Source organism: Bradyrhizobium commune (assembly GCF_015624505.1).
In the GTDB taxonomy this organism is placed as follows: Bacteria; Pseudomonadota; Alphaproteobacteria; order Rhizobiales; family Xanthobacteraceae; genus Bradyrhizobium; species Bradyrhizobium commune.
The window spans coordinates 7,514,153-7,571,823 of sequence record NZ_CP061379.1; the positions used below are offsets into that span (position 1 = coordinate 7,514,153).

Annotated in this window: 51 protein-coding genes (2 of these 51 running past the window's edge); 23 read left to right on the forward strand and 28 right to left on the reverse strand. The window is 64.4% G+C overall.

Annotation, left to right across the window (positions count from 1 at the left end):
• The 4 genes from IC761_RS35230 to IC761_RS35245 all read left to right on the forward strand — a co-directional run.
• Positions 1-747 carry the 3' portion of an acyl-CoA dehydrogenase family protein gene (locus IC761_RS35230; RefSeq protein ID WP_195801194.1) on the forward strand. The gene continues 471 nt to the left of window position 1, outside the view, so 747 of the gene's 1,218 nt are visible here — the last part of the coding sequence; the start codon falls outside the window, past its left edge; its stop codon occupies positions 745-747.
• A 39-nt stretch (positions 748-786) separates the two neighbouring features.
• On the forward strand, positions 787-1,767 hold the full coding sequence (locus IC761_RS35235; protein ID WP_195801195.1) for an amino acid--[acyl-carrier-protein] ligase: 981 nt from the start codon (positions 787-789) through the stop codon (positions 1,765-1,767).
• A 36-nt stretch (positions 1,768-1,803) separates the two neighbouring features.
• Positions 1,804-2,679 (forward strand): acyl-CoA acyltransferase, encoded by an 876-nt coding sequence (locus tag IC761_RS35240; RefSeq protein ID WP_195801196.1) that lies wholly within the window; start codon positions 1,804-1,806, stop codon positions 2,677-2,679.
• A 188-nt stretch (positions 2,680-2,867) separates the two neighbouring features.
• Complete coding sequence (locus tag IC761_RS35245; RefSeq protein ID WP_195801197.1) at positions 2,868-5,735, forward strand: PAS-domain containing protein; 2,868 nt, start codon at positions 2,868-2,870, stop codon at positions 5,733-5,735.
• 75 nt (positions 5,736-5,810) lie between these two features.
• Here the strand turns inward: IC761_RS35245 and IC761_RS35250 are convergent, their stop codons facing one another.
• Positions 5,811-7,505: a bifunctional diguanylate cyclase/phosphodiesterase gene (locus IC761_RS35250; protein ID WP_195801198.1), complete on the reverse strand. Its 1,695-nt coding sequence runs from the start codon at positions 7,503-7,505 to the stop codon at positions 5,811-5,813.
• Positions 7,506-7,725: 220 nt separating this feature from the next.
• On the opposite strand from IC761_RS35250, the gene IC761_RS35255 reads away from it, so the two are divergent.
• On the forward strand, positions 7,726-7,986 hold the full coding sequence (locus IC761_RS35255; RefSeq protein WP_195801199.1) for a hypothetical protein: 261 nt from the start codon (positions 7,726-7,728) through the stop codon (positions 7,984-7,986).
• Between the two features lie 6 nt (positions 7,987-7,992).
• On the opposite strand, the gene IC761_RS35260 is transcribed toward IC761_RS35255, so the two are convergent.
• From IC761_RS35260 to mtgA, 3 genes are all read right to left on the reverse strand, one after another.
• Positions 7,993-8,643 (reverse strand): hypothetical protein, encoded by a 651-nt coding sequence (locus IC761_RS35260; protein WP_195801200.1) that lies wholly within the window; start codon positions 8,641-8,643, stop codon positions 7,993-7,995.
• A gap of 192 nt (positions 8,644-8,835) precedes the next feature.
• The gene (gene rpmF, locus IC761_RS35265; RefSeq protein WP_007598106.1) at positions 8,836-9,018 is read right to left on the reverse strand and encodes a 50S ribosomal protein L32; all 183 of its coding nucleotides are present in this window, start codon (positions 9,016-9,018) and stop codon (positions 8,836-8,838) included.
• Between the two features lie 163 nt (positions 9,019-9,181).
• Positions 9,182-9,862: a monofunctional biosynthetic peptidoglycan transglycosylase gene (gene mtgA, locus IC761_RS35270; RefSeq protein WP_195801201.1), complete on the reverse strand. Its 681-nt coding sequence runs from the start codon at positions 9,860-9,862 to the stop codon at positions 9,182-9,184.
• Between the two features lie 161 nt (positions 9,863-10,023).
• On the opposite strand from mtgA, the gene IC761_RS35275 reads away from it, so the two are divergent.
• Both IC761_RS35275 and IC761_RS35280 read left to right on the forward strand, forming a co-directional pair.
• Positions 10,024-10,947, forward strand: a complete 924-nt coding sequence (locus tag IC761_RS35275) for a polyprenyl synthetase family protein (protein ID WP_195801202.1) — start codon at positions 10,024-10,026, stop codon at positions 10,945-10,947.
• A 162-nt stretch (positions 10,948-11,109) separates the two neighbouring features.
• Positions 11,110-11,799 carry a DUF1345 domain-containing protein gene (locus IC761_RS35280; protein WP_195804881.1) on the forward strand — a complete coding sequence of 230 codons (690 nt, stop codon included), beginning with the start codon at positions 11,110-11,112 and terminating at the stop codon, positions 11,797-11,799.
• A 36-nt stretch (positions 11,800-11,835) separates the two neighbouring features.
• Here the strand turns inward: IC761_RS35280 and IC761_RS35285 are convergent, their stop codons facing one another.
• Both IC761_RS35285 and IC761_RS35290 read right to left on the reverse strand, forming a co-directional pair.
• Positions 11,836-13,674 carry a caspase family protein gene (locus IC761_RS35285; protein ID WP_195801203.1) on the reverse strand — a complete coding sequence of 613 codons (1,839 nt, stop codon included), beginning with the start codon at positions 13,672-13,674 and terminating at the stop codon, positions 11,836-11,838.
• 181 nt (positions 13,675-13,855) lie between these two features.
• Complete coding sequence (locus tag IC761_RS35290) at positions 13,856-14,284, reverse strand: GFA family protein (protein WP_195801204.1); 429 nt, start codon at positions 14,282-14,284, stop codon at positions 13,856-13,858.
• Positions 14,285-14,379: 95 nt separating this feature from the next.
• Here IC761_RS35290 and IC761_RS35295 point away from each other — a divergent pair, with 95 nt between their 5' ends.
• From IC761_RS35295 to IC761_RS35315, 5 genes are all read left to right on the forward strand, one after another.
• Complete coding sequence (locus IC761_RS35295; protein WP_195801205.1) at positions 14,380-14,754, forward strand: nuclear transport factor 2 family protein; 375 nt, start codon at positions 14,380-14,382, stop codon at positions 14,752-14,754.
• A gap of 191 nt (positions 14,755-14,945) precedes the next feature.
• On the forward strand, positions 14,946-15,803 hold the full coding sequence (gene bla, locus IC761_RS35300) for a class A beta-lactamase (protein ID WP_195801206.1): 858 nt from the start codon (positions 14,946-14,948) through the stop codon (positions 15,801-15,803).
• Between the two features lie 151 nt (positions 15,804-15,954).
• Entirely contained in the window at positions 15,955-17,565 is a 1,611-nt protein-coding gene (locus IC761_RS35305) for a Na+/H+ antiporter (protein ID WP_246791415.1), read from the forward strand.
• Positions 17,566-17,603: 38 nt separating this feature from the next.
• Positions 17,604-17,834 (forward strand): hypothetical protein, encoded by a 231-nt coding sequence (locus tag IC761_RS35310; protein ID WP_195801207.1) that lies wholly within the window; start codon positions 17,604-17,606, stop codon positions 17,832-17,834.
• The gene (locus tag IC761_RS35315; protein WP_195801208.1) at positions 17,831-18,115 is read left to right on the forward strand and encodes a type II toxin-antitoxin system RelE/ParE family toxin; all 285 of its coding nucleotides are present in this window, start codon (positions 17,831-17,833) and stop codon (positions 18,113-18,115) included. The genes IC761_RS35310 and IC761_RS35315 overlap by 4 nt, the downstream gene beginning before the upstream one ends.
• Positions 18,116-18,131: 16 nt before the next feature.
• Here the strand turns inward: IC761_RS35315 and IC761_RS35320 are convergent, their stop codons facing one another.
• The 6 genes from IC761_RS35320 to IC761_RS35345 all read right to left on the reverse strand — a co-directional run bounded on the left by IC761_RS35320 (position 18,132) and on the right by IC761_RS35345 (position 24,141).
• Positions 18,132-18,953, reverse strand: coding sequence for an N-acetylmuramoyl-L-alanine amidase (locus IC761_RS35320; RefSeq protein ID WP_195801209.1), 822 nt, complete (start codon positions 18,951-18,953; stop codon positions 18,132-18,134).
• Between the two features lie 3 nt (positions 18,954-18,956).
• The gene (locus IC761_RS35325) at positions 18,957-20,294 is read right to left on the reverse strand and encodes a Rieske 2Fe-2S domain-containing protein (RefSeq protein ID WP_195801210.1); all 1,338 of its coding nucleotides are present in this window, start codon (positions 20,292-20,294) and stop codon (positions 18,957-18,959) included.
• A 73-nt stretch (positions 20,295-20,367) separates the two neighbouring features.
• Positions 20,368-21,264: a TauD/TfdA dioxygenase family protein gene (locus IC761_RS35330; protein WP_195801211.1), complete on the reverse strand. Its 897-nt coding sequence runs from the start codon at positions 21,262-21,264 to the stop codon at positions 20,368-20,370.
• Between the two features lie 97 nt (positions 21,265-21,361).
• Positions 21,362-22,645, reverse strand: a complete 1,284-nt coding sequence (gene ispG / locus IC761_RS35335; RefSeq protein WP_195801212.1) for a flavodoxin-dependent (E)-4-hydroxy-3-methylbut-2-enyl-diphosphate synthase — start codon at positions 22,643-22,645, stop codon at positions 21,362-21,364.
• Positions 22,646-22,657: 12 nt separating this feature from the next.
• A complete protein-coding gene (locus tag IC761_RS35340; RefSeq protein WP_195801213.1) occupies positions 22,658-23,611 on the reverse strand; it encodes a DMT family transporter in 954 nt (317 codons plus the stop codon).
• A gap of 35 nt (positions 23,612-23,646) precedes the next feature.
• Positions 23,647-24,141 (reverse strand): Fur family transcriptional regulator, encoded by a 495-nt coding sequence (locus IC761_RS35345; protein ID WP_195801214.1) that lies wholly within the window; start codon positions 24,139-24,141, stop codon positions 23,647-23,649.
• A 157-nt stretch (positions 24,142-24,298) separates the two neighbouring features.
• On the opposite strand from IC761_RS35345, the gene IC761_RS35350 reads away from it, so the two are divergent.
• From IC761_RS35350 to IC761_RS35360, 3 genes are read left to right on the forward strand one after another with little or no spacing between them, the layout of a single operon-like run.
• Entirely contained in the window at positions 24,299-24,781 is a 483-nt protein-coding gene (locus IC761_RS35350) for a MarR family winged helix-turn-helix transcriptional regulator (RefSeq protein WP_195801215.1), read from the forward strand.
• A complete protein-coding gene (locus IC761_RS35355; RefSeq protein WP_195801216.1) occupies positions 24,774-25,937 on the forward strand; it encodes an HlyD family secretion protein in 1,164 nt (387 codons plus the stop codon). The genes IC761_RS35350 and IC761_RS35355 overlap by 8 nt, the downstream gene beginning before the upstream one ends.
• Before the next feature lie 16 nt (positions 25,938-25,953).
• Positions 25,954-27,510: an MDR family MFS transporter gene (locus IC761_RS35360; protein ID WP_246791416.1), complete on the forward strand. Its 1,557-nt coding sequence runs from the start codon at positions 25,954-25,956 to the stop codon at positions 27,508-27,510.
• Positions 27,511-27,710: 200 nt separating this feature from the next.
• Here IC761_RS35360 and IC761_RS35365 read toward each other — a convergent pair whose 3' ends face one another.
• The 5 genes from IC761_RS35365 to pcaF form a co-directional block, all read right to left on the reverse strand.
• The gene (locus IC761_RS35365) at positions 27,711-28,775 is read right to left on the reverse strand and encodes a phosphotransferase (protein ID WP_195801218.1); all 1,065 of its coding nucleotides are present in this window, start codon (positions 28,773-28,775) and stop codon (positions 27,711-27,713) included.
• Positions 28,776-28,868: 93 nt separating this feature from the next.
• On the reverse strand, positions 28,869-29,471 hold the full coding sequence (gene pcaG, locus IC761_RS35370; protein WP_195801219.1) for a protocatechuate 3,4-dioxygenase subunit alpha: 603 nt from the start codon (positions 29,469-29,471) through the stop codon (positions 28,869-28,871).
• 1 nt (position 29,472) lies between these two features.
• A complete protein-coding gene (gene pcaH / locus IC761_RS35375) occupies positions 29,473-30,174 on the reverse strand; it encodes a protocatechuate 3,4-dioxygenase subunit beta (RefSeq protein ID WP_195801220.1) in 702 nt (233 codons plus the stop codon).
• A gap of 116 nt (positions 30,175-30,290) precedes the next feature.
• Complete coding sequence (locus tag IC761_RS35380) at positions 30,291-31,184, reverse strand: dioxygenase family protein (protein ID WP_195801221.1); 894 nt, start codon at positions 31,182-31,184, stop codon at positions 30,291-30,293.
• Between the two features lie 54 nt (positions 31,185-31,238).
• Positions 31,239-32,447, reverse strand: coding sequence for a 3-oxoadipyl-CoA thiolase (pcaF, locus tag IC761_RS35385; RefSeq protein WP_195801222.1), 1,209 nt, complete (start codon positions 32,445-32,447; stop codon positions 31,239-31,241).
• Between the two features lie 216 nt (positions 32,448-32,663).
• Here pcaF and mutS point away from each other — a divergent pair, with 216 nt between their 5' ends.
• Positions 32,664-35,402, forward strand: coding sequence for a DNA mismatch repair protein MutS (mutS, locus tag IC761_RS35390; RefSeq protein ID WP_195801223.1), 2,739 nt, complete (start codon positions 32,664-32,666; stop codon positions 35,400-35,402).
• Positions 35,403-35,518: 116 nt separating this feature from the next.
• Here the strand turns inward: mutS and IC761_RS35395 are convergent, their stop codons facing one another.
• The 3 genes from IC761_RS35395 to IC761_RS35405 form a co-directional block, all read right to left on the reverse strand.
• Positions 35,519-37,195: a methyl-accepting chemotaxis protein gene (locus IC761_RS35395; RefSeq protein ID WP_195801224.1), complete on the reverse strand. Its 1,677-nt coding sequence runs from the start codon at positions 37,193-37,195 to the stop codon at positions 35,519-35,521.
• 249 nt (positions 37,196-37,444) lie between these two features.
• Positions 37,445-38,254: a hypothetical protein gene (locus tag IC761_RS35400; RefSeq protein ID WP_195801225.1), complete on the reverse strand. Its 810-nt coding sequence runs from the start codon at positions 38,252-38,254 to the stop codon at positions 37,445-37,447.
• Positions 38,255-38,300: 46 nt separating this feature from the next.
• Entirely contained in the window at positions 38,301-38,810 is a 510-nt protein-coding gene (locus IC761_RS35405; RefSeq protein ID WP_195801226.1) for an OsmC family protein, read from the reverse strand.
• 251 nt (positions 38,811-39,061) lie between these two features.
• On the opposite strand from IC761_RS35405, the gene IC761_RS35410 reads away from it, so the two are divergent.
• Positions 39,062-41,851, forward strand: a complete 2,790-nt coding sequence (locus IC761_RS35410; RefSeq protein ID WP_195801227.1) for a [protein-PII] uridylyltransferase — start codon at positions 39,062-39,064, stop codon at positions 41,849-41,851.
• Positions 41,852-41,861: 10 nt separating this feature from the next.
• Here IC761_RS35410 and IC761_RS35415 read toward each other — a convergent pair whose 3' ends face one another.
• On the reverse strand, positions 41,862-42,392 hold the full coding sequence (locus IC761_RS35415) for a methylated-DNA--[protein]-cysteine S-methyltransferase (RefSeq protein ID WP_195801228.1): 531 nt from the start codon (positions 42,390-42,392) through the stop codon (positions 41,862-41,864).
• Between the two features lie 82 nt (positions 42,393-42,474).
• Between IC761_RS35415 and IC761_RS35420 the strand changes: the two genes are divergently transcribed.
• Entirely contained in the window at positions 42,475-42,837 is a 363-nt protein-coding gene (locus IC761_RS35420) for a DUF1304 domain-containing protein (protein WP_195801229.1), read from the forward strand.
• Between the two features lie 134 nt (positions 42,838-42,971).
• Positions 42,972-44,198, forward strand: a complete 1,227-nt coding sequence (locus tag IC761_RS35425; RefSeq protein ID WP_195801230.1) for an ABC transporter substrate-binding protein — start codon at positions 42,972-42,974, stop codon at positions 44,196-44,198.
• A gap of 141 nt (positions 44,199-44,339) precedes the next feature.
• Here IC761_RS35425 and IC761_RS35430 read toward each other — a convergent pair whose 3' ends face one another.
• Positions 44,340-44,765 (reverse strand): DUF1330 domain-containing protein, encoded by a 426-nt coding sequence (locus tag IC761_RS35430; RefSeq protein WP_195801231.1) that lies wholly within the window; start codon positions 44,763-44,765, stop codon positions 44,340-44,342.
• 174 nt (positions 44,766-44,939) lie between these two features.
• On the opposite strand from IC761_RS35430, the gene IC761_RS35435 reads away from it, so the two are divergent.
• Positions 44,940-47,144 carry a transglycosylase domain-containing protein gene (locus IC761_RS35435; RefSeq protein ID WP_195801232.1) on the forward strand — a complete coding sequence of 735 codons (2,205 nt, stop codon included), beginning with the start codon at positions 44,940-44,942 and terminating at the stop codon, positions 47,142-47,144.
• A 206-nt stretch (positions 47,145-47,350) separates the two neighbouring features.
• On the opposite strand, the gene IC761_RS35440 is transcribed toward IC761_RS35435, so the two are convergent.
• The 5 genes from IC761_RS35440 to IC761_RS35460 form a co-directional block, all read right to left on the reverse strand.
• A complete protein-coding gene (locus IC761_RS35440) occupies positions 47,351-48,451 on the reverse strand; it encodes an alkene reductase (protein ID WP_210338506.1) in 1,101 nt (366 codons plus the stop codon).
• A 423-nt stretch (positions 48,452-48,874) separates the two neighbouring features.
• Positions 48,875-49,714 carry a M48 family metallopeptidase gene (locus IC761_RS35445; RefSeq protein ID WP_195801234.1) on the reverse strand — a complete coding sequence of 280 codons (840 nt, stop codon included), beginning with the start codon at positions 49,712-49,714 and terminating at the stop codon, positions 48,875-48,877.
• Positions 49,715-49,942: 228 nt separating this feature from the next.
• The gene (locus tag IC761_RS35450; protein ID WP_195804883.1) at positions 49,943-51,271 is read right to left on the reverse strand and encodes a polyhydroxyalkanoate depolymerase; all 1,329 of its coding nucleotides are present in this window, start codon (positions 51,269-51,271) and stop codon (positions 49,943-49,945) included.
• 121 nt (positions 51,272-51,392) lie between these two features.
• Positions 51,393-52,211, reverse strand: a complete 819-nt coding sequence (locus IC761_RS35455; protein WP_195801235.1) for an ABC transporter permease — start codon at positions 52,209-52,211, stop codon at positions 51,393-51,395.
• Positions 52,208-53,011, reverse strand: a complete 804-nt coding sequence (locus IC761_RS35460; protein ID WP_195801236.1) for an ABC transporter ATP-binding protein — start codon at positions 53,009-53,011, stop codon at positions 52,208-52,210. Before IC761_RS35460 ends, IC761_RS35455 begins: the two co-directional genes overlap by 4 nt.
• 350 nt (positions 53,012-53,361) lie before the next feature.
• Between IC761_RS35460 and IC761_RS35465 the strand changes: the two genes are divergently transcribed.
• Complete coding sequence (locus IC761_RS35465; RefSeq protein ID WP_195801237.1) at positions 53,362-54,672, forward strand: ActS/PrrB/RegB family redox-sensitive histidine kinase; 1,311 nt, start codon at positions 53,362-53,364, stop codon at positions 54,670-54,672.
• A gap of 103 nt (positions 54,673-54,775) precedes the next feature.
• A complete protein-coding gene (locus tag IC761_RS35470; protein ID WP_283814480.1) occupies positions 54,776-55,330 on the forward strand; it encodes an ActR/PrrA/RegA family redox response regulator transcription factor in 555 nt (184 codons plus the stop codon).
• A 152-nt stretch (positions 55,331-55,482) separates the two neighbouring features.
• On the opposite strand, the gene IC761_RS35475 is transcribed toward IC761_RS35470, so the two are convergent.
• Entirely contained in the window at positions 55,483-55,974 is a 492-nt protein-coding gene (locus IC761_RS35475) for an MmcB family DNA repair protein (RefSeq protein ID WP_195801239.1), read from the reverse strand.
• Positions 55,975-56,211: 237 nt separating this feature from the next.
• Between IC761_RS35475 and IC761_RS35480 the strand changes: the two genes are divergently transcribed.
• Positions 56,212-57,671, forward strand: partial view of an alpha-amylase family protein gene (locus tag IC761_RS35480; protein ID WP_195801240.1) — the 5' portion only. 238 nt of this gene lie beyond the right edge of the window; only the first 1,460 of its 1,698 coding nucleotides appear in the window; the start codon lies at positions 56,212-56,214; its stop codon lies beyond the right edge, outside the window.

Here is a 57,671-nt window from a genome sequence, read left to right on the forward strand (position 1 = left end):
ACCGTCTCGCTGGTGCGCGACGCCACCGTGATTTCCTACGGCGCCGAGGCCGACGGCCTCGTCACCATCGCCCGCCGCGCCACCGAGGCCGCGGCATCCGACCAGGTGCTGCTGGCGCTCGCCAAGGACGACTATTCGCTGAAGCAGACGCAAGGCTGGGAAACGCTCGGCATGCGCGGCACCTGCTCGACAGGTTTCGAGCTGAAGGTCGATTGCCCCACCGACCGCGTCTTCCCGGAAGCGTATGACAAGATCCACGCGCAGACGATGACGCCGTTCGCGCATCTGTGCTGGTCATCGGCCTGGGCCGGCATTGCCGCTGCTTCTGTCGCGCGCGCGCAAGCCTTCATCCGCAAGGCTGCGCGCTCCTCCGGCGGTCAGATGCCGCCGGCCGCCGCGCACTTCACCGCCGCAAAAATGTCGCTGGCAAAACTCCGCGCGCTGATCGCTGCCAATCTCGACGCCTTTGCCCGCGCCGAGCACGACGAGCGCGCGCTCGGCTCGCTCGACTTCCAGTCCTCGATAACGCTGCTGAAGGTGCAGGCCTCCGAGCTCGCGGTCGAGACCGTGATGCATGCGATGCGCACCACCGGCCTCTCCGGCTACCGCAACGACGGCGAGTTCACCATGGGCCGCCATCTGCGCGACGTGCTGTCGTCGCCGATCATGATCAACAACGACCGCATTCTGGCCAACGCCGCCACCTCGACGTTGATGAGCGGCATCCCGACAAGCCTTCGCGACTAAATCAACAAGAACAATTTTGAGATAGCAGGACACCATCCCATGAACATTGCCGTCCTCCCCGACTCGCCCGAGACCGCGCCGCAGATCGCAGATCCGCTCGATCATCTCGCCGACAAGCTGTTCCACCGCATGGGCTCGGACGGCGTCTACGCCCGCACCGCGCTCTATGAAGGCATTGTCGAGCGTCTCGCCGCGCTGATCACTCGTCACCGCGAGGCCGGGACCGAAGTGATGCGCTTCCCGCCGGTGATGAGCCGTGCCCAGCTGGAGAAGTCTGGCTACCTCAAGAGCTTTCCGAATTTGCTTGGCTGCGTCTGCGGCCTGCATGGAACCGAGCGCGAGATCAACGCCGCGGTGAGCCGCTTCGATGCCGGCGGCGACTGGACCTCATCGCTCTCGCCGGCCGACCTCGTGCTGTCGCCAGCCGCCTGCTATCCCGTCTATCCGATCGCGGCAAGCCGCGGCCAGCTGCCGAAGGGCGGCCTGCGCTTTGACGTCGCCGCCGACTGCTTCCGCCGCGAGCCGTCAAAGCATCTCGACCGGCTGCAATCGTTCCGGATGCGTGAATATGTCTGCATCGGCACGCCCGACGACGTCGCCGATTTCCGTGAGCGCTGGATGGTGCGCGCGCAGGCGATCGCCACCGATCTCGGCCTGACCTTCCGCGTCGACTATGCCAGCGATCCCTTCTTCGGCCGCGTCGGCCAGATGAAGGCCGTGAGCCAGAAGCAGCAGCAGCTCAAGTTCGAACTGTTGATCCCGCTGCGCTCGGAAGAGCAGCCGACCGCTTGCATGAGCTTCAACTATCACCGCGAACATTTCGGCACGACCTGGAGCATCCAGGACGCCAACGGCGAGCCCGCCCATACCGGCTGTGTCGCCTTCGGCATGGACCGTCTGGCCGTCGCGATGTTCCACACCCACGGCACCGATCTTTCAGCCTGGCCCGCCAAGGTTCGGGACATTCTGGGCCTCCAGCCGCAAGTCGCGGCTGATGCCCACGGTGAAGGCTGGCGCTAAGGCAAGGGGCCGACCATTTCCACGGGCAAGACGAGCGTGATCCACACCAAGGTCCGATGCCGCGAGATCACCGAGTCCGATGTCGATGGCATCGCGGACTTGCTGACGCGCGGCTTCGTCGGCCGCTCACGCAACTACTGGATCCAGGGCCTGCGCCGGCAGGCCTTCCGGCCGGTTCCGGACGGCTATCCGCGCTTCGGCTATATGCTCGACAATGACGGCGAACCGGTCGGCGTGCTGCTCCTGATCTACACCACGCGCAAGGATGGCGAGGAGACCGCCATCCAGTGCAATCTGTCGAGCTGGTATGTAGAGCCGGCCTACCGCAATTACGCGCCGCTGCTGACCAAGATCGCCCAGCGGCACAAGCACGTGACCTATCTCAACATCAGCCCGGCGGTGTGGACCTGGCCGATCATCGAGACGCAGGGCTTTCGCGCCTATTGCCGCGGCCTGTTCTTCTCGGTGCCGGCGTTGTCGCGCGCCCCGCGCTGGAGCAAGATCGAGGTCATCTCGCCACACGCCAAGCAGGTCGAGGGCCTCTCCGAAGCCGAGACCGAGCTTTTGACACGCCATGCGCGCTACAATTGCCTGAGCCTGGTCTGCCGCACGCCGAAGGGCACCTTCCCCTTCATCCTGCAACCGGTGCGTATCCGCCGCGGTTTCATCGCACCGCCGGCGATGCAGCTGATCTACTGCCGCAGCGCCGCCGAATACGCCGCTTGCGCCGGCCGGATCGGCCGGCTCTTGCTGCGGCTCGGCAAGATTTCCGTCATCGTCGATGCCAACGAACCGATCCCCGGCCTGGTCGGCATTTATACCGAGCGCCGCGGCCGCAAATATTTCAAGGGCCCGCACCGCCCGCGGCTGGGTGATCTCACGGATACCGAGCTCGTGCTGTTCGGACCGTAGCTTTTCTTGTAGCCGCTTGAGCGCAGCGACATCCGGGGCTACGGGACTGCCTTTTTTGCGCACAACTCTCCACCGCCAGTCACCCTCCGTAAACTACGGCGCTTAAGGGAATTTTCCCGCCTCTTCGCTAGCCTCGGCATCCCAGTTAAGTTGCATTAAGCCTATTGCCGCCGAGATCCGCTGATCCCATGACGTCGACCCGCGACAACGAGCCAGATGCTCGCCGCGAGCATGGCCCGCAGGCCCTGCTCGCGCTGAGCCAGCTCGCGCTCGACGGCATGGAGCAGGGCGTCTGCGTCTACGACGCCGACAACCGGATCGTGCTGGTCAACGCGCGCTATCTGACGCTGTTCAATATGTCGGCCGACGTCGTGCGGGTCGGCGTCACCTATCGCGACGTGCTCGCCCACAGCGTGGCGCTTGGCAATATCCCGACAAGTGAGCTCGACGCGCTGTACGCTTCGCGGATCGCGTTGATCGCGGCCGGCAAGCCATTTCGGACCCGGCAGACGCTCGCAAGCGGCCTTGTCATAACGCTCGAACTGAAGCCGTTTCCCGACGGCGGCTGGATGACGATCTGCGACGACGTCACCCGCCTCGCCCGACTCGAGGCCGAGCTGCAACTTCAGACCGAGCGCAGTCAGCACGCGCTCGCCCACATGTCGCACGGCCTCATCATGTATGACGCCGACAGCCGCGTCGTCGTCTGCAATGAGCGGTTCCTGCAACTCTACGATCTCGATCCGGGCATCGTGAAACCGGGCGCCTTGCACAGCGACATCGTCGCGCACTGGATGTCGCGCGGCAACTTGCCGGGCATGCCTGGGGACGAATTCCAGTCTCTCCGCGCCAACGACGTGCTGACCCGGAACCCGCGACCGGTGCTGGTGACGCGCTTCGACGGCGGAAAATTGCAGGCCGTCTCCCGGTTCATGCCCAACGGCGGCTGGGTTACGGTGCATGAGGACGTCACCGAGCGGCTGCAATCTGAAGAGACGCTGAAGCAGCAGAACCTCATGCTGGATGCCGCGTTGGAGAACATGGCGCACGGGCTCGCCTTCTACGACAGCGACATGCACCTGCGCATCTGCAACAGCACCTATCGGACGATCTACCGGCTGTCGGAGGAGGAGAGCGCGCCCGGCACGCATCTTTCCGCGCTGATCGAACGGTCGATGGCGAATGGCGCCTTCGCCTCCGAATACAGCCCGCAGCAGATCCTGGAAGCCGCCCGCGCCCGGATCGAGAACCGCGACTCCTCGCCGATGCGACGGAGCATGATGAACGGCACCGTGATCTCGGTTCGCTATTGCGCGCTGCCCGAGGGCGGCTTCGTCGCCACCTACGAGGACATCACCGAGCGCGAGCACGCAGTCGAGGAACTGAGCGAGCAATATCGCCGCTTCGACGCCGCACTGAACAATATGAGCCAGGGCCTGTGCATGCTCGATTCGAGCCTGCACGTGATCGTCTGCAACCGCCGCTACATCGAGATGTACGGCCTGTCGCCCGATATCGTGAAGCCCGGCGTCTCGATGCGCGAGATCATGGAGCACAGCTGCGATCTCGGCATTCATCCGAACACGACTGCGGCCAAGCTCTATGCCGACTATGTCGAGCGATTGCGCGAGGGCGAGCACACCCTGCACCGCCATCTGGGCGACGGCCGCATCATCAAGCTCAACCACAAGCGGATGGAGCATGGCGGCTGGGTCGTCACCTATGAGGACGTCACCGAGCGCCACAAGGCCCAGGCCCGCGTCGCGCATATGGCGCGACACGATTCACTCACCGACCTGCCCAACCGCACGCTGTTCCGCGAGAAGATGAGCGAGGGGCTGAACCAGGTCGCGATCGCCGGCGGCGCCATGGCGGTTCTGTGCTTCGACCTCGACAATTTCAAGACCGTCAACGACCGGCTCGGCCACGCGGCCGGCGACCGCCTGTTGCGTTGGGTCGCGGCACGGCTGAAAGAGAATGTCGGCGAGCACGACACCGTCGCCCGCCTCGGCGGCGACGAGTTCGCCGTGCTCCAGCGCGGCCCGCAACCGCAATCGGCCGAGCGGCTCGCCCGCCGCCTGGTCGAGATCATCGGCCGGCCGCCGCCACTGGAAAGCCAGTCGATCCATATCGGCGCTTCCATCGGCATCGCGATCGCGCCCGATCACGGGCTCGACGCCGACGAGCTGATGAAATGCGCCGACCTCGCGCTCTATCAAGCCAAAGCGAAAGGTCGCGGCGCCTACCAGCTGTTCGAGCCCGAGATGGAGGAGCAGGCACGCAGCCGTCATGCGCTGGAGCATGATCTGCGCGGCGCGCTGGAAGCCCGCGAATTCCATCTGGTGTTCCAGCCGCAAGTGCGGCTCGACACGTCCGCGCTCACCGGCTTCGAAGCACTGCTGCGCTGGAAGCACCCGTCGCGCGGCCTGGTGTCGCCGGCCGAATTCATCCCGATCGCCGAGGAGACCGGCCTGATCGTCCCGATCGGCGAATGGGTGCTGCGCTCGGCCTGCGCAACGGCGGCGTCATGGCCCGACGTCACCGTCGCGGTCAATCTGTCGCCGGTGCAGTTCCGCTCGCGCGGGCTGGTGGCGATGGTGACGAGCGCGCTTGCGGAAGCCGGCCTGCCGCCGCAGCGGCTCGAGCTCGAGGTCACCGAGACGGCGCTGCTCGACGACAGCGAGGCGACGATTGAGATCCTGCATCAGCTTCGCTCGCTCGGCGTCCGTGTCAGCCTCGACGATTTCGGCGTCGGCTATTCCTCACTCAGCTATCTGCGCAAATTTCCGTTCGACCGCATCAAGATCGATCGTTCCTTTGTCGGCACGCTCGGCGAAAGCCCGGAGAGTGTGGCGATCGTCCGCACCATTGCGAGCCTCGGCTCGGTGCTCGGCGTCGAGACCACGGCCGAAGGCGTCGAGACGATCGAGCAGCTCGACTTCGTGCGCGAATGCGGCTGCACCGCGGTGCAGGGCTATTATTTCGGCAGGCCGTGTCCGGCAGCGGAGGTCGGACGCACCATCGAAACCCTGAACGCGGTCCGCCGCGTGGCGTAAGCTTCTTCCCCGCGTGAATCTTCGCGAAAACAACCCCATGCACAGTAGAACGGGGATTGATTTCAAAGGAGAAATTCAGCTTGCCGCAGGCAGGACACTGTCCGGCGACGTCCCCCACGGACGCTCGGCTGAGGCGAGACCAATCAGCCGGCCCTGGATGTAATCGCAGCCCCAGTCGCGCAGCATGTTGGCGGCCTCCTCGTCCTGCACCCACTCGGCGACCGTCTTGATGTCGAGCCGGCGGGCGAGGTCGATCAGGGTCTGCACGAAGGCGCGGTCGTCGGCGGAACGAGTGATGTTCTGCACGAAGGCACCGTCGATCTTCACGATGTCAACACCGAGCTTGCGCAGATTGCGGAACGAAGTGTAGCCGGCGCCGAAATCGTCGATGGCGATACGGCTGCCGAAATTCTTCAACCGCGTGACGAAGCCGCGGACGTCGTCGATGTCCTGGATCGCAACCGTCTCCGTGATCTCGACGATCAAGCGCTCGGCGACGCCGGGATGCGCGCGCATCAACGATTCGATTCCGGCCCACCAGTCCGGATCCATCGTCGTGTCCGGCGAAATGTTGAGGCTGAGGCGGATGTCGGGCGCTGCCGCAAGCTCGGCGACCACGAGCTCGAGCACGCGATGATCGACCAGGCGGATGAGGCCGAGCCGCTCGGCCACCGGCACGATGTCGGGCGCGAGCAGCACCTGGCCGTCGCCCTGGTCCATCCGCACCAGGCATTCGTGGAACGCGCCCTCGCGCGAGGCGGTCGACACCACCGGCTCATAGGCGAGCTTGATGCGGCGCTCGTTCAGCGCGGTGACGATCTCGTCGGTGACGCGGATGTTGACGCGGCGCTGCGCATCGCGTGCGGGATCCGGGCGCCATGCGGCGAACGAGCCGACACGCCGGCGCTTGGCGACATCGAGCGTCTCATGCGCACGATTGATCGCCTCGTCGGTGTTGCGGGCATAGCGCGGCAGGCTAACGGCGCCGATCGAGACCGTGACCGAGACCGGGCCGGACTTGGTCGGCACCACCTCGTCGCGAATGCCGACGAGGAAGCGCTCGGCGGCGACGTTCATGTCGTCGACGGTGCAGTTCTTCAGGATCAGGCCGAACTTGTTGCCGGAGAAGCGGCCGAGCACGTCGCCGCCACGCAGGCGCGCACGGATGCGTTGCGCCACATCGAGGATCACGGCATCCGCAACGTCGAAGCCGAAGGCGTCGTTGACGCGGGCGAGATGATCGATGCCGACCAGCATGAAGGCCGCGGTCGAACGGAAGCGCGTCGTTTCCTCGATCGCCTCGGCCAATGCCGCGATCAGGTGCGAGCGGTTGAGCTCGCCGGTCAGCGGATCGAGCCGGGCCAGCCTGGTCAGCTCCTCGTCGCGGGCGTGGCGCTCGTTGTTGATGCGGACCGAGCCGATCGCGCGCACCGGGCGGCCGTCGGCGCCGGCGAACCAGCGGCCGGTCTCCTCGATCCAGAGCACGGGATCGGAGGCGTTCATGCGCACACCATATTCGACCCGGTAGGGTGTGCCGTCGGCGCCGTGCACGGCGGAGGTCTGGGCCAGCGCGGCGGTCCGCAGCGTCTGCGCGGGCTCGATCAGCTTGGCGAACTCGGCACCGGTCGCCAGCCGTTCGGGAGGGATGCCGGGGAAGATGGCGCCGGCCTGCTCGCCCCAGACGATGGAATCGCCGGCGATATCCCAGACAAAGACGGCCTGGCCGAGAGCAGCCAGGATGTCGGAGGCGTGCGGCAGTGCAGGGGTCAATGTCGCCTCGTTTCGGGACAGCGGGGAGTCCTGAGCCGGTACAGAATACGGCCAGATGCGTCCCCGACCCTAGGCCAAGTTCATAAACAATTTGGAAACCACGTTCGCAAAGCACCAGGGAACCGGATAGGCTCGTCCGGCATAGACCTTGCGAGACCATCACACCGACCGGCGCCAGCGTCCCAAAATGCGCCAGTCAGACCGGATTAGCGGTGTTGCGATGGTAAATACGGATCGAATGGAAGAGGCCGCGCGGGAAGCGAGCACCGCATTGGTGCCGCTGACGCCGGTCCTGCAACTGGTTCACAAGGTGCCGCTGACGCGCCCCGATCCGAGCTTCGTTACCCAGCTGATCGCCAATGCCGAGCACCTGCCCCAGGCCAGCAGGCTGCGCCGCGGCTCTTCCGAGGACGCGCGAACGGCTTATGGCGGCAAGCGCACGCTCGGAAGCGTCACCGCGCGCACGCGGCAGGTGGCGTAAGGCCGATCAGCGCGGCGCGTCGGGCGAGGACGCCGCGCCATTACCCGGCTGCAAATGCGGCGAGGGAATTTCCGGCGACGGCGTGATGCTCTGCACGGGCTTCGGCGCAGGGTGATCCATCAGCACGGATTCCGCAACCGATCGTGCTGAGGGCGCCGGTTCAGGCGGCAGCGGAGCTGGCTGCGGCAACGGCTCGAACCTTGGTTCGGGCATCACATCTTCCGCCGGCGGCTCGGGCTGACGCTTGGCCTTGCGCGGCGCCGGCACCGTCTCGGCGGCAACGTAGGCGATGCGGCGACGCGTGCGCTGGGCGATGCCGCCGAGGAAATCGGCCATCGCGAGCAGCACCAGAAGGAAGTAAGTGGAATTGCCGAATTTGGGCCACATCACGAATTCGGCGGCGGCCGCGCCGAACAGGATCAGCGACAGCAAATGGTCCATCAGGAATTTCGCGCCGGGCCTTGCGCCCTTGACCACTTCGAGCAGCAGCAACAACACGCCGAGCGCAAGCAGAAGGTCGGCGAGCGTCACCGGCCAGGTCTCGCCTGATACCATCGGCACCTTGAACAGCACGTCCGAGAAGGACACGCTGGGCATCAGGAAGGCGATGATGTTGTAGACCGCGAGCGGAATCAGAAGCAGCGGGAAACCGACCATCGGCAAAGCGCCTTCTCGATCAAGATGTCCGGGCAAGACAATGCGACGGCGAAGCATTCGCTCCGCCGCCGTCACCGTCATATCTCATGGATTGGCCGAAATCAGGCAGGTCACGTCATCCTGATTGAGGATAAGCCTGCCTGACAAGAAGCCGTCTTGAAGCAAAGAATCTTCCTCAGGAAGAATCCTGCCTCAGGACTCTTTCTTCTTCAGGACCTGACGGCCCTTGTACATGCCGGTCTTGAGGTCGAGGTGGTGCGGACGGCGGAGCTCGCCGGAGTCCTTGTCCTCGACATAGGTCGGCTTCTTGATGGCGTCTGCCGAGCGGCGCATGCCACGGCGCGACGGCGAGGTTTTTCTTCTCGGAACGGCCATTTCAGTATCCTCTAGGGATTGGTGTTTCCAGGCATCGTCCGCGAGGGGACGGCTCAGCACCCGCAATACGAGGCGAGCTGAATGCCGATCAAGGCCGGGCTTATAGAGGAAGGCTGGCCGTAAAGCTAGGGTTCTTGGACCGGAAAAAACGCCCGAAATGGGCTCAAAATCCGCGATTTTCCCGCCAGCAGGTCAAAAGCGAGGAGGCCTGGGCCCTTGCCACGTAGGTCCCGGACAACCGCCGGACGCCCGGGCCGGGGGTCCGGGCGCTGCGTTTGACCGGATTGGGCAGGATCGACGCCAGCAGCGCGGCTTCCCGGGGGGACAGGCTGGCGGCCGATTTGCCGAAGGCATAGGCGCTGCCCGCCTCGACGCCAAACTGGCCCTGCGGGCCGAACTCGGCGATGTTGAGGTAAATTTCCAGGATCCGGTGCTTTGGCAGGACCAAGTCGATCCACAGCGCCAGCGGGAATTCCAGCGCCTTGCGGATGAAATCCCGCCCCTGCCAGAGGAACAGGTTCTTGGCCACTTGCTGGGTGATGGTGGAGGCGCCACGAAATGGCGTGCCGTCCTCCCGCGCATCGTCGATCGCCTCGCGGAGCGCGCCCCAGTCGATGCCGTGATGCTTGCAGAAATGGGCGTCCTCCGCCGCCACCACCGAACGCGGCAGATAGGGCGACATCGCCACGAGATCGATCCATTGCCGCTGCATCGGCGCGCCCGTCAGCGAACGCCAAGCCATCAGCGTCGAAACGGGATGGCCGGTGCGGTAAAACGGCACGATCAGATACGGCGCGAGGGCTGCGACCGCGAGCATCACCACCAAGATCTTGACGATGCGCAAATCGACCTTTCCGGCGCAAAATGAAAAGCGGCCCCAAGCCCGGGCATTAAGTCTGTGATAATTCGGGCCTTTTCCAGCACTTTTTAGGCCTTCCAAACGATTGACTGGGGCCGGCGCATAAAGGATTGTCCGGCCGAATTTTTGCTCTGGAGCCTTTCTTGATGACCGGCACGTCCCCGTTCGATTTCGCCAAACGCCTGGACAAGACCGCTGATGACACCGAGACCCTGCTCGGGCGCCTCTTGGCGGACGATATCCTGCACGATGAGATCGCCCGGCCCAAGCGACTGATGGACGCAATGCGCTATTCGAGCCTGAACGGCGGCAAGCGCCTGCGGCCATTCCTGGTGGTCGAGAGCGCGGCCGTGTTCGGCGTTCCGCGCGAAGCCGCGCTGCTCGCGGGCGCAGCCCTCGAATGCATCCACTGCTACTCGCTGATCCATGACGATCTGCCGGCGATGGACAATTCGGACCTGCGCCGTGGCCGCCCCACCCTGCACAAGAAGACCGATGACGCCACCGCGATCCTCGCCGGCGACGGCCTGCTGACGCTCGCCTTCGACATCATCACCCGCGACGAGATCCATCGCGACGCCAACGTGCGGCTGCTGCTGACGCGCGCGCTGGCGCGCTGCGCCGGCATCGGCGGCATGGTCGGCGGCCAGATCCTCGATCTCGCCGGCGAAGGTCGTTTTGGTGACCGCGAGCCGGTCGATGTCGCGCGACTTCAGCAGATGAAGACCGGTGCGCTGCTGCGCTATGGCTGCATTGCCGGCGCGATCCTCGGCCAGGCCTCGAAGGCGGAATATCAGGCACTCGACGATTACGGTCGCGCGCTCGGCGAGGCCTTCCAGATCGCCGACGATCTGCTCGACGTCGAGGGCGATGCGGCGGCGCTCGGCAAGCCGTCGGGCCAGGACGCGGCGCTTGGCAAGACCACCTTCGTGACCCAGCTCGGCATCGAAGGCGCCAAGCAGCGCGTGCGCGATCTGCTCGCGCGCGCCGACAGTGCGGTCTCGATCTTCGGCGATCGCGCTGCCGTGCTGCAAGCCGCCGCCCGCTTCGTCGCCGAACGCAAGAGCTGACGTTGGTTTTCACCTCTCCCGCTTGCGGGAGAGGTCGCGCCGAAGGCGCGGGTGAGGGCTCTCTCCTCTTGGGGGCTCTCGCTTGCGGAGACACCCTCTCCCCTACCCTCCCCCGCAAGCGGGGGAGGGAGCGCACCTACGATGGCGCTCGGGCTTGATCGGATGAGCAACATGGAAAAAGAAGACCCCGTCCTCGCCCGCTTCCGCAAGATGTCGCGGCCGGTGCGGCTGATCTATGCGCGGCCGCGCACTTTCGTCGCGCTTGGGGCCGGCGTCCTGGTCGGCCTGCTGCTGCCGGGGTCGCACCGACTGGTGACCCGGTTCTTGCTGGGCTGGGATGCGCTGATCGCGGTCTATCTCGTGCTGGTCTATACGATGATGCTGTGTAACGACCACCAGCACATCCGCCGTAGCGCCGCGATGCAGGACGACGGCCGCTTCGTGATCCTGCTGGTGACGGCGATCGGCGCGTTCGCCAGCATCGCCGCGATCGTCTACGAGCTCGGTACGCCGCATCGCGGCGCCATGGAGCTGACGATCGCCATCACCACCATCGCGCTATCCTGGGCCGCCGTGCATACCACCTTCGCGCTGCACTACGCCCATGACTATTACCGCCATCCGCCGGGCGGATTGCAATTCCCGAGCGGCGACAAGGAAGACCACGCCGACTATTGGGACTTCGTCTATTTTTCGTTCGTGATCGGCATGACCGCGCAGGTCTCTGATGTCGGCATCACCGACAAGACCATCCGCCGCACCGCCACCGCGCACGGCATCGTGTCCTTCATCTACAACACGGCGCTGTTGGCACTGACCGTGAATATCGCAGCCAGTGCGATTGCGACTTGACGTCGTCCCGGCAAAAGCCGGGACGACGCCGTGGCTTCAGTAACACACCTCTGCATTGGCGTCGTTGCCGGGGCCGCCGCCACCACGATATTCGAGATGGCAACCACGGTTGACCGGACGGCAACCGGTGCCATTGCAGAAAATCTGCCCGCTCCCCGAGGCGCGGCTGGAGCCGGCGGCTGCCGCAACGCCGGGACCGCCACCATAACCGGCGGCACCACCGCCCGCCGCTCCGGCAGCCGTGCCACCGGACTGACGACGCTGCCGCGCAGGACGATCATCGCTGTCGTCGCGCTTGGCGGTTGCGGGCTTGGTCGGCTTGGCGGCACGCTGCTTCTCGCATTCATTGTCGTCGTTCAGCAGATAGCCATCGCCGCAGACGATCTTGGTGCACTTGTCGCCGTCGGCCTTGAAGCCGTGATCGCACACCAGCGGGCAGACGCGCGATGGCTTCGACTTCACGGTATCGAGCGCGTCGGAGCTCGCGACCTTCGTGTCGAGCTTGGTGCCGGCATAGCGATTGAACTGCGACAGCGACCGCTGCGAGGACGTGCTCCAGTTGCCGTCAGCCTGTCCGGAGAAACAGCCGACACGGCCGAGTTCGGTCTGCACCGAGCGGCTGAGATCGGCCGGCGTGATTGCAGGGGAGAGCGAGGCGACATTGGTGCCGGTGGGCGCGGCCGTGCTGGCCGGCGCGGTGCTCGGCGCCGTGGCGGCAAGGCTGACGCGCTGCTGCTCGGCGGCCGCCGCCTGCTGCTGCGCCTGCTCCTTGGCCTTCTGCGCGACAAGCTGGGCCTGCTCGGCGGCCTTCGCATCCGCCTCAGCCCTGGCCTGCGCGTCCTTCTGCGCGCCAAGCGCCGCAAGTCGATCTCGCTCGGCCTCGGCCTGCTTCGCCTTCTCGATCGCCGCCGCGTGAACCTGCTCTGCCTGGATCTTGTCGAGCTGCAACTTCGCAAGGCTCGCATAGAAGCCGTCCGGATGCTGGGCCAGGAAAGCCTCCCACGCCGGCCTGTTGCCGACCTGAAGCGCGAGCTCGTAGTCGCGACGCATGTCGACCTGCGGATTCGACGCGGGTGCTGCTGTCGCCATGGCCGTTGCCTTGACGGGCACAAGCGGCACGTCCTCGCCGCCGAGCGAACCGTAGACGAACGGCTCCTGCCTGTTGCCAGTCGACCTGAGCACTTCGTCGCGCACGAAGCCGAAGGCGCGGCGAACGTCCAGGCCCGGCGTCGTCAGGTGCTTCGACAGCGCGATCGTGAACGGGCTGTTGGCGCCATCGCCATCCTGCGCAGTGAAGCCGGCCTTGGCCGAATAGGCGATCAGCGTGTTGGGGCTGGTCGGCTCGACCTGAGCCAGACCGCGGCCGATGCCGCGCGAGGCGACGGTGCGCTTCATGGTCTTGCCGAACGGATTGTCGCGGCAGGCGTCGAGGATGACAAGACGAAGCTGCTTTGCCGGCTCGACCGCGACCAGGATACGGTCGAGCGAGAGCGCTTCGTCGTAAACATCGGTGTCGCGCTCGAGCTTGGCGTCGACCGGGATCAGATAATTGGAGCCTTCGACCTCGATGCCGTGGCCGGCATAGTAGACGACTGCGATGTCGGCATCGCGGGTCGCATCGGCGAAGTCGCGCAACACGCGCCGCGTATCGAGCGCGGTCAGATCGTGGCGTGAATCGACGACATCGAAGCCGGCATCCTTCAGCGTCTTCGCCATCACCGCCCCGTCATTGACGGGGTTCACAAGCGAGGGCGCGTTCTGATAGGCGGAATTGGCCAGCACCAGCGCGACGCGCTTTCCGGCAAAAGCGGGCCCGGCGCCAAACAGCAGCGCGAAGGCAAGGAGAAGCGGGCAAAGTCTGAGCAAATTGCGCATGACACGACTTCCAAGAGTTTGGGGCAGTTCACACCCTCCGGGACTGCCTTAGCAAGATGCGCCGCCCCGGTTTGTGATGGAGGTCACGAAGACGGCGGCAGCCGCAGGCCGAGGCTTCCCTTTCGTTAGTCGCGCCAAGGCGATGGCGGTTCGCGGCCAAAAGCGCGCGGGTCGGGTTCCCTCAGCCTTTCCCCTTGTGCTCCTGATACTGCGGCAGATTGTCCGTGATCTCGTGCCAGGAGGCCCTGGAGCCGACGAAAATATGAGCGGTCGGCCGGATCGAGGGGGCATCAACCAGGGTTCCCATGGCGACATGGACCCATTTTCCGTCGCGGACCTGGGAATAAAGCAATGAGCCGCAGCGGGCGCAGTGCGCGTCATGCGTGGTGTCGTCGCCGAAAATGATCCGCTGGTCCTCGCCTCTGACGATACGCAGCTTGGTTTGCTCGATGCCGGCAAACGGCTTGTAGGCAGAGCCGGTGGTGCGGCGGCAGTTCGAGCAGTGGCAGTTCATCGCGTAGGAGAACGCGTCCGCCACCTCGTAGCGGACCGTTCGGCAATAGCATTCGCCCGCAAGGATGCGAGCCCTGGATTTCTCTGATCCGGTCATGACGGTGCCCTTGCGCAAATGGCGGCAGACACCCATAGCGCAATTTGACGAGTGCGACTAAGTTTCGCGCGCGCCATCATGCAAAGGGATGACCCATGAGCCAGGACCGTTCGAGTGTAGAGGCCGTCGTGCAGGGCTATTTCGACGCGCTTTACGAAGGCGACGCCGACAAGCTCGGTGCGGTGTTTCACCCCTCCGCCGATCTGCGCTGGGTGGAAAAGGGCGAATTGAAGATCTTGACCGTGCCGGACTGGCTGGCCTGGGTTCGCAAGCGAGCCTCCGCCAAGTCGGAAGGCAAGCCACGCGAGGATTTCATCATCACGATCGACCGTTCGGACGACAAGACCGCTTTCATCAAGGTCAAATGCCAACTGCCGCCGCGTTTTTTCACCGACTATCTGGTGGCGATGAAGCTCGCTGACGGCTGGCAAATCGTGTCGAAATCGTATCGGTATGACCTAAGGGAGTGAGGCAGCTCAACCTCTCCCTGCCCCAAATCTGACGCGCTCAGCGTTCATCCTCCGTCATCGCGAGCGCAGCAAAGCAATCCAGAGTCTTTCCGAACAGACAGACTGGATTGCTTCGCTGCGCTCGCAATGACGGCGCGGGACCATCGCGCGCCACGCTCCCTCCTCATTCTTCCATCTGCCCAAGGGTCCCCATGCATCTCGATCGCCGTTCCCTGCTCGCCTCGCTGTGCTGGATGGCCGCCGGCCCCGTGTTCGCCGCCGACGCTCCGCCTGAGCTTGCCTCCTACGAACGGGAAAGCGGCGGGCGGATCGGGGTCTATGCGGAGAGTCTCGCGACCGAAGCCAAGCTCACCTGGCGGGCCGACGAACGCTTCGTAATGTGCTCGACATTCAAGGCCTCGCTGGCGGCCTGCGTGCTGGCACGGGTCGATCGCGGCGAAGAGCAGCTGGCGGCCATGATTCCCTATGGCCAGGCCGATCTTCTGGAGTACGCACCGGTCGCCAAGCAGAACCTGTCAGCGGGCGCGATGTCGGTGGCCGACATGTGCAAGGCGATCGTCGAGCTCAGCGACAACGCCTGCGCCAATCTGCTGCTGGCGCGGATCGGTGGCCCCGCTGCGCTCACCACGTTCTGGCGTACGCTCGGAGATACCACCTCACGGCTTGACCACAACGAGCCCGAGCTCAACCGCTCCCCGCCCGGCGATCCTCACGACACCACGACGCCGGCTGCGATGGCGGGCAATCTGCACCACCTGGTGCTCGGCGAGGCGCTCTCGCCGAAATCGCGCACCCAGCTCACCGAGTGGATGGTCGGCTGCAAGACCGGCGCCCACCGCTTGCGGGGCGGCCTGCCGGGAAACTGGAAGATCGGCGACAAGACCGGCAACAACGGCAAGGACGCTTCCGGCGATATCGCCGTCGTCTGGCCCAAGCCTGACACGCCGATCCTGATCGCCGCCTACACCCAGGGCGGCACGCCGAGCGCGGCGCAGATCGAGACCGTGTTCGCACGCGTCGGACGCATGGTGACGGACCGGCTGGGCTAGAGCCCTTTCCGTTCCGATGGAATCGGAACGGAAAGGGCTCTAGATTCTTGTCTTGACGCGTTTTCTTTACGCGAACCGGTATCCACTTCGCTCGAAAACGCTTTAGCCGCGCCGCATTGACCTCTCGGCCGCTTCCGGGCCAAGACAGGTCATGATCGCAGCGAAATTCCAGACCTTTCTCATCCTGCTCACTGTCCTGGCCGGCACCGCGCTCGTCGCACGCCGCTTCAACATGGCGCCGGCCATCCTGCTGATGCTGGCCGGCGTCGGCCTCGCTTTCGTGCCGGGCATGCCGCCGGTCGAGCTGCCGCCGGAACTGGTGCTGCTGATGGTGCTGCCGCCCCTGATCTACTCGGCGAGCGTCGCCATGAGCTGGCGCGAGTTCAAGAACAACCTCCGCCCGATCGTGCTGCTCGCGGTCGGCGCAGTGATCTTCACCGCGGCGATGGTGGCCGCCGCCACGCATTATCTGATCGGCCTGCCCTGGACCATCGGCTTCCTGCTCGGGGCCATCGTCGCGCCGCCCGACGTGGTGGCGCCACTTGCGATCGCGCGACGGTTGAACATTCCGCGCCGGCTCCTGGTCATCCTCGAAGGCGAAGGGCTCGCCAATGACGCCACCGCGCTGATCCTCTACCGTTTCGCGCTGGCCACGATCATGATCGGGCATTTCTCGCTGCCGCTGGCGGCCGGTGAATTTTCCCTCATCGTCGCCGGTGAGATCGCCTTCGGCATCGGCGTCGGCTGGCTCTCTCTGCGTTTGCGCAAATGGTCCTGCGAGCCGCGCGTCGAGCTGACGCTGTCGCTGATCACGCCCTACGTCTCCTATTGGCTGCCTGAGCATGTCGGCGGCTCCGGCGTGATCGCGACCGTGGCCTGCGGCCTTTATGTGAGCTGGAACGGGCCGCTGCTGATTTCGGCGTCGACGCGCCTGCAAGGCATCTTCTTCTGGGACCTCATCATCTATCTGATCGAGGGCCTGCTGTTTCTGCTCACCGGCTTCCAGATGCGGGCGCTCTACGAGAAGTCGAAGGCGTTCCCGCTCGACGACATCATGATCGCGACCGCGGTGGTGCTGATGATCATCGTCATCGCGCGCTTTGCCTGGCTCTATCCCGCGACCTATCTGCCGCGAATCCTGAGCAAGAGCCTGCGCGCGCGCGACCCGTCGCCGCCCTGGCAATGGCCGTTCACGCTCGCCTTCACCGGCGTGCGCGGCGCGGTGTCGCTCGCGGCCGCGCTGGCGCTACCATTCACGCTGCCGGATGGCGATGCCTTTCCGTATCGCGACCTGATCCTGTTCGTCGCCTTCGGCGTCATCTTCGTCACGCTGATCGGCGTCGGTCTCACGCTGCCGCCAGTGGTGCGCTGGCTCGGCGTCGCGGAAGCCGGTCGCAATGAACATGTCGCCGAGCACGAGGCCGAAATCGCTGCCCGGCGTCAGGCGCTCGACGCCGCACTGCGCTCGCTCGACACCCTGACCGAGGAAAAGGACGTGTCCGACGAAGTGATGCAGCTTTTGCGCGCCCGTCACGAGATCCGCGTCAACCAGCTCCCGGATTCGCTCGATCCCGCCCACCACGACGTTTCCGCCGCCGGCACCGTCCTGACACGCGAGCTGATCGCGGCGGAGCGAAAATTCATCCACGACCTCCTGCGCGACGGCCAGATCACTGACGAAACGCGGCGACGGATCGAACGCGATCTGGATCTGGAGGAGGCGAGTTTGGCGAACAGGGAGTATCAGGGGGCACCGCTGTAAGGCGTGCAAAGCGCTCAATCATCTGCTACAATCGTCGGATGACAAAACAGGCGCTCGAAATCCTGCTGGAACGCGTATCAGCCTGGCCCGAAGAAGCCCAGGAGGAACTGATGCGGTCCATGACTGACATCGAAAACAGGCATCTCGGCATCTATCGGCTCAGCGACGACGAGCGAAATGCGGTGCGCCGCGGCCTCAAAGACATGCGCGACGGCAGGCTCGCAAGCGACGAAGCGGTTGCCGCTGTCTTCGACCGCTACAGCGCATGAGAGTACGCTGGTCCGAGAGCGCGCTTTCGGACATCGACAACATCTTCTCCTATATCCACGAACGCAATCGCGCGGCCGCGGCCGCCGTAGTCGAGCGCATCAAAGCTGTCGCCGATCTCTTGCAGGATTTTCCTGAGGCCGGGCATCTCACAGATGAAGCCAGCGTTCGCATGTTCCCGACCGTTCGCTACCCTTATTTGATCTTTTATACGATCAACTCTGCCGAAGCCGAGATCGTGATCCTCCATGTCCGTCATGGAGCTCAGGATCGTCAATCCTAGCTTTCACCGGGGCCATCTATCGCCTCTCGCAAAACTCCCGCATCGCCGCGGTCACGGCCGTGGCAATCAGCTCCTGCCGCTCCGGTGAGTTCATCGCCATCTCTTCGTCGCGATTGATGATGGAGCCGGCTTCGAGCAGCACGGCGGCGCTGTTCGTTTGCGACAATACGACCAGCCCGTCATAGCGGTAGACGCCGACATCCTTGTCGAGCAGCTGATGCCGGTAGCGACCCATCAGCGGCAAGGTGTATTGGGTCGCATATTGCAAGCCTTCGTCCTTCAGCTGCTTGCCGAGCAGGCGCGCGAAAGCGAGGCTGGCGCCAAAGCGCGGATTGCGCTCGGACACGAACAGCGAATGGCCGCTGAAGCGGTCGCTGAAGAAGCTCTTGGCGCCCTCGAACTCCCATGCCTCCAGCATCTGGTCCGGCACGGAATCGTGGTGGATCGACAGGAAGAAATCGGTACGGGCCGCGTTGGCGGCGCCGACGCGCTTGAGCAGGCTCGCGCGCGCCTTGCCGTCGGTCACGAGCACGCGGGTCGCGGCAAAGCCTGCCGATTTCAGCCGCTCGCCGATGAGCTTCGCCAAGTGCAGGTTGAAGCCGAATTCCACGTCGTTGCGCGCGCTGGTCGCGCCCTGCGATTCCGAGGTGTGGCCGACATCGAGGATGATGCGGAATATGCGCGGCTCGCAGGTCTCCGGCGCCAACGGCTTTGGCTTGGTGTTGGCCCTGGCTCTGGCGACCTTCCGGGCCGGCGCGGCGCCCACATCGATCGACGCCAGCAACAATGCGACAAGCGACACCACAACGACTGCGACGATGCCCCAATTCCGCGACAAGCCCTACTCCGCTGCCGCGACCTTGGGACGGCCGACGAAGCCTGCAACGTCGCCAAAACGTTCCAGCATCACTGCGGGCAGGTCCTTGGCCTTGTTCGTGACGCAGGCACCGGAGCGCACCGCGCAGCGATCCTGATGCGCGGCCTGCGGCGGCGGCTCGCCTTGCTGAAGCGCACGCGCCAGCTCCATCACGACTTTGCGGAAATGCATGATGCCGAGATCGGTCGGGCCGAGATGCTCGCGGGTGCGGTCGGCGATCGGGCCCTGGCTGTCCTGCACGGCGGCGTCCTGTTCGGAGACGCCCTTGATGCCGGTGTAGCTCCGGGTCTTCTGGAGCTTGCGGTCGATCAGATAGTCGTTGCCCTTGTGGCGCAGCGGCACGTAATTGTCGTCGACCTCCGAAATCACGCCGTTGCCGCGGTCGTAGGCGTCGCGCTCTCCTTGCGTCAGCGGCCGCTCCGGATTCCAGGCATAGGTGTAGATCCAGCAATTGGTATCGGTCACCGGCACGAAGGTCTGGCCGAAGATGTTCTCACCGGGCATCGCGCTCGGCGCATAGGCATGGAACGGCATCAGGAACTGGGCGATGCGCCAGTAGATGTTCTCGCTGCCGGTGAGCCGGCCGCCGGCAATGGTCAAGCCTGCGTCATGCGAGGTGACCTTGATCACGGGACGCGGGTCCTCGGCAATCCAGCGCATGTGGTCGCTCGACATCCGCGCAAGCGGATTCACAAAATGCTTCTTGATGTCCAAAATCTCGTTCTCCTCCTTGTCGAAGGAGAGATGGGCGAAGGTGAAATGCGCGGTGTCGATCGAACCTTCCAGCGCCTGTACCCAGTTGCAGTCCTGCCACTTCTTGCTGACGTAGCGGTGCGAGGCCGGCAGCAGCGCCATCTCGAGATCGGGCAGCTCCGGCATGGCCTCGGCCGGGCCCATATAGGCCCAGATCATCTCACCCCATTCGCGCACCGGATAGGATTTGATGCGGGTCAGGTCCTTGGCGTTGAGATCGGGGTACGAAGTCGGCATGTCGACGCAAGCCCCGTCGGTGTCGAACTTCCAGCCGTGATAGACGCAGCGGATGCCGCATTCCTCGTTCCGCCCAAGCCAGAGATTGGCGCCGCGATGCGGGCAGTACTGGTCGACGATGCCGACGACGCCGCGCGTGTCGCGAAAGGCGAGCAGCTCCTCGCCGAGCACGATGATCTTTTTCGGCTCACTGTCGGGCTCGGGGAGTTCTTCGGACAGCAGCACGGGAATCCAGAACCGGCGCAACAGCTCGCCCATCCCTGTTCCCGGGCCTGACTCGGTCAGGAATTTATTATCCTCGGCGCGGAGCATGGCTGATCCTCCCGAATATTTTCGGGAAGTTTGGCGCGGCAGCGCAACGACGTCAACGCAAGAACGGAGGCGCCTAGACCGGCCTCTCCCCCTTCACCGTCACGCGCGTCCCTGAACGCGTATGCGGCCAGTAGTCCCACATGGCGCGGTGCTGGGTGCAGCGGTTGTCCCAGAAGGCGATGGCGTTCTCGGTCCAGCGGAAGCGGCACTGGAACAGCGGGTTTTCGGCGTGCTGGTAGAGATAGGCGAGCATCGCGTCGCTCTCGTCGCGGGGGATGCCGTTGATGTGGCGGGTGAAGCCGCGGTTGACGTAGAGCGCCTTCTTGCCCGTGACCGGATGCGTCCGCACCACGGGATGTTCGGCGTTCGGATAGGCCGGACGGTCGGCGACACCGTAATTCGCGTAGAGCCCACGATAGATCGGCTCCCCATCGTGCAGTGCGGTGAGGCCATCGAGATAGGTTTTCATGCGATCGGACAGCGCGTCATAGGCGGCGTACATGCTGGCGAACAGCGTGTCGCCGCCGCGCGGCGGGCATTGCCTGATGTGGAGGATCGAGCCCATCGGCGGCTCCTGATCGCACGACACGTCGGAATGCCAGCCCTCGCCGTTGGCGCGCGGTGAGTTCTTGTCGGCGTAGATCTTCATCAGCGCCGGGTCTTCGTCCTCGTGCGGCGCGGCAGGATGGAAATGCAGTTCGCCGAACTTGCGGCCGAAGGCGAGATGCTGCTTTGGCGTGATCGTCTGATCGCGGAAGAAGATGACGAGGTTTTCGGCAAGCGCGCGATGGATCTCGTCCATCTGCCGGTTGGAGCGCGAATCGTCGGAGACGAGTTGGCCGATGTCGACACCGGTGATTTCCGCGCCGATGATCGGGGTGAGCTTCTCGACAGCGATAGTTTCGTACGGCGCGCCGTCGTCAGCCGTGTGGCGATAGCGCGGGCCCTGCTTGCCGGCGAGTGAGCTCATGGGCGTTGCTCCCAATCATTGTTGATTGGAGCCATCGTAGCCCGGATGGAGCGAAGCGCAATCCGGGCTACACTCGCGCCACAAACAGCGGAGCAAATTACTCCGCCGCCGTCACCGGCACCTTGGCGCCCTGGCCGTAGCGCTGGTCGATATAGTCGATCACCAGCGCCTTGAAGTCGGCGGAAATGGTCGGGCCGCGCAGCGTACGGAACTTCTTGCCGTCGACGAAGACCGGCGCGGCCGGCGCTTCGCCGGTGCCGGGCAGGGAGATGCCGATATTGGCGTGCTTGGATTCGCCGGGGCCGTTGACGATGCAGCCCATCACCGCGACGTTGAGCTCCTCGACACCGGGATACTTGCTCTTCCAGTTCGGCATCTCGTCGCGGATGAAACTCTGGATCGAGCTGGCCAGCTCCTGGAACGTGGTCGAGGTGGTGCGGCCGCAGCCGGGACAGGCCGCGACGAGCGGCACGAAGGTGCGGAAGCCCATGGTCTGGAGCAGTTCCTGGCCGACCTGCACCTCGCGGGTACGATCACCGCCGGGCTCCGGCGTCAGCGAGATGCGGATGGTGTCGCCGATGCCCTGCTGAAGCAGGATGCCAAGCGCAGCCGATGAGGCGACGATGCCCTTGGTGCCCATGCCGGCTTCGGTGAGGCCGAGATGGATGGCGTAATCGGAACGCGATGCGAGATCCTGATAGACCGCGATCAGATCTTGCACCGCCGAGACCTTGGCAGAGAGGATGATGCGATCCTTGGGCATGCCAAGCTCTTCGGCGCGCGCGGCCGAGAGCAGTGCCGACTGCACCATGGCCTCGCGCGTCACCGCGCGCACGTCGCGCGGATCGGCCGACGCCGCGTTCTCGTCCATCAGCTTGGTCAACAGCTCCTGGTCGAGCGAGCCCCAATTGGCGCCGATGCGGACCGGCTTGTTGTTCTTGTTGGCGATCTCGATGATGTCGCCGAACTGGGTGTCGCGCTTGTCCTTGAAGCCGACATTGCCAGGATTGATGCGGTACTTGGCGAGCGCCTCGGCGCAGGCCGGATAGGCCGCAAGCAGCTTGTGGCCGATATAGTGGAAGTCGCCGATCAAGGGCGTGGTGATGCCGCGCTTGGCGAGGCCGTCGCGGATATGCGGGACGGCGGCGGCGGCCTCCTCGCGGTCCACGGTGATGCGGACCATTTCGGAGCCGGCGCGCGCGAGCGCTGCGACCTGAGCGATGGTGCCGTCGATATCGGCGGTGTCGGTGTTGGTCATCGACTGCACGACGATCGGCGCGCCGCCGCCGACGGCAACGTTGCCCACCTTCACTTGGGTGGTCTTGTGCCGGGGCGCGGGGCCCGCGATGTCTGAATCGAGAGGGTTTTCGAGCTTGTTCATGGGGTCCAAATATCAGGTTTTGGTGACGTTCAGCAATGCATCGCTGGGCGCCGCAGCGGTTTGGCCGGGACGGTTAACCAGAAAAAGCCCAGCAATTACAAGGAGGGCGGCCGCCCCGAAAGTCAGGCTCAAGGTGTCGTGCATGATGAAATAGCTACCCACCACGCCAAACAAAGGGGTGATGAAGGTGAAAGCCGACAATTTGCTGGCCGAATAGGCCTTCACCAGCGCGAACCAAAGCGTGAACGTGGTTCCAACCACCCAGATCGCCTGGAAGGCCACCAATCCGATGGACTGCGGCGACGGCGTGTGGGGGATGGTCTCGCCGAACAGCCAGGCGGCGAACCCCAGGATCGGGATCGAGGTCGCGACCTGATAGCCCAGCGCCTTCTCGGGCGCGACGAAGCGCAGCCGACTGCTCTTGGCGACAAGCGTGGTGGCCGCCCACAGCGCGGCACCGCCGACGATCATGAGGTCGCCGAGCAGCACCTTGGCATCGACATCCGGCTGCGGCACCCCGATCGCGAGGGCGACGCCGGCAAAGCTCACGGCCAAACCCAGCCATTGCGTGCCACTCAGCCGCTCGCCAAGCACCTGGTAGGCGCCGAGCGCGACGAAGAACGGCGCGGTATAGAGGAACACCACGGCACGGGACGCCGGCGTGAAGCGCAGGCCCTGATAGATCAGCACGAACTCGATGCCGAACATCAGGCCAGCGATGAGACCGGCCTTCCAGGTGCCGTCACGTTCGAAGAATCTGACGCCGCGTAAAGTGCCGATGATGAAAATCACCGGCAGCGCGCCGATCGAGCGGATCGTCGCCTGGACCATTGGCGGAATTTCCGGCAGCACCAGCTTCACCGCGATCTGGTTGAAGGCCCAGGTCAGGCACAGCATGAGCATCAGGGCGATGGCACCGGCGCTGAGGGGACGCGCGGCGGACGGTATGGCTTGAGGTGAGGACATGTCTTCCCGAAATCCGGCTTTCCGCCGTTGTTGCTCTAACAGGCTTTCTGACAGTGGGTGCAGACGCCCGTGATCTCGACCACGGACAGTTTTGGCGCAAAGCCTGAGGCTCGCGCGGCGGCATTGAGGTCCTTGGCGAAGGACGCCGACGGGATCTCGCCGACCAGGCCGCAGCGTTCGCAGATCAGGAACGCGACCGCCGAGGTCGCATCATGGTCGTGGGCGGCGCAGGCAAGATAGGCGTTGCGGCTTTCGATGCGGTGCACGAGGCCGTTGGCCATCAAAAAATCGAGAGCACGGTAGACCGTGATCGGCGCGGGCCGCGGCATCGATTTTGCCAATTCGTCGATCACCTCATAGGCGCCGAGCGGACGGTGGCTGGAGAGCAGCGCGCCCAGCACCTGGCGCCGTATCGGCGTGAATTTCTGCGTGCGAGCCTCGCAAACCGCTTCCGCATGCGCCAGCGCGTCCGCAGTGCAGCGGCCGTGATCGTGGTCGGGCGCGGGAAATGCCGGCTTTGCGAGGGTCATGGGATCGGCGTTCTAGCATTTCAACGGTGGAACCCAAAGCACGACCGGGGACGCGGCGGTCAGCCATGCTTTTGCTGCGGGACAGCGTCCCGTTAACCCGCCATGAAATAATCATAAGCTTGCTTATTATATGCCAAGCTTATTGGAGACAAAGCTTATGACTCGCGGGTCGGTCGACCAGAACTTCCTGTTCACGCTCGGTGAGCTCTATCGCCTGCTGCGCGTCTATGCCGACAAGGAAGCCTCACGCTTCGGCATCACCCGCGCGCAATGGGCGGTGCTGTCCAAGGTCGAGCGCAGCGAGGGCATGAAACAGTCGGAACTCGCCGAGCTCCTCGAGATGCAGCCGATCACGCTGACGCGCCTGATCGACAAGCTCTGCGACAATGACTGGATCGAGCGCCGCAGCGATGCCTCGGACCGCCGCGTCAACCGCCTCTATCTCAAGAAGTCCGGCCGTGCGCTGCTCGGGAAGATGAGCGGCCTGAAGTCGGAACTCACGGCGAACGCACTCGACGGCATCAGCCCGGCGGACGCTCACCGTCTCCTCACCCAACTCGAATCAATCAAAGAAAACGTGCGTAACGCGATCCAGACGTCCGGAGCGGAGCAAGCGCGTAAGGAGCAGCGCTATGGCTGATCAGGTTCTCAAGTTCCAGCCCGAACAGAAGATCGACAGCGGCAAGCCGACCAAGAAGGCCGGCACCGACCCGCGCCGGCGCTTCGTTGCCGGCTTGCGCCGCTATCGCCGCTTCCTGCTGATGGTCGTGCTGCCAATCGTCGTCGCCGTGGTCGGGCTCACCTTCTATCTCAATGGCGGCCGCTATGTCGGCACCGACGACGCCTATGTCGGCGCCCAGAAAGTGCTGGTGACGCCCGACATCTCCGGCAAGATCGAGAAGGTCGTCGTCAAGGAGGGCCAGTTCGTCAAGCAGGGTGACGAGCTATTCGAGATCGACCCCGTGCCGTTCCGCCTCGCGGTCGACGAGGCCAAGGCGCAGGTCATGCAGGCGCAGTCCACCTATGACAATCTCCGCGCCAACATCAAGATCTACGGCGACATGCTCAACCTCGCCCAGCAGGGCGTCGACCTGAAGCAGCGTGACGTCGAGCGCAAGCAGGCGCTGGTGAAGAACAGCTACGGCTCGCAGCTCGATCTCGACAACGCCTCGAACGCGCTCGTCACCTCCGGCTCGATCGCGCAATACGTCAAGCAGCAGATCTCGACCGCCAAGACGCAGCTGCTCGGCGACACCGATCTGCCGCTCGATAAGTTCCCACCCTACGCCCAGGCCAAGTCCAAGCTCGACAATGCCGAGCGCAACCTCGATCACGCCGTGGTGCGCGCCCCGATGAGCGGCGTCGCGACCCAGGTCGAGCAGATCCAGCTCGGCCGCTACGTCGCCGCGGGCACGGCGGTGTTCTCCATCATCGACGTCGCCCATCCCTGGGTCGATGCCAACCCGAAGGAGAGCGACCTCACCTATGTCACCGAGGGCCAGCCGGTCACGCTCGAGGTCGACGCGTTCCCGAACCATATCTTCAAGGGCAAGATCGGTTCGCTCTCGCCCGGCACCGGCGCGCAATTCGCGATCCTGCCGCCGCAGAACGCCACCGGCAATTTCGTCAAGGTGGTGCAGCGCGTGCCGATCCGGATCTATTTCGACGAGACCGACAAATACGTGAAGAAGCTGAAGGCCGGCATGAGCGTCTATGCCACCATCGACACCGGCCATCAGCGTTCGCTCGCCGGCCTGCTCGGCCTGTCGGCGACCGCGAGCCAAGATAAAGACTGAGACGAGGACTGATCCGATGTCGGGCCCCAATGCCCACCTGATGGTCCCCGGCCTGCGCCGGAACATGGTGACGATCTGCGCCATGACCGCGACCATCATGCAGGCGCTGGACACCACCATCGCCAACGTCGCGCTGCCCTACATGCAGGGCACGCTGTCGGCGTCGCAGGACCAGATCAACTGGGTCTTGACCTCTTACATCGTCGCCGCCGCGATCATGACGGCGCCCGTGGGCTGGATCGCCAACCGTTTTGGTCGCAAGCGCATCTTCATCATCTGCTCGGCCGGCTTCACCATCGCCTCCGTGCTGTGCGGCCTCGCGCAGGACATCAACCAGATGGTGCTGTTCCGCCTGCTGCAAGGCGTGTTCGGCGCTGCGCTGGTGCCGCTCTCGCAAGCCGTCATGCTCGACTATTACACGCTCCAGGAACGCGCCACCGCGATGTCGATCTGGGGCATGGGCGTGATGATGGGCCCGATCATGGGTCCGTCGCTGGGCGCCTGGCTGACCGAGACCTATTCCTGGCACTGGGTGTTCTTCGTCAACCTGCCATTCGGCGCCATCACCGTGCTCGGGCTCGCCATCTTCATGGACGAGACGGACAAGAATCTCAGCCTGAAATTCGACTGGTTCGGCTTTGCCGCGCTCGCGGTCGGGATCGGCGCGCTCCAGCTGGCGCTCGACCGCGGCGAGCAGCTTGACTGGTTCGAATCGGCCGAGATCGTGACCGAATTCGTCATCTCCGGCATCGCGTTCTATTATTTCTTCGCCCACTCCTTCACGACATCGCGGCCGTTCATCCAGTTCGCGTTGTTTCGGGATCGCAACTTCGTCACCGGCTGCGTCTTCATGACGGTGATGGGCCTCGTGCTGTACTCGACCATGGCGCTGGCCTCGCCCTACCTGCAAAACGTGATCGGCTACCCCATCATGACCGCCGGCGGTCTCTTGGCGAGCCGCGGCTTCGGCACTTTCTTCGCCATGATGATGGTCGGCCGCATCATGCGCTACATCGAAGCGCGCACGCTGATCATCTGCGGCCTGACGCTGACCGCGGCCTCGCTTTTCCAGATGACCGGCTGGACCGACCAGACCCAGGCGCCGGAGATCGTCATCGTCAGCGTAATCCAGGGCTTTGGCTTCGGCCTCGTCTTCGTGCCGCTGTCGACGGTCGCATTCCTGACGCTGCCGAATAATCTGCGCACCGACGGCACCTCGATGCTGACGCTCCTGCGCAACGTCGCAAGCTCGGCCGGCATCTCCATCGTGATCGCGCAGCTGACGCAGGGCACGCGCAAGACCTACGCAATCCTGTCCGAATACATCAACCCGTTCAACCACGCGCTCCAGATGCCGGACGTGCGCGGAATGATCAACCTGTCCACCGACGCCGGCCGCGCCATGGCCGACCGGATGGTCGGCGTGCAGGCGCAGATCATCGCGTTCGCGCACGACTACATGTTGGTAATGATCTTCATCGTCTGCACCATCCCGCTGGCGCTGATGATCGGCTCGACCAAAGCCGCGCTGCGCAAGCAGGCTGCGGGGCCGGAACACGCGGTGATGGAGTAGAACGCGGTTGAGCCGCAATCTCCACTGTCGTCCCGGACAAGCGAAGCGCAGATCCGGGACCCATAACCACAGGGAGAGGTTTGGCGAAGACTCGGAGCTGCCGGCTCGCGCGACAACTACTCCCCGGGGTTATGGGTCCCGGCCTTCGCCGGGACGACACTGAGAATGTGGGACGGTCGTCGCGCCTCATTCCCGCTGCGTCACCCCAACAACTCCTCGCAGCCCAAATCCTCGACCGCCATCATCACGCGCTCCAGATTATTCCACCAGATCAGCGGCGGGATGTTGATGCTCCATTGCCAGACCGGCTTGGTGATGTGCCAGAGCACCGACCAGCGATAATCCCGATCGAGTGCACCGCGGGTATAGTCGGTGATGCCGCTTTCGATCAGCGTGTCATGGTAGAGATTGAGCAGCAGGCGTTCGAATGCCTGCCTCCTCTCCGGGTACCAATGCATCGCCATCATGTAGGCGAGGTCGCCGGTCGGCACATTGATGCCCCACAGGTCGAAATCGAAGATGCGCACAGTATCGGCGACGCCGGCGCGCGGCAGCAGAAAGTTCCAGGTATGGGCATCGCCATGGGCGATGCTGAGATGACGGCGCGAATGATAGCGCTCGGACAGCCGGGCCGACTGATCGATGAGGCGGCGATAGAGGATGCGGCGCTCCTCGCTGAGGCGGTCGCCGAGCAGATCGGCGAAGCGATCGTAATGGCCGGCGAAGGTCTCCATGCGTTGCGCGCTGTCTTCGGTGCTCGCCCAGGTGCCGACGGTGTCGCCAAGATCGGGATGGTCCCACCAGGCCGCGTGCCAGCGCGCGAGCGTCGTGACAATCGCGATCATTTGCTCACGCGACGGCGGCAGCGGCCATTGCGTCGCGATCTCATGGCTGTCGGTGAGATCCTCGAGCAGCAAATGCCAGGTGAGGTTCCCCTCATCGAAATGTCCGTCGAAGCACCGCGGCACGAGCTGAGGCGGCATCTTTGGGGCCAGTTTCGTGTAGTAAGTCACCTCATGGCGGCCGCCATTGGCCAGCGTCTTGGCAAAATCGGCGTGCGGTGTCTTGAGGATCAGCGATTGCGGCGCGCCGGTGGATTCGCCGACATAGCGCAGGCCGAGCCGGGTGATGTGCGACACCACGGTGTCACGCTCATGCAGCACCTTCACCTCGCGAACGGCGCCCGCGTCCAGCGCGCCGGCCTTGCGTAGCGCCGCCGTCAATCGGGCGGGCTCAGTGACCGCAGGCAGTTGTGGAGGTGTCATGCAGAGCGCCCCGGGTGCCGCAGCCATACTGCATGATCACACCAGGAAGCGCCAGCCGCACGGAAGCCGCCTACACAGGAAGGCGGCCAGACGTCACACGTCGAAGAACACCGTCTCGCTGTCACCCTGCAAATGCAGGTCGAGCCGATAGACCGGCTTGCCAGCCTCGCGCACGGCGATCAGCGTGGCGCGGCGGTCGGACGGCACAAGCGCCAGCACCGGATCCGCGGCATTGCCGGCCTCGTCGCTGAAATAGATGCGGGTATAGAGATGCCGCAGCATGCCACGCGCGAACACCGCCAGAACGATGTGCGGCGCCTGCGGCTTGCCGTCGGGATCGGGCACGACGCCCGGCTTGATGGTATCGAAGGAGTAGTTGCCGTCCTTGCCGGTGCCGCAGCGGGCGAAGCCGCGGAAGCTCGCATTCGGCAGCGCGCGCTTGTCCTGCGGATCGGCGAAGCGGCCCTGCGCGTCCGCCTGCCAGATCTCCAGCATGGCGTCAGGCACGACGACGCCATCGCCGTCGAACACGCGGCCCTCGATGCGGATGCGGTCGCCGGTGAGGTCAGGCGTCAGCGTCGAGTTGGTGAAGGCGTCGTTCCAGGCGTAGTCGCCGGTCGGCGTCAGGCCGTATTTGAAGAACGGACCGACGGTCTGCGATGGCGTGATACCGTTGGGCTTCACAGCGTCCTGCACGTTACTTGGTCTCCATGGGGGTGGCGCTCTTGCCGCGCAGCACGATGTCGAAGCGGTAGCACAGCGCCCATTCGGGCTTGGTATTCTCCAGGTCGAACGACGAGACCATCCGCATCCGCGCTGTCTCGTCCGGCACCGAATTGAAGATCGGATCGAACGGAAACAGCGGATCGCCGGGGAAGTACATCTGCGTCACGAGGCGCGTGACGAAGGAATGGCCGAACACCGAGAGGTGGATGTGCGCCGGACGCCAGGCATTGTGGTGATTGCCCCAGGGATAGGCGCCGGGCTTGATGGTGACGAAGCGATAATAGCCCGAGGCATCGCTTTGGGTGCGGCCGGCGCCCGTAAAGTTCGGGTCGAGCGGCGCCGGATGCTGGTCGCGGACATGGACGTAGCGGCCGCAGGCATTGGCCTGCCAGATCTCGACCAGCGTATCAGGCACACCGCGGCCATCCTCGTCGCGGACATGGCCGTGCACGATGATGCGCTCGCCGAGCGGCTCGCCTGTGTGCTGGGTGGTAAGGTCATTGTCGCCGTCGCGCACGGTCTCGTGGCCGTAGACCGGACCGGTCAATTCCGAGAGCGTGTGGCGCATCGGGATCAAGGGCTTGTTCGGCGCGCGCTTGATCGAGCTCTTGTACTCGGGCGACAGCGGCAGCGGATGCGCCTTGTTGCTGTCGACGGGATAGATGAACGTCATGGGCGAACTCCTCCACAGCCATTCTGGTCCGGCCGGTCAACGCTTTCTCGGATTATTATAGGTTATAACTAATCCAGGAAAGCGATTTAGCGCGCCCCGCGCCCGACGGAGCGCCACTATTTGATCGGTGGACGCGGCAGCACGGCTTCGCCGGCCTCGAGCCGGTAGGTGTGCTCAAGCGAATACCAGGGCATCGCGACGCCGTGCGCGGTCGGATGCGGTGCATCGTGGCGCAGGAACTTGCCGATCAGTGCTTGCGTCACGCCGAACTGCACGTCGCTGTCGATATGCGGATCGGCGGGGTCGTAGACCTGCGAGATCAGCACCTTGAACCCGGGCTTGAAGATCAGGGCGTGCAGATGCGCCGGACGATACGGGTGACGGCTCTGCGCCTCGAGCAGGCGGCCGACCACACCATTGGTCGGAATCGGATAGCCGATCATCATCACCGAGCGGAACGAGAAACGTCCATCCTGGTCGGTCGTGAACTTGCCGCGCAGGTTCATGTCCGCCTGATCAGGATCCTGGTTCTCGTACAAACCAACTGGCGAGGCGTGCCAGACATCGACCTCCGCGCCGGCGACGGGACTGCCATCCTTGTCCACAACGCGAGCGCTGACGAACAGCGGCGCTCCCGGCGTATCGGAGCGGACGATCGAGCCGCCATTCTCGACCCGCGGCGAGTTCAGGCGCCAGAACGGTCCGAGCAACGACTGATCGGTTTCCGTATTGCCCTGATCGCCATTGTTGAGCAGGCACACCAGCGGCGAGACGCCGAGCGAGCCCGCCATCAGCACGACTTCGTTGTGCGTGTCGGTCGAAAGCTTGCCGAGCTCGGCAATGATCGCCGTGGCGTCGCGGAATTCCTTCTCGGTCAGGCGCACGTCACGGACAAAGCCATGCAGATGCTTGACCAGTGAGACCATGATCTGCCGCATCCGCGGATCGGACGTCCGCTCCATCACCGCCAATGCGGCGGCCGTGACGTCCTGCTCGCGCTCGATGATCATGGCACGGTCCCTGAGAACCTCTCCCCTCAAGCGGGGAGAGGAAGAGGAGAGCGCTTAATTCAGCTTCTCGATCGCGACGGCGACGCCCTGGCCGACGCCGACGCACATGGTGGCCAGCGCGAGCTTGCCGCCACGCTTTTCCATGCCGTGCACGGCGGTCAGCGCGAGGCGCGCGCCGCTCATGCCGAGGGGATGGCCCAGCGCAATGGCGCCGCCATGCGGATTGACGAAATCCGCATCATCGGCGACGCCGAGCTGGCGCATGCAGGCGATGCCCTGGGAGGCGAAGGCTTCGTTCAGCTCGATCAGGTCGAAATCGCTGATCTTCTTGCCGAGCCGTTCCATCAGCTTGCGGGTCGCCGGCACCGGGCCGATACCCATGATGCGCGGCGGCACGCCGGCCGAAGCGAGACCGAGGATGCGCGCGCGCGGCGTCAGGCCGTGCTTCTTCACCGCGGCTTCGGATGCGAGGATCATCGCAGCAGCGCCATCATTGACGCCCGACGCGTTGCCGGCGGTGACGGTGCCGGGATTGCGCACGATCGGCTTTAGTTTTGCCAGACCTTCCAGCGTGGTCTCGGGGCGCGGATGCTCGTCCTTGTCGATCGTGACCGGACCGGCCTTGCCGCCGGGAATGGTGATCGGGGTGATCTCTTCGGCAAAATAGCCGGCGGCGATCGCCGCACCCGCGCGCTGCTGCGAGCGAATCGCGAAAGCGTCCTGGTCGGCACGCGAGACCTGGAATTCCTCGGCGACATTCTCGCCGGTCTCCGGCATCGCATCGACGCCGTACTGCGCCTTCAACAGCGGATTGATGAAACGCCAGCCGATGGTGGTGTCAAAAATCTCGGCCGAGCGCGAGAAGGCTTCCTGCGCCTTGCCCATCACGAAAGGCGCCCGCGTCATGGATTCGACACCACCGGCGATTGCAAGCTCGATCTCGCCGGAACGAATGGCGCGGCCTGCGGCGCCGACCGCGTCGAGACCGGAGGCACAAAGCCGGTTCAGGGTCTGGCCGGGAACCGAATCCGGCAGGCCTGCCAGCAGCAGCGCCATGCGCGCGACGTTACGGTTGTCCTCGCCGGCCTGGTTGGCGCAGCCGAAGAAGACTTCGTCGACCTGCGCCCAGTCGAGCTTGGGATGCTTGGCCATCAGCGCCTTGATGGGAGCAGCCGCCAGGTCGTCGGCGCGCACCTTGGCGAGCGAGCCGCCGAAACGGCCGATCGGGGTCCGCACGGCATCGCAGATAAAGACGTCACGCATCGTTGTTCTCCCTGAATGCCGCGACCCGGCCAGAATTCTTCAATGTCCGCGGAGTTTTAGGAGGGCGCCCGCGGCAGGTCAATTGACGGTTTCTTGCGTGTTCCGAAGAGGGCACACGCCGCCAGCGCATGCCGCAGTGCGGACAACGTGGAAAACCTCCTCTCCCCGGCCAAAGCGATAGGAGCAGGAGGCGAAATTTTGTAGGTTGCGCCGCCCATGACACTGCAACAGCCGATACCAGCGCCGCCCCCCGACGAAGCGTCCGCCCCGCAGGCCGAGGCGGCGGCGCGCGTGACCCCGATGATGGAACAGTACCTTGAGATCAAGGCCGCGCATCAGGGCCTCTTGCTGTTCTACCGGATGGGCGACTTTTACGAGCTGTTCTTCGAGGACGCCGAGATCGCCTCGAGGACGCTCGGCATCGTCCTGACCAAGCGCGGCAAGCATCAGGGCGCGGACATCCCGATGTGCGGCGTGCCGGTCGAGCGCTCCGAGGACTATCTGCATCGGCTGATCTCGGCCGGCCACCGGGTCGCGGTGTGCGAGCAGACCGAGGACCCCGCGGCCGCAAAGGCGCGCGGCAACAAGAGCGTGGTGCGCCGTGGCGTGGTGCGGCTGGTCACGCCGGGCACACTGACCGAAGACACGCTGCTCGACGCGCGCGCCAATAATTACCTGCTGGCAATCGCACGCGCCCGTTCGTCGGCCGGCGGCGATCGTTTCGGGCTGGCCTGGATCGACATCTCGACCGCCGAATTCATGGTGACGGAGTGCAGCGGCGGCGAGCTTGCCGCGACGCTCGCCCGCATCAATCCGAACGAAGCCATCGTCACCGACGCGCTCTATAATGACAGCGAACTCGGACAGACCCTGCGCGAGCTGCCGGCCGTGACGCCGCTGACCCGCGACGTCTTCGACGGCGCCACCGCCGAGAAACGCCTGTGCGATTATTTCGCGGTCGCGACTATGGACGGCCTGGCTCAACTCACGCGGCTGGAAGCGACCGCTGCGGCGGCCGCCGTCACCTATGTCGACCGCACCCAGGTCGGCAAGCATCCGCCGCTGTCGCCGCCGGCGCGCGAGGCCGCCGGCGCGACCATGGCGATCGATCCGGCCACGCGCGCCAATCTCGAACTGACGCGGACGCTCGCGGGCGAGCGACGCGGCTCGCTGCTCGACGCGATCGATTGCACCGCAACCTCGGCGGGCTCGCGCCTGCTAGCGCAGCGGCTTGCCGCGCCGTTGACCGATGCACCGGCCATCGCGCGCCGGCTCGATGCCGTCAGCACCTTCGTCGCGGATTCGGCGACGCGCGAGGACATCCGCAGCATCTTGCGCGGGGCGCCCGACATGTCTCGCGCGCTCGCCCGTCTTTCAGTCGGCCGCGGCGGCCCGCGCGATCTCGCGGGCCTGCGCGACGGCATCATGGCAGCCGATCAGGCGTTGGCGCGGCTCTCCGAACTCGACCAGCCGCCACAGGAAATCACCGCCGTGATGACGGCGCTGAAACGGCCATCGCGCGAACTTGCGGCGGAATTTGCCAGCGCGCTCGACGAGCAGCTACCACTAATCAAGCGCGATGGCGGCTTCGTTCGTCAGGGCTACGAGCCCGCGCTCGACGAAGCCCGCAACCTGCGCGACGCCTCGCGCTTGGTGGTGGCCTCGATGCAGGCGCGCTACGCCGACGTGACCTCCGTCAAGGGCCTCAAGATCCGGCACAACAACGTGCTCGGCTATTTCGTCGAGGTCACCGCGCAACATGGCGACAAGCTGATGTCGGCGCCGCTGAACGCGACCTTCATCCATCGCCAGACGCTGGCGGGCCAGGTACGTTTTACCACATCCGAGCTGGGCGAGATCGAAGCCAAGATCGCCAATGCCGGCGACCGCGCGCTTGGGCTCGAGCTCGAGATCTTCGAGCGGCTCTGTGCCAATGCGCTCGACATCAGCGACGATCTGCGCGCCGCGGCGCAAGGCTTTGCGCTGCTCGACGTTGCGACGTCGCTCGCCAAGCTCGCTGTCGACGAGAATTATGTCCGGCCCGAAGTCGATGGCTCACTCGGCTTCGCGATCGAGGCCGGCCGTCATCCCGTGGTCGAGCAGGCGTTGAAGCGCAACGGCGAGCCCTTCATCGCGAACGCCTGCGACCTGTCGCCGGCGCCCGCACAAAAATCCGGCCAGCTCTGGCTGCTCACCGGCCCGAACATGGCCGGCAAGTCGACCTTCCTGCGCCAGAATGCATTGATTGCGCTGCTGGCGCAGATCGGCAGCTTCGTGCCGGCCACGCGCGCGCGGATCGGCATCATCGACCGCCTGTTTTCGCGCGTCGGCGCCGCCGACGATCTCGCGCGCGGCCGCTCAACCTTCATGGTGGAGATGGTCGAGACCGCCGCGATCCTCAACCAGGCCGGCGAGCGCGCGCTCGTGATCCTCGACGAGATCGGCCGCGGCACCGCGACCTTCGACGGCCTCTCCATCGCCTGGGCCGCGATCGAGCATCTGCACGAGAGCAACCGCTGCCGCACGCTGTTCGCCACGCATTATCACGAGCTCACCGCGCTCTCGGCCAAGCTGCCGCGGATGTTCAACGCGACCGTGCGGGTGAAGGAATGGCAGGGCAATGTCGTGTTCCTGCACGAAGTGCTGCCGGGCTCGGCCGACCGCTCCTACGGCATCCAGGTGGCGAAGCTCGCCGGCCTGCCGCCGGCCGTGATCACGCGCGCCAAATCAGTGCTCTCCAAGCTGGAGGCACAGGACCGCGGCCAGACTGCGCGAGTGCTGGTGGACGATCTTCCGCTGTTCGCTGTGCCCTCGCGCGCGGCGGCCGAAGCCGCGCCGCCGACCGAGGCCGAGCTGCTGATGGATGCGGTCAAGGCACTGCACCCCGACGAGATGTCGCCGCGCGAAGCGCTGGACGCGCTCTATGCATTGAAGGCCAAGCTGCCGAAGCCGTGAAGGTGCCGTAGGGTGGGCAAAGCGTAGCGTGCCCACCACGTCACGGCGAATTCGCAGACGGATGGTGGGCACGGCGCGAAGTGCGCGCCTTTGCCCGCCCTACGGTTCTGGACCTGCTACGCCCGTGCCGCGATCGCAGCCGCTTCGGCGGCCGCGCGCTGCATGCTGGTCGACATCTCGTTCGTGACCGTGCTCTGCTCCTCGACGGCGGCAGCCGTCGACGTCACGTATTCGCTGACATTGTTGATCGCCTGCTTGATCGAGCCTAGCGCGCTGACGACGTCGCCGGAAATGCCGTTGAGGCTGCCGATCTCCTGGCCGATCTTGTCGGTGGCCTGCTTGGCCTGGTTGGCGAGGCTCTTCACCTCGGAGGCGACCACCGCAAAGCCGCGACCGGCTTCGCCGGCGCGGGCGGATTCGATCGTGGCGTTGAGCGCCAGGAGGTTGATCTGCCCGGTAATGCTGTTGATCATCTCGACGATGCCGCTCATGGCCTGCGCGGCCTCGGTGAGGCGCTGCGCCTGGGCGTCGGCGGCGGCGACCTGGTCCACCGCGCCCATCGCGGTCTCGCGCGATTTGGTCATAGCCGCGGAGATCTCCCGCACGGAGGCGTTGAGCTCCTCGGAGCCGGCGGCGACCGATTCCATCATGCCGCGGACGCGCTCGTTACCCATGCGGACCAGGACCTGCCGCGTGGTATCGGTCGCATATTTCACGACCTTGAACGGCTTGCCGTTGAGATCGAGGATCGGGTTGTAGGAGGCCTGGATATAGACCTCGCGGCCACCCTTGCCGATACGCTTGTACTCTGCCGCCTGGTACTGGCCGCGATTGAGCGCGGCCCAGAAGTCGCGATAGGCCGCGCTGTCGCGCTCCGCCGGCTCGACGAACATGCTGTGATGATGGCCCTTGATCTCAGCCAGCGAATAGCCGAGCGCGCCGAGAAAATTGTCGTTGGCGGTGATGATCGTGCCGTCCATGTTGAACTCGATCACCGCCTGCGCCTTGTCGATCGCGGAGATCTGGCCGGCGAGATCGACGTTCTTCAGCTTCTCCGCAGTGACGTCGGTTGCGTATTTGACCACGCCGAACGGCTTGCCGTTCTCGTCGAGCAGCGGATTGTAGGAGGCAAGAATCCAGACCTCGCGGCCGCCCTTGCCGATGCGCTTGAACTCGCCGGCCTGGTATTCGCCGTGGTTGAGCTTGGCCCAGAACTCGCGATAGGCCGCGCCATCGCGCTCGGCTTGGGCTACGAACATGCTGTGGTGCTTGCCCTGGATCTCGGCCAGCGAATAGCCGAGCGCCTTGCAGAAATTCTCGTTGGCAGTGACGATGGTGCCGTCGAGCTTGAACTCGATCACGGCCTGGGCGCGGCTGCTGGCGGACACCTTGGAGGCTTCCGTCATGGCGTGGATCTTCTTGGCGGTGATGTCGGTCGCGATCTTCACGACCTTGACCGGCTTGCCGGCATCGTCGAGCACCGGATTGTAGCAGGCCTCGATCCAGACCTCGCGGCCGCCCTTGGCGATCCGCTTGAATTCGGTGCACTCGGCCTCGCCGCGGTTGAGCTGAGCCCAGAACGCCTTGTAGGCGGCGCCGTCGCGCTGATCGGCCGGCATGAACATCACGTGCTTCTTCCCCTTGATCTCGTCGAGGGAATAGCCGAGCACGTTGAGGAAGTTCTGGTTCGCGGTGAGAATCGTGCCATCCATGGCAAACTCGATCACGGCGTGTGAGCGACTGATGGCGGCGAGCTGTGCGTCCGCATCACCGCGGGATCTGCGACCAAACATCAAACAATCTCCATCTCGAAATAACGCCGATGGGACACGCCCATCTGAACCAAGGGGATATGACCGCGCGGCAACATTGCCGTATTCCAATCCACGATCCCGTAGGTCCGGGGCGATCAAATCGCCAATCCGTCATCATGACGCACGGATCGAAGCCGAGATGGGCACGCAATATAATTCGTAAAGGAAAAGCTCGAATAAAGTTCTAACGGACCTGTCGAAATTCGGCAGCGACCGATGTCCGCGCTCTTACGGCCCCTGCTGCGCCTTGCGCACTGCACGCCGGCCGATCGCCCAGAGCGTCAGGTTCCACGTCACGCAGGCGGCGAGCGCCAGACACAAACCGATGGCGGAGCCGAACCACACCACCCCAAGATGCAGCACCACGATCGCCATCCCGAATCCGAGCAGGCCCCAAGCCGAATTCGCCAGCACGGCGGCGGTCGGCGGACCACCGATGCGCGGATGCAGGATCACCATCATGCTGGAGAACACCACGGGGAACAGCGCGATGATGCCGCTGATGCGGGGGCCGACCCAATTCGACGTCGAGACCACGATGGCGACGAGGGTCGCGACCAGTGCAGCGCGCATCGGCACGTCATACCAGCGGCGTCCCACCAGCGGCATCTTCACGTGGCGATAGCCCGCGAGCAGCGGAATGCAGATGCCGAACGCGATCAGATTGGCGGCAAGCCCTGCGGCGAGCGACCAGTCGAACTGGCGGATGACCGAGGCAATTGCAATCCACACCGCGAAGGCGCTAGCGCAACTCACCACCATGCCGTGCCGCTGCGCCAGCACGACATAGATGAGGCACATGAAGATCGTCGCCGCATTGACCGGAAGACTCGCCAGCGCGCCTTGCGCGATGAAGGCAGCGTCATGGTCGATTGCGAGGAAGGCGTAGGACGGACCGGCGGAGATCGGCAGGGTGGCAACCAGCGCGCCGATCACCGGCCCCGAGCGCTCGGCGATGATCGAGGCCGTGACCACGAACGTCGCCGCGATCGCCATGCGCAGAAGGAGGAAGAGGATGAAGTGAAGGTCGAGGGACATTTTTTCTTGTTACCCTCCCCTGGAGGGCAGGGGAGGATAAGTGAAGTCACATCCGCTGCATCGATACCGAAACCTTCGGGCCGTTCTTGATGGTCTGGTAGACCACACAATAGCGCTCGGTGAGTTTCAGCAAGAGATCGAGCTTGTCCTGCGGCGCCGGCGTGTCGACCTCGAAGCGCAGGCGGATCTCGGCGAAACCGACCGGGGTCTCCTTGTCGACGCCGAGCGTGCCGCGGAAATCGAGATCGCCTTCGGCATAGACATTCCCGGTCTTGAGCGGCACCTCGATCGCGGTCGCGACCGATTTCAGCGTGACGCCGGCACAGGCGACGAGCGCCTCGAGCAACATGTCGCCGGAGCAGAGCTCGAGGCCGGAGCCGCCGGTGGCGGGATGGAGGCCAGCCATTGCGATGGCGCGACCGGTCTCGACCTTGCACGCGATGCCTTCGCTGTCGGTGGAACCCTTGGCCTTCAGCGTGATCATCGCGGCCGTTGGATCAGTCTTGTAGCGCTCCTTGATCGGGGCCTGCATCTGGCGCAGCTCTGCGGCGTCCATTCTTGATCTCTCCCGGCATGTCGTTATCTGACGAGCGGTATAGAGGGCGACGCGTTTCATGTCAGCCCATGATTGATGGAAGCAGCCATGAGCGGCCAGGCCGCAGAGCTTCAAAAGCCAGAAAAATCATGATGTTATGGCCGGGACTGAGACAGGTCTCGCGGGCATCCAGCGCGGCTGGCCGAGCCGTCCACGGCTCATTCCGCGAATGTCTCGTGACAGCGCCTGTCACCTCTTATATCCGATGAGACATGGACAGCGTCACGACTGAGCACAGGCCAGAGGCGGATGATCGCTTCGACACCGCGCGGATCACCGCCGCGGTCGACGCGCTTGCCGAAAAGCACGAGGGGCGCGAGGACGCGTTCCGCACCGCGACCGCGCAGCTGCTCAAGGCCGAGCTGATCGCGGCGCGCGCAGCCGCGCAAGCGATCCTGCTGAAGGACCGCCACGGCCGCCGCTGCGCCGAGCGGCTGTGCCATGTGCAGGACGAGATCATCCGCATCCTGTATTCGGCGGCGACCCGTCATCTCTACCGCTCGCCGATTCCGAGCGGGGCCGAGCGCATGGCGGTGGTCGCGACCGGCGGCTATGGCCGCGGCCTGATGGCCCCCGAGTCCGATATCGATCTGCTGTTCATCCTTCCCTACAAGCAGACCGCCTGGGGCGAGCAGGTCGCGGAAGCCATCCTCTATTGTCTCTGGGACATGGGGCTGAAGGTCGGCCACGCCACCCGCTCGGTCGATGAATCGATCCGGCAGGCGCGCGGCGACATGACGATCCGCACTGCAATCCTGGAGACGCGCTTCCTCACCGGCGACCAGCCGCTCTACGACGAGCTGGTCGACCGCTTCGACAAGGAGGTCGTGCAGGGCACTGCGTCCGAGTTCGTCACCGCCAAGCTCGCCGAGCGCGAGGAGCGGCATCGCCGCGGCGGCCAATCGCGCTATCTGGTCGAGCCCAATGTCAAGGACGGCAAGGGCGCGCTGCGCGACCTGCACACGCTGTTCTGGATCGCGAAATACGTCTACCGCGTCCGCGATACCGACGAGCTGGTCGAGCGCGGCGTGTTCGACGCGCAGGAATACCGGACCTTCCGCCGCTGCGCCGATTTCCTCTGGTCGGTGCGCTGCAATCTGCATTTCTACTCCGGCCGCGCCGAAGAGCGCCTGTCCTTCGACCTCCAGCGCGAGATCGCGATCCGGCTCGGCTATACCTCGCATCCCGGCATGCAGGACGTCGAGCGCTTCATGAAGCATTACTTCCTCGTCGCCAAGGAGGTCGGCAACCTCACCGCCATCCTCTGCGCCAAGCTCGAAGACCAGCAGGCCAAACCCGCACCGGTGCTGAGCCGGATGATGGCGCGGCTGCGCCCGATCCCGGTGAAGCGGCGCGTGCCCGACAGCGACGACTTCATCGTCGACAACAACCGCATCAACGTCGCCGCGCCCGACATCTTCAAGCACGACCCGGTCAACCTGATCCGCATCTTCCGCCTGGCGCAGAAGAACAACCTCGCCTTCCACCCCGATGCGATGCGCGACGTGACGCGCTCGCTCGGCATGATCAATGCGAGCCTGCGCGAAAATCCCGAAGCCAACCGGCTGTTCATGGAGATCCTGACCTCCGACAACGCCGAGATCGTGCTGCGGCGGATGAACGAGACCGGCGTGCTCGGCCATTTCATCCGCGCCTTCGGCAAGATCGTTTCGATGATGCAGTTCAACATGTATCATCACTACACCGTCGACGAGCATCTGATCCGCTGCATCGGCTTCCTCCAGGACATCGAGCGCGGCGGCATCGAGGAGTTCGCGCTCGCCAGCGACCTGATGCGCAAGTCTCGCCCCGAGCACCGCGCGGTGATCTACATCGCCACGCTGCTGCACGACGTCGCCAAGGGCCGGCCCGAGGATCACTCGATTGCGGGCGCCAAGGTGGCGCGTCGGCTCTGCCCGCGGCTCGGCTTCAGCCCGGCCGACACCGAACTCGTGGCGTGGCTGATCGAGGAACACCTCACGATGTCCACCGTCGCGCAGTCGCGCGACCTGTCCGACCACAAGACCATCGAGAATTTCGCCGCCGTGGTGCAGTCGGTCGAGCAGATGAAGCTGCTGACGATCCTCACCACCGCCGACATCCGCGGCGTCGGCCCGGGCGTGTGGAACGGCTGGAAGGCGCAGCTTCTGCGCTCGCTTTATTATGAAACAGAGCCGGTCCTGACCGGCGGCTTCTCGGAAGTCGATCGCGGCAAGCGCCTCGCCGCGGCGCAGACCGAGTTCCGCATGGCCTTCGCCGAATGGCCGAAGGACGAACTCGATGCCTATATCGGCCGGCACTATCCGGCCTATTGGCTCAAGGTCGAGCTGCCGCGAAAAATCCGGCACGCCCGCTTCGTCCGCTCCAGCGAGCAGGCCGGCCACAAGCTCGCGATCAATGTCGGCTTCGACGAGGTGCGCGGCGTCACCGAGCTGACCATCTTCGCCGCCGACCATCCATGGCTGCTCTCGATCATCGCGGGTGCCTGCGCCTCGGCCGGCGCCAACATCGTCGATGCCCAGATCTACACCACGACCGACGGCCGCGCACTCGACACGATCTCGATCTCGCGGGAATACGACCGCGACGAGGACGAGGGCCGGCGCGCCACCCGGATCGGCGAAATGATCGAGGACGTGCTCGAAGGCAAGCTGCGCCTGCCGGAAGTGGTGGCGCGGCGCACCGTGCGCAGCAAGGCGCGGCCATTCGTGATCGAGCCGGAAGTCACCATCAACAACCAATGGTCCGACCGCTACACCGTGATCGAGGTGTCCGGCCTCGACCGCCCCGGCCTGCTCTACGAGCTGACCACCGCGATCTCGAAGCTCAACCTCAACATCGCCTCCGCGCACGTCGCGACCTTCGGCGAGCGCGCCCGCGACGTGTTCTACGTCACCGATTTGCTCGGCGCGCAGATCAACGCCCCGACCCGGCAGGCCGCGATCAAGAGCGCGCTGACCCATGTGATGGCGGGTGATAAGGCGGTCCAGCCGGCAGCGTGAAGGCGGCGGGCTAAACCTCGACCCCCTCGTGCCGGAGCAGCCAGCGCTTGCGCGCGAGGCCGCCGCCATACTTCACCAGCGAACCATCGGCACCGATCAGCCGATGGCACGGCAACACCACGCTGATCGGGTTGGAGCCGTTGGCGTGGCCGACGGCGCGGATGGCCTTGGGCATCTCGATCTTTGCCGCCAACGCGCCGTAGCTCATCGTGGTGCCGGCGGGGATCTTCGCGAGCGCCGTCCAGACCTTTTGCTGGAACGGCGTGCCGGCGATACGCCATGCGATCGCCGCGAGCTGTCCGAGATCACCTGCGAAATAATCCGATAGCGCAGTCCTCATCGCAGCCGGCGCGGAGCGCTCGCGCAGATCCACCGCGCCGTATTGCAGCCGCAAGAGCTCGCGCATCCGATGCTCGTAATCTTCCCAGTCGAGCGCGCGCAGCGCGCCCTCGGCATCGGTGACGAGCAGGGCGATGCCGATCGGCGTCTTCAGACGATCGAGGCCAAAACTTTCGGGCGCGCTGGTTGATCGAGCGGGCATGCGGCACCACGGCAAACGAAACACACCATCGCACTTGCCACGCCGGCCATGCTAACGTCCACCCGAAAGCTGGGGGGCTCAATTGATCCTGATCGCGAATGTCCTGGTGGCGCTGGTCGCCGCACTGCACGCCTACTTTTTGATTCTGGAGATGTTTCTCTGGGACAAGCCGCTTGGCTTGAAGACATTCCGCAATACGCCGGAGAAGGCCGAGATCACGAAAGTGCTGGCTGCGAATCAGGGGCTCTATAACGGCTTCCTGGTCGCCGGCCTGATCTGGGGCCTGCTGCATGGCAACCCGGTCTTCGCGTTCCAGATCAAGGTCTTTTTCCTGATCTGCGTGATCGTGGCCGGCGCCTATGGCGCGGCGACCGTCAGCACACGCATCCTGATCGTGCAGGCGCTGCCGGCGGCGATCGCGCTGGGTGCACTGTTTCTCGCCTGAGACGCTACGGCGCAGCGCCGCGATCCTTGCGCGGCGCGCGCCCTTCCTCCACAATCTTCGGCAGCGATGGCGACCGTTGCAATCAACGGAAAAAGACCGTCGGCCGGAAATTCCGTCAGGAGGAACAACCCAACATGAGCAATCGCAGAGTCTTTCTAACTGCCACGGCGGCGCTCGCCTTCGCGCTCTCCGCCAACCAGGCCCTCGCCCAGAAGAAATATGACACCGGCGCGAGCGACACCGAGATCAAGATCGGCCAGACCGTGCCGTTCTCCGGCGCCTATTCCGTCTACGCCAATATCGGCAAGACCCAGGCCGCCTACTTCAAGATGATCAATGATCAGGGCGGCATCAACGGCCGCAAGATCAACCTGATCCAATATGACGATGCCTATTCGCCGCCGAAGACGGTCGAGCAGGTCCGCAAGCTGGTCGAAGGCGACGAGGTGCTCTTCACCTTCCAGATCATTGGCACGGCCGCGAACGCCGCAGTGCAAAAATATCTGAACAGCAAGAAGGTGCCGCAGCTGTTGGCCTCCACCGGCGCCGCGCGCTTCAACGATCCGCAGAACTATCCCTGGACCATCGCCTACAATCCCAACTACATCTCCGAGGGCCGCATCTACGCCAAGTACATTCTCAAGGAGCATCCGAACGCCAAGATCGGCGTGCTCTACCAGAATGACGACATGGGCCGCGACTATCTTGCAGGCCTGAAGAGCGGCCTCGGCGACAAGGCCGCCAGCATGATCGTCGGCGAAGTTTCCTACGAAGTCACCGATCCGACGGTGGACTCGCAGGTGGTCAAGCTGAAATCGATGGGCGCCGACCTGTTCTATGACGCGTCGACGCCGAAGTTCGCGGCGCAGGCGATCAAGAAAGTCGCCGAGCTCGGCTGGACGCCGGTGCATATCGTCGACATCAATGCGAGCCCGATCTCGGCGACGCTGAAGCCGGCCGGCCTCGACATCTCCAAGGGCATCATCTCGACTCAATATGGCAAGGAGCCGGGCGATCCGCAGTGGAAGGACGATCCGGGTGTGAAGGCCTTCTTCGCCTTCATGGACAAGTATTTCCCCGAAGGCGACAAGCTCAACACCGTCAACACCTACGCCTATTCGGTGGCCGAGCTGCTGACGCAGGTGCTGAAGCAATGCGGCGACGACCTGTCGCGAGAGAACGTCATGAAGCAGGTCGCCAACATCAAGGACTTCACCCCGAGCTTCGCGCTGCCCGGCATCAAGATCAACACCGGGCCGAACGACTATCGCGTCAACAAGCAGATGCAGATGATGAAGTTCAACGGCGAACGCTGGGAGCTGTTCGGCCCGATCATCGAGGACTCGGGGCCGTCGGGTTAGGCACAACTGAGTAGGGTGGGTTAGCCGGGCGGCTGCGCGAAGCGTAGTGCCCCGGCGTAACCCACCTCTTCTGCGTCGGAGCCATAGACAGTGGTGGGTTACGCTTCGCTAACCCACCCTACAAAGCTACAAATCGCGAACTCAGGAAGGGATCTCCCCAAACGTCTTCCCGACCGGCAGCACGGCGTGCCGGATCAGGCGCGAATCCTCGACTCCGGCTTGCCGGTGCTTCACGGCCTCCCGATAGACGGGGTCGCGGATCATCTCGACGAAGGCGGCGACGCTCGGGTATTCGGCGATGAAGCAATGGTCCCAACGCTCCTCCCTCGGGCCGATCAGCATCAGCTCGAACCTGCCTTGCCAGACGATGCGGCCGCCGAGGCGCTCGAACACCGGACCGCTCTCGCGGCCATAGGCCGCATAGGCTTCGGCACCGCTGGCTTTCCTCCCATCCGGATAGGCCGCCTCCTTGCGCAACCGCACCAGATTGAGCATGTGAATCGGGCCCGGGCGGTCGTTCTCCCGGAATTGCGCAAAGATCTCCTTGGTCGGATCGATATGGCCCATGCGGGTTCCCTCTTCTTTATATGATATGCCGGCGATCCTAGCGCCACGGCCGGACGGGCGGAACTGCGGCAGGCGAATGCCGCACCTCCTAATCGCGCGTTAAGGTCTGCGTAACCGGGCCTTAAACAGCCGCCGCTAGCGTGCGGCGGGGCGGGGTGACCGGGCGTTTCGCGTATGGGGTCGGCAAAGAAAAAGGGTGGGCGGAAAGAGCCGCTGTTCGGCTTGCCCGCGGCGCTCGCCGATCTGCGCCTGACGGCGGCGGACCGCATTCCCAACGCCGAGGACAAGCCGAAGAAGTCGGCCAAGCGCAAGACCGAAACGTCCGACGACGAGCCGCCGCGCGAAAGGAAAGCGCCCGTGAGCCGCAGCAGTGCCAAGCGCCGGTCAAAGTCGGGGGGCGGCTTCGGCCTTGGCCGCCTGGTTTATTGGGGCGCGGTCGCGAGCCTGTGGGGCGTGATCGCCGTGATCGGCGTGGTGATCTGGGTTGGCGCCCATCTGCCGCCGATCCAGTCGCTGGAGATCCCCAAGCGACCGCCGACGATCCAGATCGTCGGCATGGATGGCAGCATGCTGGCGCAACGCGGCGAGATGGCCGGCGCCAATGTCTCGCTGAAGGACCTGCCGCCCTATCTGCCCAAAGCCTTCATCGCCATCGAGGACCGCCGCTTCTATTCGCATTTCGGCATCGACCCGATCGGCATCCTGCGCGCGCTCGTCACCAACGTGCTCCATCGCGGCGTGTCGCAGGGCGGCTCGACGCTGACGCAGCAGCTCGCCAAAAACCTGTTCCTGACCCAGGAACGCACCATGGCGCGCAAGCTCCAGGAGGCCGAGCTCGCGATCTGGCTGGAGCGCAAGCATTCCAAGAACGAGATTTTGGAGCTCTATCTCAACCGCGTCTATTTCGGCTCCGGCGCCTATGGCGTCGAGGCTGCCGCGCAAAAGTATTTCGGCAAGCCGGCGAAGAACGTGACGATCGCCGAGGCCGCGATGCTGGCCGGCCTGGTCAAATCGCCCTCGCGCCTGGCGCCGAACCGCAATCCCGAAGGCGCCGAGGAGCGCGCGAAAATCGTGCTCGCGGCGATGGCGGACGCCAAGTTCATCACCGACGCGCAGGCGCAGGCCTCGATCGGCCATCCCTCCTACAATGTAAAGCCGGCCGGCGCCGGCACGGTGAACTACGTCGCCGACTGGATCGGCGAGGTGCTGGACGATCTGGTCGGCCAGATCGACGAGAGCATCAAAGTCGAGACCACGATCGATCCAAAGCTCCAGAGCGTCGCGGAAGCCGCCGTCATCGACGAGCTCGCGGCCAAGAGCGTGAAATTCAATGTCAGCCAGGGCGCGCTGGTGGCGATGACGCCCGACGGCGCGGTGCGCGCCATGGTGGGCGGGCGGAACTATTCCGACAGCCAGTACAACCGCGCGGTCACCGCCAAGCGCCAGCCTGGCTCCTCGTTCAAGCCGTTCGTGTACCTGACCGCGATGGAGCAAGGGCTGACGCCCGACACCATCCGCCAGGACGCGCCGATCGAGGTCAAGGGCTGGAAGCCCGAGAACTACACCCATGAATATTTCGGCGCGGTCACGCTGACCCAGGCGCTGGCGATGTCGCTCAACACGGTCGCCATCCGCCTCGGCCTCGAGGTGGGACCGAAGAACGTGGTGCGTACCGCACACCGGCTCGGCATCTCCTCAAAGCTCGAGCCGAACGCCTCGATCGCGCTCGGCACCTCCGAGGTCTCCGTGGTCGAGCTGGTCGGCGCCTATGCCCCGTTCGCCAATGGCGGCTTTGCAGCTACCCCGCATGTGGTGACGCGGATCAAGACGCTCGACGGCAAGCTGCTCTACATGCGGCCTGCCGACGAGCACAACCAGGTGATCGAGCCGCGCTACGTCGCGATGATGAACACGATGATGCGGGAGACGCTGATCTCCGGCACCGCCAAGAAGGCGGAGATCCCGGGCTGGCCGGCGGCCGGCAAGACCGGCACCAGCCAGGATTATCGCGACGCCTGGTTCATCGGCTACACCGCCAACCTCGTCACCGGCGTCTGGCTTGGCAATGACGACAACTCGCCGACCAGGAAGGCGACCGGCGGCGGCCTGCCGGTGGAAGTCTGGACCCGCTTCATGCGCACCGCGCACGAGGGCGTGCCGGTGGCGGCCTTGCCGAACGCGCAAGGCAATTGGGGCCTATCGAACCTCGCGCAGGCGGCGTCGCAGGTGTCACCGCCAGCGCCCGGACCTGCACCCGCTCAGCCGTCGTACAATGGCGGCTATCGCGCCCCGCCACCCACGCGCACCAATGTGCGGCCGGAGGCAGCCGCAGGACTTGATGGCTGGCTGATGGACCGGCTGTTTGGCGGGAATCGGTAGTCCTCAAAACAAAAACCGCGAAAACAACCCCATGCACAGTAGCCGCCGCATTCCGGCGGGATGCCCGGCGGATTGTCGGAAGCCATTGACGCGGCGCTGCAAATCGGGAGCCGACGCAAGCGCCTCAATGAATCGGGCGAAGCGCACCCGTGTCGCTTCGCCCTCCCGTCACCGCCCGCGAAAGCGCGCCGCCGTGATGCGCGAGGCTACGAGCCTGCCTCTGCGGTAGCCTCCTTCAGGGCTGGATAATCGGTGTAACCCCTCGGCCCCACGCCGTAGAACGTCGCCGGATCCGGTTTGTTGAAGCCGCGATCGGCTTTGAAGCGCGCGACCAGATCGGGATTGGCGATGAAAAGCGTGCCGTAGGCCACCGCGTCGACCTGCCCCTTCTCGATCGCTCGGGTCCCCTTGGCCTTGTCGAAGCCCGTATTGGCAATGAAAGGCACCGACGTCATGGGGCGAAACGTTTCGGCCACGTGGTCGATCGCCACGCCTTTTGCCTGCTCTTTCTGGTTCGGCTCGAGCATCGTCAGATAGCCGACGCCTCGCGCGTCGAGCTCCCGTACGACGTAGCCGAACGTCGCGAGCGGATCACTGTCGCCCATGCCGTACAACGAGGTCGATGGCCCGAGGCGAATGCCGACCCGATCGAGCGACCAGGAAGCGGTCATCGCATCAAGCGTCTCAAGCAGAAGTCGCGCGCGGTTTTCAATCGAGCCGCCCCAGCCGTCAGTCCGTTTGTTGCTGACATCCTGAAGGAACTGGTCGTGAAGATAGCCATTGGCGCCGTGCAACTCGACCCCGTCGAAGCCGGCGTCGCACGCGTTGCGGGTCGCCTGCGCAAAGTCGGCGATGATCGCCGGAATTTCGGCGGCGGCGAGTTCACGCGGGACGGGAAAATCCACCTCCCGGTCCGGAAACTTGAACTTGCCTTGCGCCGGTAGCGGCGAGGGAGCAACCGGGAGCGCGCCACCGCGCATGTCGGGATGGGCGACACGGCCGCAATGCCAGAGCTGGCAGTAAATGCGGCCGCCGGCGGCGTGAACTGCATTCGTCACCTTTCGCCAGCCTTCGATCTGGTCGGCGCGCCAGATCCCGGGGCCGTTGATGACACCCTTGCCCTGTTCCGAGACGGCCGTGCAGTCCGTCACGATCAGGCCGGCCGCGGCGCGCTGGGCAAAATACTCCGCCATCAGCGCCGTGGGCACATTGTCTTGCGTGGCGCGGGTCCGCGTCATCGCCGACATCCAGATGCGATTGGGCAGAGCCAATCCGTGAAGATCCATTGGCGTGAAGAGGTCAGTCATTTCGTTCATCCATCACAGGGTTCGCAGCCGGGGATCGCGCGGCACCGAAGGCTTGCTGCACATTCCGACGCCATCGGGGCAAGCGAGCACGGGACGCATACGCAATCCGCGCGCAGGCGCGACATCGCCTTTAAGTCTTCCGGACCTGCGAGACTTCCAGACGCGCCAACGACCGGAATGGACGAATTTGCCTTATCCGCCACGCTCCATGCTGCCTTGCAGGTCAACAGACAGGACGCGGTTGGGATCGATCGACGGGATGAACTATTCGTGTAGAGATTGGAACAGCGGGACCGGCTCGCGGCGCCAGGAGGCGCCGACCGATCTTGCGATATATCAGATTATCAAAAATGCCGGATCGCGGTGCTTGCCCAGGCCCCGATCGTCGCGCGTCTATCGCTGCGGACGACCGGGGTGCTTGCCCTAATCCTCGACGCCGTACCGGTGCAGATCGTTGCCGTAGGTGTCGAGCCACTTCTTGGCGCGCTCCATCGACGGGCAGACCTTGCCGCAGACGCGCCAGAACCGCGCCGAGTGGTTCATCTCGACGAGATGGGCGACCTCGTGGGCGGCGAGATAGTCGAGCACGAAGGTTGGCGCGAGGATCAAGCGCCAGGAGAACGACAGCGAGCCGGCCGAGGTGCAGGAGCCCCAGCGGCTGGACTGATCGCGGATCGAGAGCCGCTTGACCCGAACATTGAGCTCGTCGGCATAGGCCTCGGCCGAGCGTTGGAGATCGCGACGCGCCTCGCGCTTGAGAAAATCATGAATGCGACGGTCGGCATGTTCGACGCCGCCGGCGACGCAGAGAATGCGTTCGCCGCTGTCCCGCGTCTCCGTCCACACCGTGCCGCGGCTGCCCGCGCGATGAACGATGCGATGGGGAACGCCGCGCAGAGGTATCACTGTGCCAGGCTGGAACGGCGCGGCCTTCGGCAGACGACCGAGACGCGCTGCGATCCACGCGCCATGACGCTGCGCGAAGTCTTTTGCTTCGGCAAGCGTGCCACGCGGCGGCATCGTCAGGATGGCTTCGCGATCGCTCGGATGAATTCGCAGCGTATAACGGCGCGCGCGGCGGTGTCTTCGCAAGCGAATCGCAAAATATTGCGACCCATGGGCGATCAGGAGGGTCTTTGGTTCGTGGGGCCGACGATAGAGGAGCGCGCGAGTGGCCATGTCTGTCAGTCCGGGGAGCAAGAGTTCGCCCGGATTCTGCCATAACCGCCGCCAGGGAAAGCGCTCGGCGCAAAAACAAATCATTTGCCCAATATACAGGGGTTCTGTGGTCCGGGAGACCCTACAGACTGGGGTTGGAACCCCAATTTTTCGCCCCCGCCGGACGCATGTGGCACCCCCAAGGGGTGAGGGGGGACTCACTCCTATAAAGCTACCTAATTACCCCGAATCTGGCGGGAACCAAGCCCCGCCCGAGCCTCCGGCAGGACCGAAATTTTCGACGGGAAAGCCGAAAAACGCGATTAAACGCGATTATTCCGCTGCGAGAGCCTGCAACGAGCTCGGATTCGCCGCCGAGACCATGAAGTCATGAATCCGCGGCACGATTTCGGACTTGAAGCGCGAGCCGTTGAACACGCCGTAATGCCCGACGCCCTTCTGGACGTAATGAACGCGGCGATGATCCGGAATCTCGCTACATAATGTGTGCGTTGCTTCGGTCTGACCGAGACCTGAGATGTCGTCGTTCTCGCCTTCGACCGTCATCAACGCAACGCGCGTGATCTTGGAGGGATCGACGCGGGTTCCACGATGGGTCATCTCACCCTTCGGCAGCGAGTGCTTCACGAACACGGTGTCGACGGTCTGGAGATAATACTCGGCGGAGAGGTCCATCACCGCGAGATATTCGTCATAGAAGTCGCGATGCTTGTCGACGAGGTCGCCGTCGCCCTTCACCAGATTGGCAAACAGACGCTTGTGGGCATCCATGTGACGGTCGAGATTCATGCTGATGAAGCCGTTCAGCTGCAAGAAGCCCGGATAGACGTCGCGCATCATGCCGGGATGCGGGAACGGCACCTTGGTGATGACGGTGTTGCGGAACCAGTCGATGCCGCGCTCCTGGGCGAGCTTGTTCACCCCGGTCGGATTGCGGCGGGTGTCGATCGGGCCGCCCATCAGCGTCATCGAGGTCGGCACGAAGGGATCGCGCCGCGCTTCCATGATCGAGACGGCGGCGACGACGGGCACTGACGGCTGGCACACCGCGATCACATGGGTGTTGCCGCCGAGAACATGCAGCATCTCGATGACGTAATCGATGTAATCGTCGAGATCGAAGCGGCCTTCGCTGAGCGGCACCATGCGGGCGTCAGCCCAATCGGTGATGTAGACCTCATGCGCCGGCAGGAAGGCCTCGACCGTGCCGCGCAAGAGCGTCGCATAATGGCCGGACATCGGCGCCACGATCAGCACGCGCGGCTGCGGGCTGCGCAGCGGACGCGCAAACTTGCGATCGAAGTAGAGCAGCTTGCAGAACGACTTTTCCCAGACCGAGCGGACCTCGACGGGGACGCGGATGCCGTTGACCTCGGTGTCGTTGAGACCCCATTCCGGCTTGCCGTAACGGCGCGTGGTGCGCTCGAACAATTCGCAGGCCGCAGCCACCGACTTGCCGACCTCGGTGCGCGCCCAGGGGTTCAGCGGATTCTGAAACAGGAGCTTGGTCGCGTCAGTGACCGCACGCGCCGGATTGAGAGAGGCCTGCGCCATCTCATACATCCAGTACATCGGCGTGGTCAGAACCGGACTGCCTTCTGCAGCCGAGAGCGGCGCGCCGCCAAACTCACCAATGGGCATCGTCATATTCCTCTTCGCATCGCAGCATACTGCCGAATGCGTAATATTGCGTCAATGCATGGTTCCGTACATCTACGTAGCGGATACGGTTAAACCAGCCTAAATCCACGGGAAAGTGAAGCTATTCGCCGCCCGACAGCAGCGAGCCGTGCGTCTTGGCGCTGCGCAAAAGGGCAAGGAATGCCCCAAAAGAAGCAACCAGAAGCATCGCATTGATGGCTAACGCCTCCCCCATCAGATCGATCCGGAAGGTGTTGTCGATCAAAAGCGCGCGCATCCCCTCGAACACGTAGGTCGGCGGCAGCGCCCACGCGGCATATTGCAGCCAGACCGGCAAGACGCTGACGGGATAGTAGATGCAGGCGAGCGGCATGATCGCGAACATCAAGGTCCAGACGATGCTCTCGGCGCCGAGACCGTTTCGCAGCACCAGGCCCGACACGAAGATGCCGACCGACCAGCTGGTGAAGATCAGATTGCAGAAGAAGGCGATCAGCGGCAGGCCGAGGCTGTAGACATTGAAGTGAAAGAAGATCAACGCCAGCAGGGTCATCGGGATGATGCCGATCGCGAGCCGGATCAGGCTCATCACCATCAGCGAGAGGAGAAACTCGATCGGCTTCAGCGGGCTCATCAAGAGGTTGCCGAGGTTGCGCGCCCACATCTCCTCCAGAAACGAGATGGAGAAGCCGAGCTGCCCGCGGAACAGGATGTCCCAGAGGATGACGGCGCCGATCAGCGTGCCGCCGGCCCGCGCGAAGAAGCTGGCATTTTGCGCGATGTAATACTGAATGAAGCCCCAGGTGATGATCTGGAGCGCCGGCCAGTAGAGCAGCTCCAGCAGCCGCGGCCAGGACGACATCAGCAGATACCAATAGCGCAGGATCATCGCGCCGATGCGTTGCACGGAAATGCCGCGGTGGAGGGAAAGCTCGGTCATTGCGCCCTCTCCTGCGCGCCATTCACCCGGCCGCGTGCGACGTCCAGAAACACCTCCTCCAGCGTGGTGCGGTTGTAGCGGGCCATGATGGCCTCTGGCGTGTCATCGTCCTCGATGCGACCGCGCTTCATGATGATGACGCGGTCGCAGAGCCGCTCGACCTCCAGCATGTTATGCGAGGCCAGCAGGATGGTGGCGTTGTTGTCGCGGCGATAGCGCTCCAGATGCGCCCGCACCCAATCGGCCGTATCAGGATCGAGCGAGGCGGTCGGCTCGTCCAGCAGCAACAGCTCGGGCTGGTTGATCAGCGCTTTCGCCAGCGCGACGCGGGTCTTCTGTCCGGCGGAGAGCTTGCCGTTGGCGCGGTCGATGAACTCGTTGAGATCGAGCTCGGCGGCGAGCTTTGCGATGCGGTCGGCCAGATGTTTCACCGCATAGAGCTTGCCGAAGATGGTGAGGTTCTGCCGCACCGTGAGCCGCATCGGCATATCGACATAAGGACTCTCGAAATTCATCCGCCCGAGCACCGCGGCGCTCTCCTCCGGCATCGGATGGCCGAGCACGCGGACGCGGCCTGAGGTCGGCAGCACCAGACCCATGATCATGGCGATGGTCGTGGTCTTGCCGGCGCCGTTGCCGCCCAAAAGGCCAGTGATGCTGCCGCGCGGCAGCGAGAAGGAGATGCCATCGACCGCGCGGGTCTGCTGGTAGACCTTGATCAGGCGATCGACCTCGATGGCCGCGGACAATGTGTCGTCCGCGACAGTCGGCCGACTTGAAGCCTGGTCGTTCTCAGTCATGCTAGGCGTTCTTCGGCCATTGCCGCGATGAGCGCAAGACTTGATTGACTTGATGAAAATGGCGAGTCACCCGACCGAATGCAGGGCTATCGCATATAGGAGCGATTCCGCTGTGGCCATCCTTCGAGACGCCCGCCGTTGGCGGGCCCTCAGGATGAGGACCGGGTGTGCGGCTCCGGTCTTGACGAGCGCCGATGCTGCTTAGCCTCATCCTGAGGAGACCGCGAAGCGGTCGTCTCGAAGGACGAGGCGCGCGCAGGTCGCGCAAAATGCCATATGCGATTGCCTGCGACCGAATGTAAGAGCCAGCGTGTTTGTGATCGGACACGCGCACCGCTAGATTGGCTGAAATGACCGAGACTTCCGCTTCCGACTTCCGTCCCTCGCAACGACACATCCGTCTGGACACCATCCTGCGGCTGCGCTGGCTCGCGGTGCTGGGCCAGCTCGCCGCGATCTTCATCGTGGCGCAGGGGCTGGAGTTCGATGTCGCCATCGTCCCCTGCGTCAGTATCATCGCCCTGTCGGCCGCGCTCAATCTCGCCCTGCAGACCGTGGCCAACCCGATGCAGCGGCTCGAGCCGCTCCATGCGGCCGGGCTTTTGGCGCTCAACATCGTCGAGCTGGCGGGGCTATTGTTCTTCACCGGCGGATTGCAGAACCCGTTCTCGTTCCTGTTCCTCGCGCCCGTGCTGATCTCGGCGACCGCGCTGCCGGCCCGGCTCACCTTCGGCCTTGGCCTGCTGGCGGTCGCCTGCGCCTCGATCCTGTTCTTCTTTCATCTGCCGCTGCCGTGGGATGCCGAGGATCCCGTCGTGCTGCCGCCGGTCTATCTCGTCGGCGTCTGGCTCTCGATCGTGCTCGCGATCGGCGTCACCAGCCTCTATTCGTTCCAGGTCACCGAGGAGGCGCGCAAGCTCGCCGACGCGCTGGCCGCGACCGAGCTGGTGCTGACGCGCGAGCAGCATCTGACCCAGCTCGATGGACTGGCCGCAGCCGCCGCGCATGAGCTCGGCACGCCGCTTGCGACCATCTTCCTGATCTCGCGCGAGCTGGAAAAGACGGTGAAGGATCCGAGCTTCGCCGCTGATTTGAAAACCTTGCGCGAGCAGACCCAGCGCTGCCGCGACATTTTGAGCAAGATCACGCAGCTCTCCTCCACCGGCGCGCCGTTCGACCGCATGAAGCTGTCCGAGCTGATCGAGGAGGTGGTGGCGCCGCATCGCGATTTCGGCGTCGACATCAAGGTACGGATCGCGGTGGCGGCAACAACCGAGCCGGTCGGCTCACGCAATCCGGCGGTGCTCTACGGCGTCGGCAACATCGTCGAGAACGCGGTCGATTTCGCCCACACCACGGTCGAGGTGAATGCGTGGTGGAACAACGACACGATCGAGATCGTGATTTCCGACGACGGCCCCGGCATTCCGCCCGACCTGATGAAAAGGATCGGCGAGCCCTATCTGTCGCGGCGACGCAGCCAGGACGCCGGCGGCGGCCTCGGGCTCGGCGTGTTCATCGCACGCACGCTCTTGGAACGCACCGGCGCCAAGGTCTCGTTTACCAATCGGACCTTTCCGGAACATGGTGCGGTGGTCCAGATCGCGTGGCCGCGGGAGCGTTTTGAGGCTATCGAGAGCCTTGAGGAAACAATAGGATAGGCCGCGACCTTGCGTCGCATGTGAGGTCCGATCGACTATTGGCGGCCTTGGCACCGCCCGTTCGCGACGCCATATGTAGATGAGCAGGAGAGAGGACAAAACCTTGAACGCCATCGCCGAACTGAACGAACAGACCGACCGCTCGCTTCTCATCGTTGAGGACGACAAGCCGTTTCTGGAGCGTCTGTCGCGCGCCATGGAGACGCGCGGTTTTGCGGTGACATCCTGTGACACCGTCTCCGGTGGTCTTGCCCAGATCGGCAAGGCCGCGCCGGCTTTCGCCGTGGTCGATCTGCGACTCGGCGACGGCAATGGTCTCGATGTCGTCTCCGCGCTGAAGAAGAAGCGCCCGGACGCGCGCGCGATCGTGCTGACCGGCTATGGCAACATCGCCACCGCCGTCACCGCGGTGAAGATGGGCGCGATCGATTATCTCTCGAAGCCCGCGGATGCCGACGACGTCGTCGCGGCGCTGCTCTCGACCAGCGCGGAGAAATCCGAGCTGCCGGCGAATCCCATGTCGGCCGACCGCGTTCGCTGGGAACACATCCAGCGCATCTATGAAATGTGCAACCGCAACGTCTCGGAGACCGCGCGCAGGCTCAACATGCACCGCCGCACGTTGCAGCGGATTTTGGCCAAGCGCGCGCCGAGGTAATTTCCGCCGCTCTCGTGCCCCGGACGCAGCGCAGCACGAAGTGATGCGCTGCTGAGCCGGGGCCCATGCCTCAGCTTGAATCACTGCCTTCTGGGTCCCGGCCCTGCGCAGCAGCGTTTCACGCTGCAGCGCGTCCGGAACACGAGAGCATCCTACTCCCAAAAATCCGCATGGCCCTGCGGATCGACCAGGCGGTTGATCCGCAGCGCCGCGGCCATCGCGAAGCGCACCGTCATCTGCTTGCGGGTTGCGGCCGCGATCCTGTGCTCGGGCGCTTCGCACTGCATGTGCGCGCCATAGGAATCCGCGATGATCAGGCCGGTCCCTTCCGGAAAGATCTCGCAGGGCAGATCCTGTGTGAAGGCGAAGAACAGCCGGTCGCAATGGGCGCGGTATTCGTGCCATTTCTGGTCGGCGCGCAGATCCTCCACCGACGATTTGATCTCGACGATCCAGATCTCGCCGCGCTCGTTCAATGCCACGAGATCGGCGCGCCGGCCCGACGGCAGTGGCAATTCGCTGATGCAGGAAAAACCGAGCGAACGTAACAACCGCGCGGTGCCGCGTGCGATGGCGAGCGCCGTCTCCGACTGGCGGCGATCGGGCGGCGGAACGAGAGCGATGTTGCGGGCGGGGCTGTCCATGGGGGGAGAGTAGCCGATTCCATTCTCAGTGTCGTCCCGGCGAAGGCCGGGACCCATAACCACAGGGAGACGTTTGGCGAAGACTCGTCGTTCGGCACTCCTACCGACCGCAATCGATAAATCACGCGGTATGGGTCTCGGCCTTCGCCGGGACGACAGCGGAGCGCGGAACCTCCCCCCGCCCTCGCACTTATCACGCAGCCGCCGCACCTCGGCAGGCGCATCGAGGCTGCGCGCATGATCGACGATCTCTGGTACAAGAACGCCATCATCTATTGCCTGTCGGTCGGCACCTATATGGACGCCAACGGCGACGGCGTCGGCGATTTCAAAGGCTTGCTGCGCCGGCTCGATTACCTGCACGGGCTCGGCATCACCACGATCTGGCTGATGCCGTTCCAGACCTCGCCGGGTCGCGACGACGGCTACGATATCGCAGACTATTACAGCGTCGATTCGCGCTACGGTACGCTCGGCGATTTCGTCGAGTTCACCCATGGCTGCAAGCAGCGCGGCATCCGCATCATCATTGATCTCGTCGTCAACCACACCTCCGACCAGCACCACTGGTTCAAGGAGGCGCGGCGCGACAAGAATTCGCCCTATCGCGGCTGGTACGTCTGGTCGGACAAGAAGCCTGCCAACGCCAACAAGGGCATGGTGTTTCCCGGCGTGCAGAAATCGACCTGGACGCGCGACAAGGAAGCCGGTGCGTACTACTTCCATCGCTTCTACGATTTCCAGCCCGATCTCAACACCTCCAACCCGCACGTGCAAGCGGAGATTTTGAAGATCATGGGCTTCTGGATCCAGCTCGGCGTCTCCGGCTTTCGCATGGACGCCGTGCCCTTCGTCATCGCGACCAAGGGCGCGAAGGTGAAGACGCCGGTCGAGCAATACGACATGCTGCGCGCGTTCCGCGAATTCCTGCAATGGCGCGAGGGCGACGCCATCATCCTGGCCGAAGCCAATGTGCTGCCGGAAACGGATATGGAGTATTTCGGCAAGGACGCCGACCGCATGCACATGATGTTCAACTTCCATGTCAACCAGCATCTGTTCTACGCGCTGGCCTCGGGCGATTCGCGGCCGCTGGCAAAATCGCTGAAGGCGACCAGGCCGCGGCCGGCGTCCGCGCAGTGGGGCCTGTTTCTGCGCAATCATGACGAGCTCGACCTGGGACGGCTGACCAAGGCGCAACGCGACACCGTGTTCAAGGCGTTCGGGCCCGACAAGGACATGCAGCTCTACGACCGCGGCATCCGCCGCAGGCTTGCGCCGATGCTGGGCGGCGACCGGCGGCGGCTCGAGCTCGCCTACAGCCTGATGTGCACGCTGCCGGGAACGCCCGTGATCCGATATGGCGACGAGATCGCGATGGGCGATGATCTGTCGCTGCCCGAACGCAATTGCGCACGCACGCCGATGCAATGGTCGACCGAGCCGCAGGGCGGCTTCACCAAGAGTGACAAGCCGGCCTGCCCCGTCATCGACAAGGGGCCGTACGGCTTCGAGCACGTCAACGTCGCCAGGCAGCGGCGCGATCCCAATTCCATGCTGAACTGGACCGAGCGCATCGTCCGCATGCGGAAAGAGGTGCCTGAGATCGGCTGGGGCGATTTCACCGTCATCGCGACGCGCGATCCCGCGGTGCTCATCATGCGCTACGACTGGCGCAACAATTCGGTGCTGTTCGT

Coding starts and splice junctions, on each gene's coding strand:
- IC761_RS35235 (WP_195801195.1), top strand. CDS start 787: ATGAACATTGCCGTCCTCCCCGACTCGCCCGAGACCGCGCCGCAGATC.
- IC761_RS35245 (WP_195801197.1), top strand. CDS start 2,868: ATGACGTCGACCCGCGACAACGAGCCAGATGCTCGCCGCGAGCATGGC.
- IC761_RS35255 (WP_195801199.1), top strand. CDS start 7,726: ATGGTAAATACGGATCGAATGGAAGAGGCCGCGCGGGAAGCGAGCACC.
- IC761_RS35260 (WP_195801200.1), bottom strand. CDS start 8,643: ATGGTCGGTTTCCCGCTGCTTCTGATTCCGCTCGCGGTCTACAACATC.
- rpmF (WP_007598106.1), bottom strand. CDS start 9,018: ATGGCCGTTCCGAGAAGAAAAACCTCGCCGTCGCGCCGTGGCATGCGC.
- IC761_RS35275 (WP_195801202.1), top strand. CDS start 10,024: ATGACCGGCACGTCCCCGTTCGATTTCGCCAAACGCCTGGACAAGACC.
- IC761_RS35280 (WP_195804881.1), top strand. CDS start 11,110: ATGAGCAACATGGAAAAAGAAGACCCCGTCCTCGCCCGCTTCCGCAAG.
- IC761_RS35285 (WP_195801203.1), bottom strand. CDS start 13,674: ATGCGCAATTTGCTCAGACTTTGCCCGCTTCTCCTTGCCTTCGCGCTG.
- IC761_RS35290 (WP_195801204.1), bottom strand. CDS start 14,284: ATGACCGGATCAGAGAAATCCAGGGCTCGCATCCTTGCGGGCGAATGC.
- IC761_RS35295 (WP_195801205.1), top strand. CDS start 14,380: ATGAGCCAGGACCGTTCGAGTGTAGAGGCCGTCGTGCAGGGCTATTTC.
- bla (WP_195801206.1), top strand. CDS start 14,946: ATGCATCTCGATCGCCGTTCCCTGCTCGCCTCGCTGTGCTGGATGGCC.
- IC761_RS35305 (WP_246791415.1), top strand. CDS start 15,955: ATGATCGCAGCGAAATTCCAGACCTTTCTCATCCTGCTCACTGTCCTG.
- IC761_RS35310 (WP_195801207.1), top strand. CDS start 17,604: ATGACAAAACAGGCGCTCGAAATCCTGCTGGAACGCGTATCAGCCTGG.
- IC761_RS35315 (WP_195801208.1), top strand. CDS start 17,831: ATGAGAGTACGCTGGTCCGAGAGCGCGCTTTCGGACATCGACAACATC.
- IC761_RS35325 (WP_195801210.1), bottom strand. CDS start 20,294: ATGCTCCGCGCCGAGGATAATAAATTCCTGACCGAGTCAGGCCCGGGA.
- IC761_RS35330 (WP_195801211.1), bottom strand. CDS start 21,264: ATGAGCTCACTCGCCGGCAAGCAGGGCCCGCGCTATCGCCACACGGCT.
- ispG (WP_195801212.1), bottom strand. CDS start 22,645: ATGAACAAGCTCGAAAACCCTCTCGATTCAGACATCGCGGGCCCCGCG.
- IC761_RS35340 (WP_195801213.1), bottom strand. CDS start 23,611: ATGTCCTCACCTCAAGCCATACCGTCCGCCGCGCGTCCCCTCAGCGCC.
- IC761_RS35345 (WP_195801214.1), bottom strand. CDS start 24,141: ATGACCCTCGCAAAGCCGGCATTTCCCGCGCCCGACCACGATCACGGC.
- IC761_RS35350 (WP_195801215.1), top strand. CDS start 24,299: ATGACTCGCGGGTCGGTCGACCAGAACTTCCTGTTCACGCTCGGTGAG.
- IC761_RS35355 (WP_195801216.1), top strand. CDS start 24,774: ATGGCTGATCAGGTTCTCAAGTTCCAGCCCGAACAGAAGATCGACAGC.
- IC761_RS35360 (WP_246791416.1), top strand. CDS start 25,954: ATGTCGGGCCCCAATGCCCACCTGATGGTCCCCGGCCTGCGCCGGAAC.
- IC761_RS35365 (WP_195801218.1), bottom strand. CDS start 28,775: ATGACACCTCCACAACTGCCTGCGGTCACTGAGCCCGCCCGATTGACG.
- pcaH (WP_195801220.1), bottom strand. CDS start 30,174: ATGACGTTCATCTATCCCGTCGACAGCAACAAGGCGCATCCGCTGCCG.
- IC761_RS35380 (WP_195801221.1), bottom strand. CDS start 31,184: ATGATCATCGAGCGCGAGCAGGACGTCACGGCCGCCGCATTGGCGGTG.
- pcaF (WP_195801222.1), bottom strand. CDS start 32,447: ATGCGTGACGTCTTTATCTGCGATGCCGTGCGGACCCCGATCGGCCGT.
- mutS (WP_195801223.1), top strand. CDS start 32,664: ATGACACTGCAACAGCCGATACCAGCGCCGCCCCCCGACGAAGCGTCC.
- IC761_RS35395 (WP_195801224.1), bottom strand. CDS start 37,195: ATGTTTGGTCGCAGATCCCGCGGTGATGCGGACGCACAGCTCGCCGCC.
- IC761_RS35400 (WP_195801225.1), bottom strand. CDS start 38,254: ATGTCCCTCGACCTTCACTTCATCCTCTTCCTCCTTCTGCGCATGGCG.
- IC761_RS35405 (WP_195801226.1), bottom strand. CDS start 38,810: ATGGACGCCGCAGAGCTGCGCCAGATGCAGGCCCCGATCAAGGAGCGC.
- IC761_RS35410 (WP_195801227.1), top strand. CDS start 39,062: ATGGACAGCGTCACGACTGAGCACAGGCCAGAGGCGGATGATCGCTTC.
- IC761_RS35415 (WP_195801228.1), bottom strand. CDS start 42,392: ATGCCCGCTCGATCAACCAGCGCGCCCGAAAGTTTTGGCCTCGATCGT.
- IC761_RS35425 (WP_195801230.1), top strand. CDS start 42,972: ATGAGCAATCGCAGAGTCTTTCTAACTGCCACGGCGGCGCTCGCCTTC.
- IC761_RS35430 (WP_195801231.1), bottom strand. CDS start 44,765: ATGGGCCATATCGATCCGACCAAGGAGATCTTTGCGCAATTCCGGGAG.
- IC761_RS35435 (WP_195801232.1), top strand. CDS start 44,940: ATGGGGTCGGCAAAGAAAAAGGGTGGGCGGAAAGAGCCGCTGTTCGGC.
- IC761_RS35440 (WP_210338506.1), bottom strand. CDS start 48,451: ATGACTGACCTCTTCACGCCAATGGATCTTCACGGATTGGCTCTGCCC.
- IC761_RS35445 (WP_195801234.1), bottom strand. CDS start 49,714: ATGATTTGTTTTTGCGCCGAGCGCTTTCCCTGGCGGCGGTTATGGCAG.
- IC761_RS35450 (WP_195804883.1), bottom strand. CDS start 51,271: ATGCCCATTGGTGAGTTTGGCGGCGCGCCGCTCTCGGCTGCAGAAGGC.
- IC761_RS35455 (WP_195801235.1), bottom strand. CDS start 52,211: ATGACCGAGCTTTCCCTCCACCGCGGCATTTCCGTGCAACGCATCGGC.
- IC761_RS35460 (WP_195801236.1), bottom strand. CDS start 53,011: ATGACTGAGAACGACCAGGCTTCAAGTCGGCCGACTGTCGCGGACGAC.
- IC761_RS35465 (WP_195801237.1), top strand. CDS start 53,362: ATGACCGAGACTTCCGCTTCCGACTTCCGTCCCTCGCAACGACACATC.
- IC761_RS35475 (WP_195801239.1), bottom strand. CDS start 55,974: ATGGACAGCCCCGCCCGCAACATCGCTCTCGTTCCGCCGCCCGATCGC.